46 protein-coding genes (1 of these 46 running past the window's edge) are annotated in these 57,671 nt (G+C 60.5%); 18 read left to right on the top strand and 28 right to left on the bottom strand.

Annotation, left to right across the window (positions count from 1 at the left end):
- On the bottom strand, positions 1-463 hold the start of the coding sequence (locus tag ACYSTU_RS19330; RefSeq protein WP_499000984.1) for a substrate-binding domain-containing protein. It extends 872 nt beyond the left edge of the window; 463 of the gene's 1,335 nt are visible here — the first part of the coding sequence; the start codon lies at positions 461-463; its stop codon lies beyond the left edge, outside the window.
- A 189-nt stretch (positions 464-652) separates the two neighbouring features.
- Complete coding sequence (xthA, locus tag ACYSTU_RS19325) at positions 653-1,465, bottom strand: exodeoxyribonuclease III (RefSeq protein WP_499000981.1); 813 nt, start codon at positions 1,463-1,465, stop codon at positions 653-655.
- Between the two features lie 260 nt (positions 1,466-1,725).
- Between xthA and ACYSTU_RS19320 the strand changes: the two genes are divergently transcribed.
- The 7 genes from ACYSTU_RS19320 (at position 1,726) to ACYSTU_RS19290 (ending at position 12,836) form a co-directional block, all read left to right on the top strand.
- On the top strand, positions 1,726-2,376 hold the full coding sequence (locus tag ACYSTU_RS19320; protein WP_499000978.1) for a GNAT family N-acetyltransferase: 651 nt from the start codon (positions 1,726-1,728) through the stop codon (positions 2,374-2,376).
- A 66-nt stretch (positions 2,377-2,442) separates the two neighbouring features.
- On the top strand, positions 2,443-4,170 hold the full coding sequence (locus ACYSTU_RS19315; protein WP_016775302.1) for an autotransporter assembly complex protein TamA: 1,728 nt from the start codon (positions 2,443-2,445) through the stop codon (positions 4,168-4,170).
- The gene (locus ACYSTU_RS19310; RefSeq protein ID WP_499000974.1) at positions 4,167-7,841 is read left to right on the top strand and encodes a translocation/assembly module TamB domain-containing protein; all 3,675 of its coding nucleotides are present in this window, start codon (positions 4,167-4,169) and stop codon (positions 7,839-7,841) included. The genes ACYSTU_RS19315 and ACYSTU_RS19310 overlap by 4 nt, the downstream gene beginning before the upstream one ends.
- 165 nt (positions 7,842-8,006) lie before the next feature.
- Positions 8,007-8,489: a MarR family winged helix-turn-helix transcriptional regulator gene (locus tag ACYSTU_RS19305; protein WP_125918078.1), complete on the top strand. Its 483-nt coding sequence runs from the start codon at positions 8,007-8,009 to the stop codon at positions 8,487-8,489.
- Positions 8,479-9,948: an efflux transporter outer membrane subunit gene (locus ACYSTU_RS19300; RefSeq protein ID WP_499000971.1), complete on the top strand. Its 1,470-nt coding sequence runs from the start codon at positions 8,479-8,481 to the stop codon at positions 9,946-9,948. The genes ACYSTU_RS19305 and ACYSTU_RS19300 overlap by 11 nt, the downstream gene beginning before the upstream one ends.
- A 15-nt stretch (positions 9,949-9,963) precedes the next feature.
- Positions 9,964-11,166: an HlyD family secretion protein gene (locus ACYSTU_RS19295; protein ID WP_016775298.1), complete on the top strand. Its 1,203-nt coding sequence runs from the start codon at positions 9,964-9,966 to the stop codon at positions 11,164-11,166.
- A 140-nt stretch (positions 11,167-11,306) separates the two neighbouring features.
- Entirely contained in the window at positions 11,307-12,836 is a 1,530-nt protein-coding gene (locus ACYSTU_RS19290) for a DHA2 family efflux MFS transporter permease subunit (RefSeq protein ID WP_039763332.1), read from the top strand.
- A 186-nt stretch (positions 12,837-13,022) separates the two neighbouring features.
- Here ACYSTU_RS19290 and lpxH read toward each other — a convergent pair whose 3' ends face one another.
- Entirely contained in the window at positions 13,023-13,769 is a 747-nt protein-coding gene (lpxH, locus tag ACYSTU_RS19285; RefSeq protein ID WP_016775296.1) for a UDP-2,3-diacylglucosamine diphosphatase, read from the bottom strand.
- Positions 13,766-14,272: a peptidylprolyl isomerase gene (locus ACYSTU_RS19280; protein ID WP_038862220.1), complete on the bottom strand. Its 507-nt coding sequence runs from the start codon at positions 14,270-14,272 to the stop codon at positions 13,766-13,768. Before ACYSTU_RS19280 ends, lpxH begins: the two co-directional genes overlap by 4 nt.
- A 250-nt stretch (positions 14,273-14,522) precedes the next feature.
- On the opposite strand from ACYSTU_RS19280, the gene ACYSTU_RS19275 reads away from it, so the two are divergent.
- Positions 14,523-16,220, top strand: a complete 1,698-nt coding sequence (locus ACYSTU_RS19275; RefSeq protein WP_024013424.1) for a glutamine--tRNA ligase/YqeY domain fusion protein — start codon at positions 14,523-14,525, stop codon at positions 16,218-16,220.
- A gap of 18 nt (positions 16,221-16,238) precedes the next feature.
- A complete protein-coding gene (gene cysS / locus ACYSTU_RS19270) occupies positions 16,239-17,621 on the top strand; it encodes a cysteine--tRNA ligase (protein ID WP_499000965.1) in 1,383 nt (460 codons plus the stop codon).
- 204 nt (positions 17,622-17,825) lie between these two features.
- Here cysS and ACYSTU_RS19265 read toward each other — a convergent pair whose 3' ends face one another.
- Complete coding sequence (locus ACYSTU_RS19265; RefSeq protein WP_336464485.1) at positions 17,826-19,664, bottom strand: sigma-54-dependent Fis family transcriptional regulator; 1,839 nt, start codon at positions 19,662-19,664, stop codon at positions 17,826-17,828.
- 382 nt (positions 19,665-20,046) lie between these two features.
- On the opposite strand from ACYSTU_RS19265, the gene ACYSTU_RS19260 reads away from it, so the two are divergent.
- The 6 genes from ACYSTU_RS19260 to ACYSTU_RS19235 are packed head-to-tail and all read left to right on the top strand — an operon-like array spanning position 20,047 to position 25,999.
- Positions 20,047-21,141 carry an ABC transporter ATP-binding protein gene (locus ACYSTU_RS19260; protein WP_016775291.1) on the top strand — a complete coding sequence of 365 codons (1,095 nt, stop codon included), beginning with the start codon at positions 20,047-20,049 and terminating at the stop codon, positions 21,139-21,141.
- The gene (locus ACYSTU_RS19255; protein ID WP_041477087.1) at positions 21,141-22,253 is read left to right on the top strand and encodes an ABC transporter ATP-binding protein; all 1,113 of its coding nucleotides are present in this window, start codon (positions 21,141-21,143) and stop codon (positions 22,251-22,253) included. The genes ACYSTU_RS19260 and ACYSTU_RS19255 overlap by 1 nt, the downstream gene beginning before the upstream one ends.
- Positions 22,250-23,116 carry a carbohydrate ABC transporter permease gene (locus tag ACYSTU_RS19250; protein WP_007912484.1) on the top strand — a complete coding sequence of 289 codons (867 nt, stop codon included), beginning with the start codon at positions 22,250-22,252 and terminating at the stop codon, positions 23,114-23,116. Before ACYSTU_RS19255 ends, ACYSTU_RS19250 begins: the two co-directional genes overlap by 4 nt.
- Positions 23,117-23,125: 9 nt before the next feature.
- Positions 23,126-23,926: a carbohydrate ABC transporter permease gene (locus ACYSTU_RS19245; RefSeq protein ID WP_073471306.1), complete on the top strand. Its 801-nt coding sequence runs from the start codon at positions 23,126-23,128 to the stop codon at positions 23,924-23,926.
- A 10-nt stretch (positions 23,927-23,936) separates the two neighbouring features.
- On the top strand, positions 23,937-24,209 hold the full coding sequence (locus ACYSTU_RS19240; protein WP_038861868.1) for a DUF2160 domain-containing protein: 273 nt from the start codon (positions 23,937-23,939) through the stop codon (positions 24,207-24,209).
- Between the two features lie 47 nt (positions 24,210-24,256).
- On the top strand, positions 24,257-25,999 hold the full coding sequence (locus ACYSTU_RS19235; RefSeq protein ID WP_016775286.1) for an ABC transporter substrate-binding protein: 1,743 nt from the start codon (positions 24,257-24,259) through the stop codon (positions 25,997-25,999).
- A gap of 252 nt (positions 26,000-26,251) precedes the next feature.
- Here ACYSTU_RS19235 and nuoN read toward each other — a convergent pair whose 3' ends face one another.
- The 22 genes from nuoN to ACYSTU_RS19125 all read right to left on the bottom strand — a co-directional run bounded on the left by nuoN (position 26,252) and on the right by ACYSTU_RS19125 (position 52,529).
- Entirely contained in the window at positions 26,252-27,715 is a 1,464-nt protein-coding gene (nuoN, locus tag ACYSTU_RS19230; protein ID WP_024013420.1) for an NADH-quinone oxidoreductase subunit NuoN, read from the bottom strand.
- A gap of 7 nt (positions 27,716-27,722) precedes the next feature.
- On the bottom strand, positions 27,723-29,255 hold the full coding sequence (gene nuoM, locus ACYSTU_RS19225) for an NADH-quinone oxidoreductase subunit M (protein ID WP_123442121.1): 1,533 nt from the start codon (positions 29,253-29,255) through the stop codon (positions 27,723-27,725).
- Positions 29,256-29,294: 39 nt separating this feature from the next.
- Complete coding sequence (nuoL, locus tag ACYSTU_RS19220; RefSeq protein WP_024013419.1) at positions 29,295-31,148, bottom strand: NADH-quinone oxidoreductase subunit L; 1,854 nt, start codon at positions 31,146-31,148, stop codon at positions 29,295-29,297.
- Positions 31,145-31,453, bottom strand: coding sequence for an NADH-quinone oxidoreductase subunit NuoK (nuoK, locus tag ACYSTU_RS19215; RefSeq protein ID WP_003180046.1), 309 nt, complete (start codon positions 31,451-31,453; stop codon positions 31,145-31,147). Before nuoK ends, nuoL begins: the two co-directional genes overlap by 4 nt.
- A 3-nt stretch (positions 31,454-31,456) precedes the next feature.
- A complete protein-coding gene (gene nuoJ, locus ACYSTU_RS19210) occupies positions 31,457-31,957 on the bottom strand; it encodes an NADH-quinone oxidoreductase subunit J (protein WP_007951462.1) in 501 nt (166 codons plus the stop codon).
- 9 nt (positions 31,958-31,966) lie between these two features.
- Positions 31,967-32,515 (bottom strand): NADH-quinone oxidoreductase subunit NuoI, encoded by a 549-nt coding sequence (nuoI, locus tag ACYSTU_RS19205; protein ID WP_016775283.1) that lies wholly within the window; start codon positions 32,513-32,515, stop codon positions 31,967-31,969.
- Positions 32,516-32,526: 11 nt separating this feature from the next.
- Positions 32,527-33,534, bottom strand: coding sequence for an NADH-quinone oxidoreductase subunit NuoH (gene nuoH, locus ACYSTU_RS19200; RefSeq protein ID WP_016775282.1), 1,008 nt, complete (start codon positions 33,532-33,534; stop codon positions 32,527-32,529).
- Positions 33,531-36,245 (bottom strand): NADH-quinone oxidoreductase subunit NuoG, encoded by a 2,715-nt coding sequence (nuoG, locus tag ACYSTU_RS19195; RefSeq protein ID WP_137214782.1) that lies wholly within the window; start codon positions 36,243-36,245, stop codon positions 33,531-33,533. Before nuoG ends, nuoH begins: the two co-directional genes overlap by 4 nt.
- Before the next feature lie 136 nt (positions 36,246-36,381).
- Entirely contained in the window at positions 36,382-37,737 is a 1,356-nt protein-coding gene (gene nuoF / locus ACYSTU_RS19190) for an NADH-quinone oxidoreductase subunit NuoF (RefSeq protein WP_024013417.1), read from the bottom strand.
- Positions 37,734-38,231, bottom strand: a complete 498-nt coding sequence (nuoE, locus tag ACYSTU_RS19185; protein WP_003223804.1) for an NADH-quinone oxidoreductase subunit NuoE — start codon at positions 38,229-38,231, stop codon at positions 37,734-37,736. Before nuoE ends, nuoF begins: the two co-directional genes overlap by 4 nt.
- A gap of 2 nt (positions 38,232-38,233) precedes the next feature.
- Positions 38,234-40,018 (bottom strand): NADH-quinone oxidoreductase subunit C/D, encoded by a 1,785-nt coding sequence (gene nuoC / locus ACYSTU_RS19180; protein ID WP_016775279.1) that lies wholly within the window; start codon positions 40,016-40,018, stop codon positions 38,234-38,236.
- A gap of 69 nt (positions 40,019-40,087) precedes the next feature.
- The gene (locus tag ACYSTU_RS19175; protein ID WP_016775278.1) at positions 40,088-40,762 is read right to left on the bottom strand and encodes a NuoB/complex I 20 kDa subunit family protein; all 675 of its coding nucleotides are present in this window, start codon (positions 40,760-40,762) and stop codon (positions 40,088-40,090) included.
- A gap of 10 nt (positions 40,763-40,772) precedes the next feature.
- Positions 40,773-41,186, bottom strand: a complete 414-nt coding sequence (locus tag ACYSTU_RS19170; protein ID WP_003223812.1) for an NADH-quinone oxidoreductase subunit A — start codon at positions 41,184-41,186, stop codon at positions 40,773-40,775.
- Between the two features lie 647 nt (positions 41,187-41,833).
- Entirely contained in the window at positions 41,834-43,159 is a 1,326-nt protein-coding gene (gene aceA, locus ACYSTU_RS19165; protein WP_016775277.1) for an isocitrate lyase, read from the bottom strand.
- A 475-nt stretch (positions 43,160-43,634) separates the two neighbouring features.
- Positions 43,635-44,393, bottom strand: a complete 759-nt coding sequence (locus ACYSTU_RS19160; protein ID WP_499000949.1) for a secretin N-terminal domain-containing protein — start codon at positions 44,391-44,393, stop codon at positions 43,635-43,637.
- A gap of 288 nt (positions 44,394-44,681) precedes the next feature.
- Positions 44,682-45,107, bottom strand: coding sequence for a GNAT family N-acetyltransferase (locus ACYSTU_RS19155; RefSeq protein ID WP_016775275.1), 426 nt, complete (start codon positions 45,105-45,107; stop codon positions 44,682-44,684).
- Positions 45,100-46,269, bottom strand: a complete 1,170-nt coding sequence (locus ACYSTU_RS19150) for a ribosomal protein uL16 3-hydroxylase (RefSeq protein ID WP_016775274.1) — start codon at positions 46,267-46,269, stop codon at positions 45,100-45,102. The genes ACYSTU_RS19155 and ACYSTU_RS19150 overlap by 8 nt, the downstream gene beginning before the upstream one ends.
- 86 nt (positions 46,270-46,355) lie before the next feature.
- Complete coding sequence (purB, locus tag ACYSTU_RS19145; protein WP_499000945.1) at positions 46,356-47,726, bottom strand: adenylosuccinate lyase; 1,371 nt, start codon at positions 47,724-47,726, stop codon at positions 46,356-46,358.
- Positions 47,727-47,852: 126 nt separating this feature from the next.
- Positions 47,853-48,476, bottom strand: coding sequence for a high frequency lysogenization protein HflD (gene hflD / locus ACYSTU_RS19140; RefSeq protein WP_499000943.1), 624 nt, complete (start codon positions 48,474-48,476; stop codon positions 47,853-47,855).
- Complete coding sequence (gene mnmA / locus ACYSTU_RS19135) at positions 48,473-49,597, bottom strand: tRNA 2-thiouridine(34) synthase MnmA (protein WP_499000940.1); 1,125 nt, start codon at positions 49,595-49,597, stop codon at positions 48,473-48,475. The genes hflD and mnmA overlap by 4 nt, the downstream gene beginning before the upstream one ends.
- A gap of 59 nt (positions 49,598-49,656) precedes the next feature.
- A complete protein-coding gene (locus ACYSTU_RS19130) occupies positions 49,657-50,103 on the bottom strand; it encodes an NUDIX hydrolase (RefSeq protein WP_016775271.1) in 447 nt (148 codons plus the stop codon).
- 200 nt (positions 50,104-50,303) lie between these two features.
- On the bottom strand, positions 50,304-52,529 hold the full coding sequence (locus tag ACYSTU_RS19125; RefSeq protein WP_499000935.1) for an NADP-dependent isocitrate dehydrogenase: 2,226 nt from the start codon (positions 52,527-52,529) through the stop codon (positions 50,304-50,306).
- 481 nt (positions 52,530-53,010) lie between these two features.
- Between ACYSTU_RS19125 and icd the strand changes: the two genes are divergently transcribed.
- On the top strand, positions 53,011-54,267 hold the full coding sequence (gene icd, locus ACYSTU_RS19120; protein WP_024013414.1) for an NADP-dependent isocitrate dehydrogenase: 1,257 nt from the start codon (positions 53,011-53,013) through the stop codon (positions 54,265-54,267).
- A 77-nt stretch (positions 54,268-54,344) separates the two neighbouring features.
- Here the strand turns inward: icd and ACYSTU_RS19115 are convergent, their stop codons facing one another.
- Entirely contained in the window at positions 54,345-54,626 is a 282-nt protein-coding gene (locus tag ACYSTU_RS19115; RefSeq protein ID WP_016775267.1) for a cold shock domain-containing protein, read from the bottom strand.
- A 224-nt stretch (positions 54,627-54,850) separates the two neighbouring features.
- On the opposite strand from ACYSTU_RS19115, the gene clpS reads away from it, so the two are divergent.
- The gene (clpS, locus tag ACYSTU_RS19110) at positions 54,851-55,234 is read left to right on the top strand and encodes an ATP-dependent Clp protease adapter ClpS (RefSeq protein ID WP_011334948.1); all 384 of its coding nucleotides are present in this window, start codon (positions 54,851-54,853) and stop codon (positions 55,232-55,234) included.
- Positions 55,235-55,264: 30 nt separating this feature from the next.
- Positions 55,265-57,535 (top strand): ATP-dependent Clp protease ATP-binding subunit ClpA, encoded by a 2,271-nt coding sequence (clpA, locus tag ACYSTU_RS19105; RefSeq protein WP_499000930.1) that lies wholly within the window; start codon positions 55,265-55,267, stop codon positions 57,533-57,535.
- Positions 57,536-57,671: the final 136 nt, after the last annotated feature.

Below are 57,671 nucleotides of genomic sequence, written 5' to 3'. Positions count from 1 at the left end.
TCAAATGCTCAAGCGGGTTGGCCGGGTTGAGGATGATCGCCAGGCCGTCGATGGCAATGACTTGCTCGGCTGCCGGTCTCTTCAGATCGCCGAGGGTTTGCAGGGCGAGCAGCTCGCTGTCCTTGATCTCGCGGGAAGAGGCGGCCAGATCGGCGCTGGCGTTTTTCAACGCAGCGAAACCGGTGCTGGAACCGTGAGCGGCGACTTCGATGATCACGCGTTGCCCTTGTGCGGTCTGGCCGACGATGCGTTGTTCGTTGGCGGTGTCCGGGGTTTCGCGGTGGATTTTCAGCAGGCCTTGTTCCTGCAACAGGCCTTCGACCAGCGCCGGGCCAAGTTCGGCGCCGATGGTGTTGGAGCCCTGAATGCGCAATGCCGGGCCGTTTTCGGGGATCGGCAGGGCGGCGGCGGACACCGACAGCCAGCCACTCAACAGGAAAACGCAGAGAACACGCAGGGTCATGCCGGCACCGAATCAAGCCAAGGGGATTGCCGGGGAGATTAAGTCAGGCGCGTGACCGAAATATGACAGGGGACTGCCTGTGGGAGCGAGCCTGCTCGCGAAGGCGGCGCGTCAGTCGAAAAATTCGTCGGCGATCCACCGCATTCGCGAGCAGGCTCGCTCCCACAATGAAAATTCCCTCAGGCTGGATCAGGCCAGCTCAAGCCAGATTGGCGCATGATCCGATGGTTTTTCCATGCCGCGCAGTTCGTAGTCCACGCCGGCATCCTTGACCCGTGGCAGCAGGCCATGGGACGCCAGAATCACATCAATCCGCAGACCACGCTTCGGCTCATCTTCAAAGCCACGGCTGCGATAGTCGAACCAGCTGAACATGTCGCTCACGTCGGGGTTGAGGTGACGGTAGCTGTCGGTCAGGCCCCAATTCTTCAGGCGCGCCATCCACTCGCGTTCTTCCGGCAGGAAGCTGCATTTGCCGGTTTTCAGCCAGCGCTTCATGTTGTCCGGGCCGATGCCGATGTCGCAGTCTTCCGGGGAAATGTTCACATCGCCCATCACCACCAGTGGCTGTTCGTTGTGGAACTGGCTTTCCAGCAGCGCTTGCAGATCGCTGTAGAAACGCTCCTTGGCGGGGAATTTGGTTGGGTGGTCGCGGCTTTCACCTTGTGGGAAATAGCCGTTCATGATCGTCACCGGCACGCCGTTGGCATCGGCAAAAGTGCCCCAGATAAAGCGCCGCTGCGCGTCTTCTTCGTCAGTGGCAAAGCCTTTATGGATGGTGATCGGTTCGTTGCGCGAGAGCAGGGCGACACCGTAATGGCCCTTCTGGCCATGGAAGTGCACGTGGTAGCCGAGGGCGCAGATGTCATCGTGGGGGAACTGGTCGTCGTGGACCTTGGTTTCCTGCAGGCCGATCACGTCGGGCTGATGTTTTTCGATCAGCGCTGCCAGCTGATGCGGACGGGCACGCAGTCCGTTGATGTTGAAGGAAACAATCTTCATGGTCGGCAGTCCTGGCAAAAGGGCGATGCTAGCTGACATGGGGGAGATGGGCCAGTGTGGGACAAATCAATTTCACCTGTGGGATTTGTGATGCCCTATGCAGCGCCTCTGTGGGAGCGAGCCTGCTCGCGAAGAGGCCGGCAAGATCGATGAAGATCCCGACTTGGTCTATACCTGTCAGGGGAACCACCACATCCGCCCAAGGTTCGTACCAACAAGCGCGCCAGCCTCCGAGCGCGCCCCCGGGGAGAATCACTGCAATGCCTGAAACCCAGTCCGCCGTTGCCGACATCCACATGCTCGACCGCGGCTATTCACGCGAAGCCCGCTCGTTGCTGTATCAGGCCTATCGCCACGAGCCGACCTTCGGCTACCTGTTCGAAGCCGAACGTCCCGGCTACGAACAACGCGTGCGCGCGACGGTTCGCGAGTTGGTCAAACAGCATTTTCTCCAGGACCTGCCGGCGATCGGCCTGTTGGTCAACGATCGCCTGATCGGCATTGCCCTGATCGCACCGCCGCAACGGCGCCTGGGCGTTACCGAAAGCTGGGCGTGGCGCTTGCGCATGGTGCTCAGCACCGGTTTTCGCTGCACCCGGCGTTATCTGAAATACCACGATGCCGTCGCCGCGTGCGTGCCGGGTGACTCGGTGCACATGCTGCCGCTGCTCGGTGTGCATCCGCAGTTCCAGGGCAAGCACTACGGCGAACAGTTGCTCACTGCCGTGCACAACTGGTGTGCCGTCGATGAAACCTCGCAAGGGGTGGTGCTCGACACCGGCAACCCGCGCTACCTGGAATTCTATAAAAGGCAGGGTTATCAGGAGATCGGCGAGGTTGCCGTCGGGCCGGTGCGCGAACACGTATTTTTCCACGCCAATCCGCAGGTGTTACAAACAGCAACGGGATAACGATCGAACTTCTTCACAAATTACCTGTTCTATCAGGCTCCCGAGCCCGTGATAGCATCCGCGCCTATGAAGTTTCCACGAAGATTTACCAGCGGCGTGCTGATGCTGTTATCCAGCTGCGCGGCGCTGGCGCAAAGTGAATTGGATGTACGGATCAAGCCGTCCAACGATGAACTCAAGGCCAATATAGAAGGCTATATCGGCAGCCTCGGCGATCGCGACGAAGAAGCCTTGCTGCGTTTCAGTCGCGGTGCCGAAGAGCAGGCGCGCAAAGCGGCGCAGGCGCTGGGCTACTATCAGCCGCAGATCGACAGTGACGTCAAGGGCGGGGAAAAACCGCGTCTGGTGCTGAACATCGATCCCGGCGAGCCGATTCGCCTGCGCAACGTCACCGTGCGTGTCGATGGCCCGGCGGCCTCGCTGAAATCCTTTCGCGTACCGAAAAGCGACCTGCTCAAGTCCGGCGCCGTGCTCAACCATGGCCGTTACGAAGACGCCAAACGAGTGATCCAGAACCAGGCCTCGCGCTTCGGTTACTTCAGCGGTCATTTCACCAGCCAGAAACTCATGGTCGATCCGCGCGCGGGCGTGGCCGACATCGAATTGATCTACGACAGCGGCCCGCGTTATGCGCTGGGCAAAGTCAGTTTCGAGGGCGACACGCCGTTCGACGAAGACCTGCTGCAACGCATGGTGCCGTTCAAGGCAGGCGAGCCATACGACTCGGAACTGATCGCCGAGCTTAACCGCGACCTGCAATCGAGCGGCTATTTCGAAGGCGTGCGCGTCGATGCAGCACCGACGGCAGCGCAGAACGATGTGATTCCGGTCGCCGTCAAACTCGACACGCGCAAGCCGCGCACGATGGGCCTGGGCCTCGGTTATTCGACCGACGTCGGGCCACGGATCAAGGCCAACTGGACGCGTCACTGGGTCAACCCGCAGGGCGACAGCTATGGCTGGGAGGCCGAGCTCTCGGCGCCCCGGCAGAACGTCGGGCTGTTCTACGACATCCCGCTCGACCCGCCACTGACCGACAAATTGCGCTGGGCCGGTGGCTATCAGTTCGAAGACATCGAAGGCTCCGACACCCTCAGCAAACTGCTGACCTTCGGCCCGGAATGGCACAGCAAGTTGCCCAGCGGCTGGCAGCGGGTGATCTCGCTGAAATGGCAACGTGAAGAATACGAACTCGGCGACGACTCCGGCCTGAGCACGCTGCTGATGCCCGGCATCAGTTATTCGTATCTCAAAAGCGACAACCGCATCGACCCGCGCAACGGCTATCGCCTGAGCTTCGAAAGCAAAGTGGCCAAGGAAGGCCTCGGTTCGGACAACAACCTTTTATATGGCACCGCGCTGGTCAAAGGCCTGACCACGGTGTTCGACAAGCACCGCTTGCTCGGCCGCGTGCAGGTCGGCGGCAGCGCCACCAACGGCTACAACTCGATTCCGCCATCGCTGCGCTTTTTTGCCGGTGGCGATCAGAGCGTGCGCGGTTACGACTATCAGAGCCTGTCGCCGAAAAATTCCGATGGCAAACGGATTGGCGGTCGCTACATGGTGGCCGGCAGCGTCGAGTATCAATATTCGATCGCCGAGAAATGGCGGGTCGCGACCTTCGTCGACCAAGGCAACTCTTTCAACAAACTCGAACTGCCCGACCTCAAGACCGGGGTCGGTGTGGGTGTGCGCTGGGTCTCACCGGTCGGGCCGATCCGCCTTGACCTGGCCCACGCGCTGGACGACGACGGCGGCATCCGGCTGCACTTTTCCATGGGGCCTGAGCTGTGAAGCGTGGTTTGAAAATAACAGCGCTGACTTTGTTGGCGCTGGTCTTGTTGATCGTCTTGAGCCTGGCCGCACTGCTTGGCACGCAGGCCGGCAGTCGTTGGGCGCTGGGCCTGGTGCCGGGTCTGAGCGTGGAGAATTTCCACGGTCGCCTCGCTGGGCAATGGAGCGCCGATCACCTGGTGTGGCAGCAGGACACCAGCCGTGTCGAGCTGAACAAGGCGATCTTCGCCTGGTCGCCACTGTGCCTGACGCGCATGACCTTGTGCATCGATCAGCTCAAGGCCGATCAGGTAATCCTGCAATTCCCGCCGAGCGAAGAAACCACCGAGAGCGGCCCGATCACACTGCCGGACCTGCAATTGCCGTTGGCCGTCAAATTGGGCGACGTCGAGGTGGGCAGCCTGTTGTTCAACGGCAGCGAACAACTCAAGGGCTTGCAACTGGCGGCGCACTGGACCGCTCAGGGCCTGCAGATCGACAGCGTGAAATTGCAGCGCGACGAGCTCAGCCTGAACCTGTCCGGCCTGCTGCAACCGAGCGGCAACTGGCCGCTGACGATTCAGGGCGATTTGACTTTGCCGTCTCCCCGCAGCGAGCCGTGGACGCTGGCGCTGAAAGTTGAAGGTGATCTGCTGAAAACCCTCAACCTGCACGCCGACAGCCGTGGCTACCTCGACGGCCAGTTGAACGGTGAACTGCAAGCGCTGGCGGAAAACCTGCCGGCCAAGCTGCGCATCACCAGCGACGCGTTCAAACCCAGCGCCGATCTGCCGGACACCCTGCAATTCAATCAGCTTGTGCTCACCGGCGAAGGCGACCTGAAAAACGGTTACCAACTGCTCGGCAACGCCACGCTGCCCGCCGAAAAATCGCCAGTGGCGCTGCTGCTCAAGGGCAAGGTCGACGCCAATGGCGCGCAGATCGCCGGCCTCGACCTCAACGCCAACGACACGCAAAGCCTCAAGCTCACCGGCAATGTCGACTGGAGCAAGGGCCTCAGCGCCCAGGCCAATATCAACTGGCAAGACTTCCCGTGGCACCGGCTCTATCCGGAAATCGACGAGCCGCAAGTGACGTTGCGCACCTTTACCGGCGAAGTGTCCTACACCGACGGCCAGTACCTCGGTAATTTCGACGCGGCGCTGGATGGCCCGGCCGGCGCGTTCACCTTGAGCAGTCCGTTCAGCGGCAGTCTGGAACAGATCGCTTTGCCGCAACTGGTCATGCAGGCCGGGCAGGGCAAGGCCGAAGGGCACGTCAATGTGCGCTTCGCCGACGGCATCGCCTGGGATACCGCGCTGGATCTGTCGGCGCTCAACCCGGCGTACTGGGTCGCCGAACTGCCGGGCACTCTGGCCGGGCCGTTGCAGAGCAAAGGCGAGATGAAGAATGATCAGCTCAGCCTCAGCGCCGACCTCGACCTCAAAGGCAAATTGCGCGGTCAGCCGGCGGTCCTGCAGGCCAAGGCTGACGGCGCGGGCGAGCGGTGGAACCTCAACGCCCTGCAGATCCGCCTCGGCGATAACAGCATCAACGGCAAGGGCAGCCTGCAGGACAAACTCGGCGGGCAGATCGACATCAAGCTGCCGCGTCTCGCCCAGCTGTGGCCGCAATTGCGCGGTCAGGTCAACGGTCAGGTCAACGTCGCCGGCACGCTGGAGGCGCCGCAAGGCAAGCTCGATCTGCAAGGTTCGCAACTGGCCTTTCAGGACAACCGTCTGCAAAGCCTCAACCTCGACGCCACGCTCGACAGTGCGCAGCGGGCGAAGATCAATCTCAAAGGCAGCGGCATTCAGACTGGCGATACCTCGTTGGGCACCCTGACCGCCAGTGCTCAGGGCGATATCAAAAGCCAGAAACTCAATCTCGACCTGATCGGACCGAAGCTGAAACTGGCGCTGGGGCTGGACGGCAATCTCGACAAGGGCAACTGGCGCGGACGCTTGGCCAGTGGCGACATTCAGGCCGGTGGCCAGGACTGGAAGCTGCAAAGCCCGGCCAAGCTGGAACGCATGGCGGACGGCCAGATCAATTTCGGCGCGCATTGCTGGCTGTCCGGCAACGCCAGCCTGTGTGGCGAAGACCAGCGCCTGATGCCCGAGCCGAAGCTGCGTTATCACCTCAAGCAATTCCCGATCGAAAGCCTTGCGCAATGGCTGCCCAAGGACTTCGCCTGGCAGGGCCGGCTCAACGCCGATCTGCAACTGGACCTTCCGGCCAGCGGCCCGAACGGCGTGGTCAGTGTCGATGCCAGCGGCGGCACCCTGCGCGTGCGCGACAAGGATCGCTGGCTGGATTTCCCCTACCAGACCCTCAAACTCAGCAGCAAGCTCACGCCCAAGCGCGTCGACACCGAGCTCAATTTTGTCGGCGGCAAACTCGGCGAATTGCTGGTCCAGGCGCAGCTCAATCCGCTGCCGAAAAACAAACCGCTGAGCGGCTCGTTCCGCCTCTCTGGCCTCGATCTGTCGGTGGCGCGGCCATTCGTGCCGATGGTGGAAAAACTCACCGGCCGGCTCAACGGCAGCGGCGCTATTTCCGGTGGCCTGCTCGCACCGCTGGTCAACGGCACCGTGCAGCTCAGCGACGGCGAGGTGTCCGGCGCCGAACTGCCGATGGAGCTGCAGAATCTGCAACTGACGGCGGCAATCGCCGGCGAATCGGTGCGCCTGGACGGTGGCTGGGACAGCGGCAAGACTGGCAAGGGCAGCCTCAACGGCAACGTCGCCTGGGGTCAGGCACTGGTGGTCGATCTGGCGCTCAAGGGCACGCAATTGCCGGTCAGCGTCGAACCCTACGCCAAACTGGAAATGGCCCCGGACCTGAAGATTTCCATGGCCGGCGATGAGCTGAAAGTTGCCGGCAAGGTGCTGGTGCCGAAAGGCGAAATCACCGTGCGCGAACTGCCGCCATCAACCGTGAAGGTCTCCGACGACACGATCATCGTCGGTGCGCAGACGGAAGAGGGCAAACCACCGATCGCGATGAAAATGGACATCGACGTCATCGTCGGCCAGGACAAGCTGAGCTTCGCCGGTTTCGGTCTGACCGCCAACCTGCAAGGTCAGGTGCACATCGGCGACAACATGGACACCCGTGGCGAACTCTGGCTCAACGACGGCCGCTATCGCGCCTATGGCCAGCGCCTGACGGTGCGTCGCGCGCGTCTGTTGTTCGCCGGTCCCATCGACCAGCCGTATCTGGACATCGAAGCGATCCGCCAGACCGACGACGTCATCGCCGGTATTCGCCTGAGCGGCAGCGCCGAACAACCGACCACGCAGATCTTCTCCGAACCGGCGATGAGTCAGGAACAGGCGCTGTCGTACCTGGTGCTGGGCCGTCCGCTGAGCACCAGCGGCGAAGATAACAATATGCTCGCGCAAGCGGCATTGGGTCTGGGTCTGATGGGCAGCGCCGGGATCACCAGCGGCCTGGCCAAGGATCTGGGTATTCAGGACTTCCAACTCGACACCCAAGGCAGCGGCAACGACACCAGCGTCGTCGCCAGCGGCAACATCTCGGAAAAACTCAGCCTGCGCTACGGCGTCGGCGTCTTCGAACCGGCCAGCACCATCGCCTTGCGCTACAAGCTGAGCAAGAAGGTCTACGTCGAAGCGGCGAGCGGCGTGGCGAGCTCGCTGGATATCTTCTACAAGCGGGATTTCTAGCTCTCGCTCCCTTCAATGATCGTTCCCACGCGGAGCGTGGGAACGATCCCGCGTGGCCGGTCAGTGATTAATTACAAAGCCCCCTAACTATTGCGTTGACATTCGCTGCCTAAGCAGTAACATCTCGACATACATTCACTGCCTAGGCAGTTATCAGGTCGAACCATGAAGCATTTCACCCCGGAAGAATTCAAACATTGCCACCTCGGCCTGTTGCTCGGTCGTGCCGCGCTGCTCAAGGACCGGATCATCGATACCCACATGGAGCCCCACGGCATTACCGCCGCGCAGTTCAAGGTGTTGATCATCATGGCCCAGTTCGGCGTCGACACCCCGGCTGAGCTGTGCCGGCATCTGTCGCTCGATAGCGGGTCGATGACGCGCATGCTCGATCGTCTCGAGCAGAAGGCTTTTCTGCTTCGTCAGCGCAGCGAAGGCGACCGCCGTCAGGTGCAATTGAAACTGACCGAGCAGGGCCAGCACCTGGCTGATCGTCTGCCGCACATCGGTGCCGATGCGATGAATGAGCTGGCCGGTGCGATCTCCCGCGAAGAGCTGAAAACCCTCGAATACATCCTCAAGAAAATCCTGCTGGCCGCCGGTGACCCGATCACCATCCAGCGTCTAGGTGATCACAATGAGCGCTAACATTTTGCGCAGCAGTCTGACGCTGCTGTTGTCGGCGATGATCCTCGCCGGTTGCGCCAACTACAGCGGCCTCGACACTCAAGGCCAACGCCTCGACGCGAAGAGCCTGAAGACAGCGCAGTCTCTGGACGGCGTCACCCTGTCGCCGGCGGCGTGGCCGAAAAGCGATTGGTGGAGCAGCCTCGGCGATCCGCAGCTCGACGGCCTGATCCGCGAAGCCCTGCACGACAGCCCGGACATGCAGATCGCCGCAGCCCGCGCTCATCAGGCCAGTGCCGCCGCCTATGCCGCCGATGCCGAGCGTTATCCGACCCTCGATGCCAGCGCCGGCATCAGCCGTTCGCGGCTGGCTCGTGATCAGGATCCGCTGGGGCAGGGCGGTGCCTATGCGACGGTGCGCAATGTCAGCGCCGGTTTCAATTACAACTTCGACTTGTGGGGCGGTCAGCGCGATGCCTGGGAAGCCGCACTCGGCGAGGCTCGCGCTGCTGAAGTCGACCGTCAGGCCGCGCAACTGACCCTCGCCGCTGACGTCGCCCGCGCTTACAGCGATCTCGGTCAGGCGCACATCGTTTATGACCTCGCCAGCGAAGACCTCAAGCGCACCCGGCAAATGCTCGACCTCAGTCAGCGCCGCTTGAGTTCGGGGATCGACAGCCAGTACCAGTTCCAGCAAACCCAGAGTCTGGAAGCCAGTTCTCAGGCCAGCCTGATCGACGCGGAAAAACGCTTGAACAGCGCGAAAATCGCCTTGGCGGTATTGCTCGGCAAAGGCCCGGATCGCGGCAACGAAATCGCTCGACCGAAAGTCCTGCAAGCCAGCGCCGTGGCGGTGCCGTCGGTGTTGCCGGCGGAACTGCTCGGCCGCCGCCCGGATCTGGTCGCGGCGCGCTGGCGTGTCGAGGCGGCGAGCAAAGACATCGATGCGGCGAAAACCCGTTTCTATCCCAACCTCAATCTGTCGGCCTCGGCCGGCGCCGAGTCGTTGCTGGGTGATGCGATGTTCGGTTCGGCCAGCCGCTTCTTCAACATCGCGCCGACCGTGTCGCTGCCGATTTTCGATGGCGGACGCCTGCGCGCCAACCTCGATGCGCGCGACGCCGATTACGATCTGGCGGTGGCGCAGTACAACAAAAGTCTGGTGAAAGCCCTCGGCGATGTCGGCGATACGATCAACCAGCTGCGCGATATCGGCCGGCAGATCGGCGCGCAGCAACACGCCACCGACATCGCTCAGGATTCTTACAACACCGTCGTCCAGCGTTACGGTTCCGGCATCGGCAGCTACCTGGACGTGCTCAGCATCGAGCAGCAATTGCTCCAGACCCAGCGTCAGCTGGCGACCCTCAATGCCGAGCAGATCGACCTGTCGATTCAACTGATGCAAGCGCTGGGCGGCGGCTTTCAGGGTGAAAACCTGAACGCAGCCAACGCCAGCCCCGCCTCGTCGCACTACTAATTCAAGGTATTTGTCATGGCCACTGCCGAAAACACCCAAGCTCAAGACAACACCCCGGACACCGGCAACCCGCGCAAACGCAAGGTGATGCTGCTGGCCCTCGCCGTGGTCGTCCTGCTCGCCATTGCCGGCGTCTGGGCCTATCACGAATTCATCGGGCGCTTTAACGAAAGCACCGACGATGCCTACGTCAACGGCAACGTGGTAGAGATCACACCGCTGGTCACCGGCACCGTGGTCAGCATCGGCGCCGATGACGGGGATCTGGTCCAGGAAGGCCAGGTGCTGGTCAACTTCGACCCCAACGATGCCGAAGTCGGCCTGCAAAGTGCCAAGGCGAAACTGGCGCGCACCGTGCGTCAGGTGCGCGGCCTGTATAGCAACGTCGATGGCATGAAAGCCCAGGTCAACGCGCAGCAGGCCGAAGTGCAGAAGGCCCAGGACAACTACAACCGGCGGAAAAATCTCGCCCAGGGCGGGGCGATTTCCCAGGAAGAGCTGTCCCACGCCCGCGACGACCTGACCTCGGCGCAGAACGCCTTGGCTAACGCCAAACAGCAACTGAAAACCACCAGCGCACTGGTCGACGACACCGTGGTCTCGTCGCATCCGGACGTAATGTCGGCGGCTGCCGATCTGCGTCAGGCCTACCTGACCAATGCCCGCAGCACCTTGATCGCGCCGGTCACCGGTTACGTCGCCAAGCGCACTGTGCAACTCGGTCAGCGCGTGCAGCCGGGCACCGCGCTGATGGCGGTGATTCCGCTGGATCAGCTGTGGATCGACGCCAACTTCAAGGAAACCCAACTGCGTGACATGCGCATCGGTCAGCCAGTGGATATCGAGGCCGATATTTATGGCAGCGACGTGAAATACAGCGGCACCGTCGACAGCCTCGGTGCCGGGACCGGCAGCGCATTTGCCTTGCTGCCGGCACAGAACGCCACCGGTAACTGGATCAAGATCGTCCAGCGCGTGCCGGTGCGTATCCACATCAATGCCGAAGAGCTGGCCAAGCACCCGCTGCGTGTCGGTCTGTCGACCAATGTCGAGGTCAATCTGCACGACCAGAGCGGCCCGGTGCTGGCCCAGCAACCGCCGCAAAAAGCCTCGTTCAGCACCAACGTCTACGAGCGCCAACTGGCCGAAGCGGACGCGATGATTGCCCAGTTGATTCACGACAACAGCGCAGCAGCAGGCAAGACCGCACAGCGCTGAGAGCACACCGGATCAGAAGCGGGCTCTGTGGTGAGGGTTATCTGTGGCCACAGATAATCCCCTAGCCACAAGGGCCTGTTCCCACAGGGCCGGCTGTGTTCATCAGACCGCTGTGTCCATCAGGTTTCAAGGGATTCACAATGAGCAATAACGCTTCTTTCACGCCGCCCAGCCTGTTGCTCAGCACCATCGGCCTGTCGCTGGCGACCTTCATGCAAGTGCTCGACACGACCATCGCCAACGTGGCGTTGCCGACGATTTCCGGCAACCTCGGGGTGAGTTCGGAGCAGGGCACCTGGGTCATCACTTCGTTCGCCGTGAGCAACGCGATTGCGCTGCCGCTGACGGGTTGGCTCAGCCGCCGCTTCGGCGAGGTGAAGCTGTTTCTGTGGGCGACGATGCTGTTTGTGCTGGCGTCGTTTCTCTGCGGTATCTCGACTTCGATGCCTGAGCTGATCGGCTTTCGCGTGCTGCAAGGCTTGGTCGCCGGGCCGCTGTACCCGATGACGCAGACGCTGTTGATCGCGGTCTATCCGCCGGCGAAACGCGGGATGGCCCTGGCGCTGTTGGCGATGGTCACGGTGGTTGCGCCCATTGCAGGTCCCATTCTCGGCGGCTGGATCACCGACAGCTACAGCTGGCCGTGGATCTTCTTCATCAACGTGCCGATCGGCATCTTTGCGGTGATGGTGGTGCGTTCGCAACTGGCGAAACGGCCGGTGGTGACCAGTCGCCAGCCAATGGATTACGTCGGTCTGATCACCCTGATCATTGGCGTTGGCGCGTTGCAGGTGATCCTCGACAAGGGCAATGACCTGGACTGGTTCGAGTCGAATTTCATCATTGTCGGCGCGGCGATTTCCGTGGTCGCCCTGGCGGTGTTCGTGATCTGGGAAATGACCGACCGCCATCCGGTGGTCAACCTGCGCCTGTTCGCCTATCGCAACTTCCGCATCGGCACGCTGGTGCTGGTCTTGGGTTACGCCGGCTTCTTCGGCATTAACCTGATTCTGCCGCAGTGGTTGCAGACGCAAATGGGCTACACCGCGACCTGGGCGGGACTTGCCGTGGCGCCGATCGGGATTCTGCCGGTGCTGCTGTCGCCGTTTGTCGGCAAATACGCGCACAAGTTCGACCTGCGTCTGCTCGCCGGCATTGCGTTTCTGGCGATCGGCCTGAGCTGCTTCATGCGTGCCGAGTTCACCAACGAAGTCGACTTCCAGCACATCGCTCTGGTGCAGTTGTTCATGGGCATCGGCGTGGCGCTGTTCTTCATGCCGACCCTGAGCATTCTGATGTCGGACTTGCCGCCAAGCCAGATCGCTGACGGCGCAGGCCTGGCGACTTTCCTGCGGACACTGGGCGGCAGCTTCGCGGCCTCGCTGACCACCTGGATCTGGATTCGCCGGGCCGATCAGCATCATGCGTATATGAGCGAAAGCATCAGCACGTTCGAGCCAGCCACCCGCGAGACCTTGAATCAATTGGGTGGGGCGAGCCAGTCGGCGTATGCGCAGATGGATCAGATCCTCACCAGCCAGGCGTACATGTTGTCGACCGTGGATTACTTCACGTTGCTTGGGTGGGGGTTCATGGGGTTGATTCTGATTGTGTGGCTGGCGAAACCGCCGTTTGCCGCGAAGGCAGGGCCAGCCGCTTCGGGGCACTAAGATCAAGATCAAAAGCCCCTCACCCTAACCCTCTCCCGGAGGGAGAGGGGACTGACCGCGGTGGATGTTCGGTAGACATCGACCTGCCAGACTTCAGTCGAACTCAGGTTTGGATAGCATGAAGATCGGCTCCCTTTCCCCCTCGCCCCCCTGGGGGAGAGGGCTGGGGTGAGGGGGTAAAGCTCTTCAGCCGTGCGGCAATGCCAGCGGCGGGGCGAAATCGAACGGCGCCAAGGCATACCCGCTCTCATCCACCTGCAACGCCCAACCCTGACGATCCCAATCCCCCAGCACAATCCGCTTCGCCGCTTGTTCACCAAGCTGCAACTTGTGAATTGCCGGGCGGTGGGTGTGGCCGTGGATCAGAGTCTTCACGCCGAATGCCTGCATCACTCGCGGAATCTCTTCCGGGGTGACATCGACAATGTCATTGGCTTTCATCCGCGTCTGTGCACGGCTTTCGCTGCGTAGCTTGCGCGCCAGTTTGTGGCGGCTGCTCAGCGGCAGGTGACGGAGAATGAACAGGGTGATCGGGTTGCGCAGGTAGCGGCGCAGTTTCATGTAGCCAACGTCGCGGGTGCACAGGCTGTCGCCGTGCATCAGCAGCACTGGCTCGCCGTAGAACTGCACGACACTCGGATCCTTCAGCAAGGTGCAGCCGGCCTGTTTGCAGAAGGCCTTGCCGAGCATGAAGTCGCGATTGCCGTGCATCAGGAATATGGCCGTGCCGCTGTCGCTCAAATCGCGCAGGGCCTGGCAGATGGAACGCTGAAAGGGCGTCATAGCGTCGTCGCCAATCCACGCCTCGAAGAAGTCGCCGAGGATGTACAACGCACTCGCCGAGCGCGCGCGTCCGGCGAGCAAATCCAGAAACGCCCGGGTAATGTCCGGGCGCTCCTCTTCCAGATGCAAGTCTGAAATCAGCAATATCACGCTGCGATGATCTCGGCTTTCTCGATGATCACGTCGTCTGCTGGTACGTCCTGGTGGCCGGCCTTGGAAGTGGTCGACACGCCTTTGATCTTGTCGACAACGTCGGTGCCGGCGGTCACTTTACCGAATACCGCGTAGCCCCAGCCCTGAGTGGTCTTGCCGCTGTGGTTGAGGAAGGTGTTGTCGGCGACGTTGATGAAGAACTGTGCCGAAGCCGAATGCGGCTCCATGGTGCGGGCCATGGCGACGGTGTATTTGTCGTTGGAGAGACCGTTGTCCGCTTCGTTCTGGATGCTTGCGCGCTTGTCTTTCTTCTCTTTCATGCCTGGCTCGAAACCGCCGCCCTGGATCATGAAGTTACCGATGACGCGGTGGAATACGGTGTTGGTGTAGTGACCGGCGTTGACGTACTCGATGAAGTTGGCAACGGTGATCGGCGCCTTTTCAGCGTTCAGTTCGATGACGATGTCGCCATGGTTGGTGGTCAGTTTGACTTGAGTCATGATCGCTACTCTTCTGAGGAATTCGTGGTTCTGGGACATTGAGCCCCACAACCGGTTCAGCCTGCTTCGGCCAAGGTGCGCAGTTTAGCGTGACAGGCGCGAATTTCGAGGCGGTTTTTCATTTCCCGGCGATTAAATGCGTGCCTTTATAAGAGCTGCTCTGTCAGGCCCTTGACAGCATCGGCTATGATAGCGGCTTTGTTTTGTCTGGCCCCTCTTTGCGGCCGCGCACCTGTACGTCAAGGATCCTATGAGCAAGCCCACTGTCGACCCTACCTCGAATGCCAAGTCCGGCCCTGCCGTGCCGGTCAACTTCCTGCGGCCGATCATCCAGGCAGACCTGGACTCGGGCAAGCACACCCAGATCGTGACTCGCTTCCCGCCGGAGCCCAACGGCTACCTGCACATCGGCCACGCCAAGTCGATCTGCGTCAACTTCGGCCTGGCCCAGGAGTTCGGTGGCGTCACGCACCTGCGTTTCGACGACACCAACCCGGCCAAGGAAGATCAGGAATACATCGACGCCATCGAAAGCGACGTCAAATGGCTGGGCTTCGAATGGTCCGGTGAAGTGCGCTACGCCTCGCAGTATTTCGATCAATTGCACGACTGGGCCGTCGAGCTGATCAAGGCCGGCAAGGCCTACGTCGACGACCTCACCCCGGAGCAGGCCAAGGAATACCGTGGCAGCCTGACCGAGCCGGGCAAGAACAGCCCGTTCCGTGACCGTTCGGTTGAGGAAAACCTCGACCTGTTCGCGCGCATGAAGGCCGGTGAATTCCCCGACGGCGCGCGCGTGCTGCGGGCGAAGATCGACATGGCCTCGCCGAACATGAACTTGCGCGACCCGATCATGTATCGCATCCGCCACGCGCATCACCACCAGACCGGCGACAAGTGGTGCATCTACCCGAACTACGACTTCACCCACGGGCAGTCGGATGCCATCGAAGGCATCACCCATTCGATCTGCACCCTCGAGTTCGAAAGCCATCGCCCGCTGTACGAATGGTTCCTGGAGAACCTGCCGGTGCCGGCGAACCCGCGCCAGTACGAATTCAGCCGCCTGAACCTGAACTACACGATCACCAGCAAGCGCAAGCTCAAGCAACTGGTTGACGAGAAGCACGTCAATGGCTGGGACGATCCGCGGATGTCCACGCTGTCGGGCTTCCGCCGCCGTGGCTACACGCCGAAATCGATCCGCAACTTCTGCGAAATGATCGGCACCAACCGTTCCGACGGCGTGGTCGATTTCGGCATGCTCGAATTCAGCATTCGTGACGACCTCGACCACAGCGCACCGCGTGCCATGTGCGTGCTGCGTCCGCTGAAAGTGGTCATCACCAACTACCCGGAAGGCCAGGTCGAAAACCTCGAACTGCCACGCCACCCGAAAGAAGACATGGGCGTGCGCGCGCTGCCGTTTGCCCGGGAAATCTACATCGACCGTGAAGACTTCATGGAAGAGCCGCCGAAGGGCTACAAGCGCCTGGAACCGGCCGGTGAAGTGCGTCTGCGCGGCAGCTACGTGATCCGCGCCGACGAAGCGATCAAGGACGCCGACGGCAACATCGTCGAACTGCGTTGCTCGTACGACCCGGACACCCTCGGCAAGAACCCGGAAGGGCGCAAGGTCAAAGGCGTGATCCACTGGGTGCCGGCCGCCGCCAGCGTCGAGTGCGAAGTGCGTCTGTACGATCGCCTGTTCCGTTCGCCGAACCCGGAAAAAGCCGAAGACAGCGCCAGCTTCCTCGACAACATCAACCCTGACTCGCTGCAAGTGCTGACCGGTTGTCGCGCCGAGCCATCGCTCGGCAACGCACAGCCGGAAGACCGTTTCCAGTTCGAGCGCGAAGGCTACTTCGTCGCGGACCTGAAGGACTCGAAACCCGGTCAGCCGGTATTCAACCGTACCGTGACCCTGCGTGATTCGTGGGGCCAGTGAGTGAGTCAAGGAACTAACGTGCTAACGATCTACAACACGCTCACCAAGAGCAAAGAAGTCTTCAAGCCGCTGGATGGCAACAAGGTGCGCATGTACGTCTGCGGGATGACCGTGTACGACTACTGCCACCTCGGCCACGGCCGCAGCATGGTCGCGTTCGACCTCGTGACGCGCTGGCTGCGCTTCAGCGGTTACGACCTGACCTACGTGCGCAACATCACCGACATCGACGACAAGATCATCAATCGCGCCCGCGAGAACGGTGAGTCGTTCGAAGCGCTGACCGAGCGCATGATCGCCGCGATGCACGAAGACGAAGCGCGCCTGAACATCCAGAAGCCGGACATGGAACCGCGCGCCACCGATCACATCGCCGGCATGCACGCGATGATCCAGACCCTGATCGACAAGGGCTACGCTTACGCTCCAGGTAATGGCGACGTGTACTACCGCGTCGCCAAGTTCATGGGCTACGGCAAGCTGTCGCGCAAGAAGATCGAAGATTTGCGCATTGGCGCGCGCATCGAAGTCGACGAGTCGAAGCAAGACCCGCTCGATTTCGTCCTGTGGAAAGCCGCCAAGCCGGGCGAGCCGAGCTGGGAATCGCCATGGGGCGCCGGACGTCCGGGCTGGCACATCGAGTGCTCGGTGATGTCGACCTGCTGCCTCGGCGAGACCTTCGACATTCATGGCGGCGGCAGCGATCTGGAGTTCCCGCACCACGAAAACGAAATCGCCCAGAGCGAAGCGGCCACCGGCAAGACCTACGCCAATGCGTGGATGCATTGCGGCATGATTCGCATCAATGGCGAGAAGATGTCCAAGTCCTTGAACAACTTCTTCACCATCCGCGACGTGCTCGACAAGTACCACCCGGAAGTCGTGCGTTACCTGCTGGTATCGAGCCACTACCGCAGCGCGATCAACTATTCGGAAGATAACCTCAAGGACGCCAAGGGCGCACTGGAGCGTTTCTACCATGCGCTGAAAGGCCTGCCGAGCGTGGCGCCGGCGGGCGGCGAAGCGTTTGTCGAGCGTTTCACCACGGTGATGAACGATGACTTCGGCACCCCTGAAGCCTGCGCCGTGCTGTTCGAGATGGTGCGCGAGATCAACCGTCTGCGTGAGAGCGATCTCGATGCAGCGGCGGGGCTGGCGGCACGTCTGAAAGAACTGGCGAGCGTGCTGGGTGTGTTGCAGTTGGAAGCGGATGACTTCCTGCAGGCCGGTGCTGAAGGGCGGGTCGATGCGGCTGAAGTCGATGCACAGATTGCGGCGCGCCTGGCAGCTCGGGCGGCGAAAGACTGGGCCGAGTCGGACCGGATTCGTGATCAGCTGACGGCGATGGGTGTCGTGCTGGAAGATGGCAAGGGTGGGACTACCTGGCGTCTGGCTGACTGAGTCAAAAGCCAAAGCCCCTCACCCTAACCCTCTCCCAAAGGGAGAGGGGACTGATGGTGGGATGCTGAAGATCTACGCCGACCTGAATGAAAGGTGCCGAATCCATAATCGACACGGTCTCTCAGGTCGACGTATAGCGTAAGACACCGCGGTAGGCTCCCTCTCCTCGGGGAGAGGGCTGGGGTGAGGGGCAAAGAGGTGTACTCAGTTGCCAATCTGCCGCAACCGCTTATAAAGCGTATTCCGGCTAACCCCCAGCCGCCGCGCCAGATGCGAAATATTCCCCCCGGCCGCCTTCAACTCCCTGTTCAACGCCTCAACATCATTCAAATCCAGCCCCAGCGGCGCCGCCGTCTCAACCGGCTCCATCTCCAGGTCGACAAAAAAATCATCCGGCAGATGCTCAGGCCGCACCGGTTGTTCCTCGGCCATGGCCAACGCCACCTGCATCACGCTGCTGACCTGACGCAGATTCCCCGGCCACGGATGCTTTTCAAACAGCTCCAACACCTCCGGGCTTAGCCCCGCCCATTGCGTCGGCTCGCGATGTTGCTCCCACAGCCGTTTGAACAGCGCCTGCTTGTCACTGCGTTCGCGTAACGGCGGCAGCTCCAGGGTCAGGCCGCCGATGCGGTAGTACAAGTCTTCGCGAAAGCGGCCCAGTTGTACCTGCTCGCGCAATGATCGGTTGGTCGCGGAAATGATCCGCAGATCTACCGGAAACAACTCGCTGCTGCCCACCGGCTGCACGCAGCGCTCCTGCAACACGCGCAACAAACGCGCCTGAGTTGGCAGCGGCATGTCACCGATCTCATCAAGAAACAGCGTGCCTTTGTCGGCCTTGCGGATCAGGCCGATGCTGCCTTTCTGGTTGGCCCCGGTGAACGCGCCTTTCTCGTAACCGAACAACTCGGACTCGACCAATTCAGCGGGGATCGCTGCACAGTTCACCGCGATGAATGCCTGTTTTTGTCGGGAGCTGGCCTGGTGCAAGGCTTTGACAAAGACTTCCTTGCCGACGCCGGTTTCACCGTGAATCAGTAGCGGAATGTCTTTCTCCAGCAAGCGCTCGGCCTGGCGCACGGCTTTTTCCACACGGCTGTCGCCGAAATGCAGCGTGTTGAGGCTGATCGCGCTGGCTGGCGCAGGCTTGTCCTCGGCGACAAATACCCGCGCCTGCACCGGCGCCTGTTTCGGCCGTTTCAGCAAGCACTGGAAACGGTTGCGTCCAGAGGTCTGCAAGGCAAACGGCAGACCCTCGGGCTGATTGATCAACTCCAGCAGTGACACTTTGAACAGGCTTTCAACGCTGACGCGCGACAAACGCACACCGAGCAGATTGTCGGCGCGGCGATTCGCCGACAGCACCTGTCCGCTCTCATCGAAAATCAACAGCCCGGCCCACTGGCTGTCGAGGTTGTTTAACCCGGTGTTGAAGGTCAGTTGAAAATGCTGGCCATGGAACAGGTTGAGGATCAGCCGGTTCTCCACGGTCTGGCTCATCATCTTGACCATGCCGAGGGTGTGCGAGGGCGGCAGGTAGCTGTCGCTGGAGACATCGAGCACGGCGATGACCTTGCGCTCGGCGTCGAAAATCGGCGCGGCGGAGCCGGTCATGAAGCGGTTGGCCTTGAGGAAGTGTTCGTCGTGTTCGATGTGCACCGCCTGCTCACAGGCCAGTGCGGTGCCGATCGCATTGGTGCCGCTGCTGCGCTCCATCCAGCTCGCCCCGGCCTGAAAGCCCCGGGCCAGATTCGGTTCGATAAAGCGCTGTGTGCCCCATGAGGTCAGCACCTGGCCCTGATTGTCGGCAAGCATGATCAGGCAGTTGGAGTTGCTGAGGATGTTTTCGTAGTAGGGCAGGACTTCCTGATGCGTGGTCTGCACCAGCGAATGATGGCTGTCGAGCAGCCGCGCAATGCCGGCGGCGGGCAATTGATCGAAGGCCGGGGCGCTCTGGTGGTCCAGGCCGAACGCGCGGCAACGTTGCCAGGAGGTCTGGACGATCGCGTCGTGGGACAGCGGCGAAGCAGGTGCGGCCATGGGGGCGAGCCTCTGAGTGCAGCGATTTTATTATTGTTATGAACCCGATCTTCAAAACTCCACAAACCCCCTGTGGGAGCGAGCCTGCTCGCGAAAGCGTCGGTTCAGTCAATGGATTCATTGAATGACACACCGCTTTCGCGAGCAGGCTCGCTCCCACAGGGGATCCATTTGCATTGAGGATTGGGCAAAAGCGTGCATAGAGTGTTGTTCACTATTGTTCATTGTCAATCACTCCGACTGTTCAAAAGTGTTCAGCTGTGAACGCCATTTCCCCGCGTAATAAACGATTTTCACGGAAAATCAACCACTTGCCACTTTTGGCACGAATGTCGCTCTGTTGCTCCGGTCGCTTGACTCCAAAAATAAAAAAGGCCGAGCCATGTCACTCACCCTGGAGCACGTCAGCCGTACCGTCGAGGGCCAGATCTGGATCGACGATGCGTGCCTGAAATTCGAACCCGGATCCTTCAACGTTCTGCTCGGGCGCACCCTGTCCGGGAAGACCAGCCTCATGCGCCTGATGGCCGGCCTCGACAAGCCCGACAGCGGCCGAGTGCTGATGAACGGCGTCGACGTCACCCAGCGCCCGGTGCGGCTGCGCAACGTGTCGATGGTCTATCAGCAGTTCATCAATTACCCGACCATGACCGTGTTCGAAAACATCGCCTCGCCACTGCGCCAGGCCGGTATTTCGAAAGAGATCATCCACAGCAAGGTGCAGGAAACCGCGCGCATGCTGCGCATCGAGAAGTTCTTGCAGCGTTATCCGCTGGAGCTCTCCGGTGGGCAGCAGCAGCGCACGGCCATGGCCCGCGCGCTGGTCAAGGATGCTGAGCTGATCCTCTTCGACGAGCCGCTGGTCAACCTCGACTACAAGCTGCGCGAAGAGCTGCGTCAGGAAATGCGCGAGCTGTTCAAGGCCCGCCACACCATCGCCATCTACGCCACCACCGAGCCCAACGAAGCGCTGGCCCTCGGCGGCACCACGACCATCCTGCACGAAGGCCGGGTGATCCAGAGCGGGCCGTCGACCGAGGTCTATCACCAGCCGCAGTCGGTGCTCGCTGCTGAACTGTTCTCCGAACCGCCGATCAACCTCATGCCGGGACGCATTGCCGGCAATGAGGTCAGCTTCGCCAATTTCGTGCACTTCCCGTTGAACGTCGATCTGCGCCCGGTAGGCGAGGGCGAGTTCCGCTTCGGCGTGCGCCCCAGTCATATCTCACTGGTGCCGAGCAACGATGACGACCTCGAACTGGCGGTGACCGTCGAGGTCGCCGAAATCAGCGGCTCGGAAACCTTCCTGCATGTGCGCAACGAGCATTTCCTGCTGGTGCTGCACTTGCCGGGTGTTCACGAATACGACGTCGATGCGCCGATCCGCATTTATATCCCGACCCACAAACTGTTCGTTTTCGATGCGCAGGGCCGTCTGGTGCAAGCACCGGGCCGGCGTGTCGCGAGGGTTGCCTGATGGCCGAAATCCGTTTGCAGCACCTCGCCCACAGCTACAGCAAAACCCCGAGCGGCGCCGAGGATTATGCGATCCGCGAGATGGATCACGTCTGGGAGCAGGGTGGCGCCTACGCCTTGCTCGGCCCGTCCGGTTGCGGCAAGTCGACCTTGCTCAACATCATTTCCGGCCTGCTCAGCCCGTCCCAGGGCCATGTGTTGTTCGACGGCAAAGCGGTCAACGACCTGACCCCGGAGAAGCGCAACATCGCCCAGGTTTTCCAGTTTCCGGTGGTCTACGACACCATGACCGTGTTCGACAACCTCGCCTTCCCGCTGCGAAATCAGGGCATGGCCGAGGCGAAAGTGCACAGCAAAGTGCAGGAAATTGCCGAGGTGCTCGACCTGCAGAATCTGCTGAGCAAGAAGGCGCGCAATCTCACCGCCGACGAAAAACAGAAAGTCTCCATGGGCCGTGGCCTGGTGCGCGACGACGTCTCGGCGATCCTCTTCGATGAGCCGCTGACGGTGATCGACCCGCACTTGAAGTGGAAACTGCGGCGCAAGCTCAAGCAGATCCACGAGCAGTTCAATATCACCATGGTCTACGTCACCCACGATCAGCTCGAAGCCTCGACCTTCGCCGACAAGATCGCGGTGATGTACGGCGGCCAGATCGTCCAGTTCGGTACGCCACGGGAGTTGTTCGAACGGCCGAGCCACACCTTTGTCGGCTATTTCATCGGCAGCCCGGGGATGAATCTGATCGAGGTGCAGCCGCAGCCCGGTGGCGTCGGTTTCGCTTCGACGCACTTGCCGTTGTCCGACGCCTTGCAGCGCCATATCGAGCACGGCCAGTGGAAAAATCTCAAGGTCGGCATCCGCCCGGAGTTTATTCACGTGTGGGACGAGCCGTTTGACGATGCGATGCAGGCCAAAGTCGTACATGTCGAAGACCTCGGCACCTACAAGATCATGACCCTCAACCTCGACGGCGCACCGTTGAAGGTGCGTCTGGCTGAAGACAAACCGGTGCCTCAGGGCACGGCTTACATCAGTTTCCCGGCGCAATGGCTGATGGTCTATGCCGATGAATTTCTCCTGGAAGTCAGCGACGAGGAGGTGCAGCCATGAACAAGGTGCAGAACAACAAGGCCTGGTGGCTGGTGTTGCCGGTGTTCCTGCTGGTGGCGTTCAGTGCGGTGATCCCGATGATGACCGTGGTCAACTATTCGGTGCAGGACATCTTCGACCAGTCCAGCCGCTACTTCGTCGGTGCCGATTGGTACAAACAAGTGTTGCTTGATCCGCGCCTGCATGACTCGCTGCTGCGCCAGTTCATCTATTCAGCCTGCGTGCTGCTGATTGAAATCCCGCTGGGCATCGCCGTCGCGCTGACCATGCCGACCAAGGGCCGCTGGTCTTCGGTGGTGCTGATCATTCTGGCGATACCGCTGCTGATTCCCTGGAACGTGGTCGGCACCATCTGGCAGATCTTCGGCCGCGCCGACATCGGCCTGCTCGGTTCCAGCCTCAACGCGATGGGCATCAGCTACAACTACGCGGCCAACACCATGGACGCCTGGGTGACGGTGCTGGTGATGGACGTCTGGCATTGGACTTCTCTGGTCGCGCTGTTGTGTTTCTCCGGCCTGCGGGCGATTCCCGACGTCTATTACCAGGCCGCGCGCATCGATCGCGCCTCGGCGTGGGCGGTGTTCCGCCACATTCAGTTGCCCAAGCTGAAAAGCGTGCTGCTGATCGCGGTGATGCTGCGCTTCATGGACAGTTTCATGATCTACACCGAGCCGTTCGTGCTCACCGGCGGCGGGCCGGGCAATGCCACGACCTTCTTGAGTCAGACGTTGACGCAGATGGCCGTAGGGCAATTCGACCTCGGTCCGGCAGCGGCGTTTTCGCTGGTGTACTTCCTGATCATCCTGTTGGTGTCCTGGCTGTTCTATACCGCCATGACGCACTCCGACGCCAACCGTTGAGGCCCGGCCATGAGCAAGAAAAAGCTTATTCCGTTGCTGGTGTACATCCTGTTCCTGCTGGTGCCGATCTACTGGCTGCTGAACATGTCTTTCAAGAGCAACACCGAAATCCTCGGCGGCCTGACGCTTTTCCCACAGGAATTCACGCTGGCGAACTACAAGGTGATCTTCACTGATCCGAGCTGGTACACCGGCTACTTGAACTCGCTGTATTACGTCAGCCTCAACACGGTGATTTCCCTGAGCGTGGCGTTACCCGCGGCTTACGCGTTTTCACGCTATCGTTTCCTCGGCGACAAGCATCTGTTCTTCTGGCTGCTGACCAACCGCATGGCGCCGCCGGCGGTGTTCTTGCTGCCGTTCTTTCAGTTGTATTCGTCGATCGGCCTTTTCGACACGCATATCGCCGTGGCTTTGGCGCACTGCCTGTTCAACGTGCCCCTGGCGGTGTGGATTCTCGAAGGTTTCATGTCCGGCGTGCCCAAGGAGATCGACGAAACGGCCTACATCGACGGCTACAGTTTCCCCAAGTTTTTCGTGAAGATTTTCATCCCGTTGATCGGTTCCGGTATCGGCGTCACGGCGTTTTTCTGCTTCATGTTTTCCTGGGTCGAGCTGCTGCTGGCGCGCACGCTGACCTCGGTCAACGCCAAGCCGATTGCGGCGGTGATGACGCGCACGGTGTCGGCGTCGGGGATCGATTGGGGCGTGCTGGCAGCGGCGGGGGTGTTGACCATCCTGCCGGGCATGCTGGTGATCTGGTTTGTACGCAACCACGTGGCCAAGGGCTTTGCCCTCGGTCGAGTCTGAGGAGCTGATGATGGAATGGATGAGCTGGACGACACCGACCGCCGCGTTCTTCATCGGCATCGGTCTGATTCTGGTGGGCATGACCACCTGGGAATTGCGCTCGCCGAGCATTCTGCGGCGCGGGTTTCTGCCGATTGCCACCACCCGTGGCGATCGCTTGTTTATCGGTCTTCTCGGCAGCGCCTACCTGCATTTGCTGGTAATCGGCGTCACCGACTGGAGCATCTGGGTGGCGTCCGCGTTGTCCCTGGTGTGGCTGTTGGCTGTGATGCGTTGGGGCTAGTCGAATCGTTCGGCAACGCGGCTCCACAACTTAAACAGGAGGTCTCTATGTTCGATAAAAACAATAAGCTGCGACATAGCATTTCATTGGCAGCCATGCTGGCACTCAGCGGTCTGAGCGCATCTGCCTGGGCCGACGCCTACGAAGATGCTGCAAAAAAATGGATCGGCAGCGAGTTCAAGCCCTCGACCCTGACGGCCGAACAGCAGCTTGAAGAACTGAAGTGGTTCATCAAGGCCGCCGAGCCGTTTCGCGGCATGGACATCAAGGTGGTTTCGGAAACCCTGACCACCCACGAATACGAGTCCAAGGTGCTGGCCAAGGCCTTCAGCGAAATCACCGGGATCAAACTCACCCACGACCTGCTGCAGGAAGGCGACGTGGTCGAGAAAATGCAGACGGTGATGCAGTCGGACAAGAACATCTATGACGGCTGGGTCAATGACTCCGACCTCATCGGCACGCACTTTCGCTACGGCAAGACCGAATCGATCACCGACCTGATGGCCAACGAAGGCAAGAACTTCACCTCGCCAACCCTCGACATCAAGGACTTCATCGGCATCTCTTTCACCACCGCGCCGGACGGCAAGATCTATCAACTGCCCGACCAGCAATTCGCCAACCTGTACTGGTTCCGTGCCGACTGGTTCGAGCGCGCCGACCTGAAAGCCAAGTTCAAGGAGAAGTACGGTTACGAATTAGGCGTGCCAGTGAACTGGTCGGCCTATGAAGACATCGCCAAATTCTTCAGCGAAGACGTCAAGGAAATCGACGGCAAACGCGTCTACGGCCACATGGATTACGGCAAGAAAGACCCGTCGCTGGGCTGGCGTTTCACCGATGCCTGGTTCTCCATGGCCGGTGGCGGCGACAAGGGACTGCCCAACGGCTTGCCGGTGGACGAGTGGGGCATCCGCGTCGAGGACTGCCACCCGGTCGGTTCAAGCGTGACCCGTGGCGGCGACACCAACGGCCCGGCAGCCGTGTTTGCCACCACCAAATACGTCGACTGGCTGAAGAAATACGCGCCACCGGAAGCGGCCGGCATGACTTTCTCCGAGTCCGGCCCGGTGCCATCGCAGGGCAACATCGCCCAGCAGATCTTTTGGTACACCGCGTTCACCGCCGACATGACCAAACCCGGCCTACCGGTGGTCAACGCCGACGGCACACCGAAATGGCGCATGGCGCCGTCGCCTAAAGGCCCGTATTGGGAAGAGGGCATGAAGCTTGGCTATCAGGATGTGGGGTCGTGGACATTCATGAAATCCACGCCTGAGAAACAGAAACTCGCGGCGTGGCTGTACGCGCAGTTCGTGACCTCGAAAACTGTTTCGCTGAAGAAAACCATCGTCGGTCTGACACCTATTCGCGAGTCGGACATCAACTCGCAGGCCATGACCGATCTGGCGCCGAAACTTGGCGGGCTGGTCGAGTTCTATCGCAGCCCGGCCCGCGTGCAATGGTCGCCGACCGGTACCAACGTGCCGGACTATCCACGTCTCGCTCAGCTGTGGTGGAGCCATATCGCCGAAGCCGCCAGCGGCGAGAAAACACCGCAACAAGCGCTCGATGGCCTGGCCAAGGATCAGGACCGCATCATGGAACGCCTCGAGCGCTCCAAGGCCCAGGCCACTTGCGCGCCGAAAATGAACCCGGAACGCGATGCGCAATACTGGTTCGATCAACCGGGCGCACCGAAGCCGAAACTGGCCAACGAGAAGCCGAAGGGTGAAACCGTGAGCTATAGCGAACTGCTGAAATCCTGGGCGGATGCGCGCAAGTGATGTTGGAAATGTAAGAAGCGAACGGCACCGGAAGGTGCCGTTTTTTTTGCTGCCGGATCTGCCGCTTTCGCGAGCAGGCTCACTCCTGCTGGGTGTGCGATGCACCCGGATGCTATGAGCGACACACACACCTGTGGGAGCGGGCTTGCCCGCGATGACGCTTGCACAAACGCCGGCGATATCGACTTCTGCTACAAACAAAAAACGGCACCCGAAGGTGCCGTTTCCATTCCAGCCAGATCAGCCGAGCAATCAGCCCGCCAGACCCGCCTGCTGTACCAGCACCAGCAATGGCTGCGGGTACACGCCCAGGAAGAATGCGACCAGGGCGATGGCCAGCAGCATCACGCCGCCTGCCTTCTGTTCCCAGTGCAGCTGGGCGTCGTGACGACGCAGGTTAGGCTCGATCAGGTACAGGGTGACCATCACGCGCAGGTAGTAGAAGACGCCGATGGCGCTGCCCAGTACCAGTGCGCCGACCAGCCACCACTGACGCGTTTCGACGCCGCTGGCGATGATGTAGAACTTGCCGATGAAGCCGGCGGTCAGCGGGATGCCGGCCAGGGACAGCATCATCACGGTCAGCACGGCGGTCAGGTACGGACGGCGCCAGAACAGGCCTCGGTACTCGTACAGCGCGTCAGCGTCGCGGCCGTTGTACGGCGACGACATCAGGGTGATCACGCCGAACGCGCCGAGGCTGGTGATGACATAAGTCACCAGATAGACGCCGATGGCTTCCACCGCCAGACCCTTGCTCGCCACCAGCGCGATCAGCAGATAGCCGAAGTGCGCAATCGACGAGTAACCGAGCAGACGCTTGAGGTTGCTCTGGGTCAGGGCCAGCAGGTTACCGAACAGGATCGAGGCGACCGCGATCACGCTCAGCACGTCGCTCAGCACACCACTGCTGGCGGCAGGGGAGAGCTGGAACAGACGCACCATCACCGCAAACACTGCGACCTTCGAAGCGGTAGCGAGGAACGCCGCCACCGGTGCCGGAGCACCTTCGTAAACGTCTGGCGTCCACAGGTGAAACGGTACCAGCGACAGCTTGAACGCCAGACCGATCAGCATCATGCCCAGGCCCAGTTGCGCCAGCGGGCTTGGCAGGCCGGTCGCGGCCAGGGCCTGACCGATGCCGACGAAGCTCAGCGAACCGGCGTCGGCGTAGAGCAGCGCCATACCGAACAGCAGGAACGCGGAACCGGCGGCCGACAACACCATGTACTTGATGCCGGCTTCCAGCGAACGCTTGTTGAAGAAGGCGTAAGCCACCAGACCGTAGACCGGTACCGAGAGCAGTTCCAGACCGATGAACAACCCGGCCAGGTGCTGCGCGCTGACCAACACCAGACCACCGGCGGCGGCCATCAGGATCAGCAGGTACAGTTCTTCGCGATTGCCCGGGTAGCCCGAACCGCCATCACCCAAATAGGCGTGGGCGAGGGTGACGCAGGCGAGGGTGGCGACCAGGATCATCGCCATGTACAGGCAGGCAAACGCGTCGATCTGCAGCAACGGGGTCACGGCCAGAGGCGCGACTTTCAACGCAGGCAGGATCGACAGCAGGGCCAGGTTCAGACCCGCCACCGAAATCAGGAAGGTCTGCGAGTGGTTGCGGCGCCAGGCGATTGCCAGCATCACCACGATAATGGTGAGGCTGGTGATCAACAGTGGCGCAAGCGCAATAAAGTGTTGAATCGTGAATTCCATAGCGCTCTTACCGGGCCGAAGCGAGTTGAGAGAAGGCGGTGCCGAGCCACTGCTGCACGCCATGCATGGTGGCGGCAGAGGTGTCGAGGAACGGTTGCGGGTAGACGCCGAGGTAAATCAGCAATACCGCCAGACCGAGCACCATGATCAGTTCGCGCGCATCCATGCCGTGCAGCACCGCGTCGGATTTCGACGGGCCGAAGTAGGCACGGTGGATCATGATCAGCGAGTAGACCGAACCGAACACCAGACCGGACGTGGCAATCGCCGTGACCCATGGAGCGCTGGCGAAGGAGCCGATCAGGATCAGGAATTCGCCGACAAAGTTACCGGTGCCCGGCAAGCCCAGCGACGCCGCAGCGAAGAACAGGCTGATCGCCGGCAGGTAAGCGATACGCGACCACAGACCGCCCATCTCACGCATGTCACGAGTGTGCAGACGCTCGTACAACTGACCGCTGAGGATAAACAGCGCCGCTGCCGACAGACCGTGCGCCAGCATCTGGATCACTGCACCTTGCAGCGCCAGTTGGCTGCCGGAGTAGATGCCGATCAACACGAAGCCCATGTGGGAAACGGAAGAGAAGGCAATCAGACGCTTGATGTCGGTTTGTGCGAACGCGAGGAACGCGCCGTAGAAGATCCCGATCAGACCGAGGCTCATGGCGATCGGCGCGAACTCCGCCGAAGCGTTCGGGAACAGCGGCAGGGCGAAACGCAGCAGACCGTAGGCCGCAGTTTTCAGCAGGATACCGGCGAGGTCGACGGAACCGGCAGTCGGTGCCTGGGCGTGAGCGTCAGGCAGCCAGGAGTGGAACGGTACGACGGGCAGCTTGACCGCGAAAGCGATGAAGAAGCCGAGCATCAGAATGTACTCGGTGGTCATCGACATCTTGGTTTTCAACAGGTCGGCGTAGTTGAAGGTGATCACGCCGGTATTGTTGAAGTTGACCAGCACCAGACCGAGGATCGCCACCAGCATGATCAGGCCGGACGCCTGAGTGAAGATGAAGAACTTGGTCGCCGCGTAGATCCGGGTTTTCTTGCCGTCCGAAGAACTGTGACCCCAGAGCGCGATGAGGAAGTACATCGGCACCAGCATCATTTCCCAGAAGAAGAAGAACATGAACAGGTCGAGGGCGAGGAACACGCCGACCACACCGCCCAGGATCCACATCAGGTTGAGGTGGAAGAAGCCAACGTGACGTTGAATCTCTTTCCACGAGCAGAGTACCGAGAGGATACCCAGCAGACCGGTCAGCAGGATCATCAACAGCGACAGGCCGTCGAGGGCCAGGTGCACGTTGATGCCGAAACGCTGGATCCAGACATGCTTGAACTCAAGCGCCCAGGTCGGATCGGCGCCCGGCGCCGGTGCGAATGAATAGTCACCGTGGGCCCACAGCCAGAGGCCGAGCGCGAGTTCCAGGGTCATGGTCAACAGCGCAATCCAGCGCGGGAGGGTAGCGCCGAAGCGCTCACCCATCCAGCACAGCAGGCCGCCGATGAAGGGGATCAGGATTAGCCAAGGCAGAATCATGACGGGCTCGTTTCCTTTCGCAAATTCGCAAGGTTCATATCAGACCGCTACCAGCACGATGGCGCCGATCACCAGCACGGCACCAGCAGCCATCGAGGCGGCGTACCAACGCAGTTGACCGGTCTCGGTGCGGCTCAGGGCAGTGTGACCACCCTTGGCCATACGCGGGATCAGACCGATGGTCTGGTCGAGCGGGTCTTTGCGCAGTACATGGCTGATCGCAAGGTACGGCTTGACGAACAGTTTGTCGTAGATCCAGTCGAAGCCCCAGGCAGCGAACCACCAGGCCGAAAGGAAACGGCCGATGCCGCTGTTGGCGATTGCCGTGACGAAGCGACGCTTGCCGAGGAACAGCAGCGCTGCCAGCAGGATACCGGCCAGGGCGATGGCGCCCGAGGCGATTTCCAGACTGTGCTTGGCTTCGCCACCGGCATGGCCAACGCTTTGCGGCAGTACGCCGTGCAGCGGCGGCACGATCATCGCGCCGACGAAAGTCGATAGCACGATCAGTACCGACAGAGGCAGCCAGTGGGCAATGCCGTGGCCGGCGTGGGCTTCGGTCTTGGCTTCACCGTGGAACGCGATGAAGATCAGGCGGAAGGTGTACAGCGACGTCATGAACGCACCGACCAGACCTGCGTAAAGCAGACCCTGGTTGCCGCTGGCAAACGCTTCCCAGAGGATTTCGTCCTTGGAGTAGAAGCCTGCGGTAACCAGTGGCAGAGCGGCCAGCGCGGCACCACCGACGATGAAGCTGGCGTAGGCCAGTGGCAATTTCTTCCACAGACCGCCCATCTTGAAGATGTTCTGCTCGTGGTGGCAGGCAACAATCACCGCACCGGACGCAAGGAACAGCAGGGCCTTGAAGAAGGCGTGGGTCATCAGGTGGAAGATCGCGCCTTCCCAGGCGCCAACGCCCAGCGCCAGGAACATGTAGCCGATCTGGCTCATGGTCGAGTAGGCGAGGATACGTTTGATGTCGGTCTGCACCAGCGCGGCGAAACCGGCCAGTACCAGGGTCACGCCACCGACGATGCCGACGAGGTGCAGGATGTCCGGCGCCAGCGCAAACAGACCGTGGGTACGGGCGATCAGGTAGACACCGGCGGTGACCATGGTTGCGGCGTGGATCAGTGCCGAAACCGGGGTTGGGCCGGCCATCGCATCCGCGAGCCAGGTTTGCAGTGGCAGTTGCGCCGATTTACCGACAGCACCGCCGAGCAGCATCAGGGTTGCCAGAACGATCCAGAAGTCGCCGACCTTGAAGTGTTCCGGCGCACGTACCAGCAGTTCCTGGACGTTCAGCGTGCCCAGTTGCTGGAACAGGATGAACAGGCCGATGGCCATGAACACGTCGCCGATGCGGGTGACGATGAACGCCTTGAGTGCCGCGTTACCGTTGTTGCGGTTGCTGTAGTAGAAACCGATCAACAGGTACGAGCACAGGCCCACGCCTTCCCAGCCGAAGTAGATGAACAGCAGGTTATCGCCGAGGATCAGGAACAGCATGCTGGCGATGAACAGGTTGGTGTACGAGAAGAAGCGCGAGTAACCGTCTTCGCCACGCATGTACCAGGACGCGAACAGGTGGATCAGGAAGCCGACGCCGACGACCACACCTAGCATGGTCACCGACAGGCCATCCAGGTACAGCGCGAAGTTCGGCTGGAAACCTTCCACCGACATCCAGCGCCACAGCACCTGGGTGTACACGCCACCCTCCGGCGGTGCGACGTTGAATTGCCAGATCACGTAAGCGGTGACGATGGCCGACAGGCCGATCGAACCGACACCGATCAGCGCCGAGAGGTTTTCCGAGAAGCGGCCGCGCGAGAACGACAGCAACAGGAACCCGATCAGGGGGAATACGAAAGTCAGAAAGAGTAGGTTCATCCGCGCATCTCACTGGCAGCGTCGATATCGAGCGTGTGGAAGCGGCGATACAGTTGCAGCAGGATCGCCAGGCCAATACTGGCCTCGGCTGCGGCAAGGCTGATCACCAGGATGAACATGATCTGTCCATCCGGCTGCGCCCAGCGGGCGCCCGCGACGATGAAGGCCAGGGCAGAGGCGTTCATCATCACTTCCAGACTCATCAACACGAACAAAATGTTGCGGCGGACCATCAGGCCGACCAGACCAAGGCAGAACAGGATGCCGGCAACGGCTAAACCATGTTCGAGAGGGATAGCAGGCATGTCTTACTCCTTCGCCTCGTTACGGCCCAAATGGAACGCCGTGACGGCTGCGGCGAGCAGCAGCATCGAGGCGAGTTCGACCACCAGCAGATACGGGCCGAACAGGCTGATGCCCACGGCTTTCGCATCTACGGTGGTGTGGCCGATGGCCTGGCCGCTCTGGTGAGCGAACAGCACATACAGCAGTTCGGCCAGCAGCAGCGCGGCAAGAATCACCGGTCCTGCCCAGATGCCGGGCTTGAGCCAGGTGCGTTCCTGCTGCACCGAGGCGGGACCGAGGTTGAGCATCATCACCACGAACACGAACAGCACCATGATGGCGCCGGCGTAGGCGATCACTTCCAGCACACCGGCGAACGGCGCGCCGAGGGCGAAGAAGGTCATGGCCACGGCGATCAACGAGATGATCAGGTAGAGCAGGGCGTGCACGGGGTTGGTGTTGGTGACCACACGCAGCGTGGACACCACAGCAATACCCGATGCGAAATAGAAAGCGAATTCCATCGTTCTTCCTTAAGGCAGCAAGCTCTTCACGTTGATCGGTTCGGCTTCGTTCTGCGCAGCGCCTTTCGGCTTGCCAGCGATTGCCATACCTGCAACACGATAGAAGTTGTAATCAGGGTTTTTGCCGGGGCCGGAGATCAAAAGATCTTCTTTCTCGTACACCAGGTCCTGACGTTTGAACTCGGCCATCTCGAAATCCGGGGTCAGCTGGATCGCGGTGGTCGGGCAGGCTTCCTCGCAGAGACCGCAGAAAATGCAGCGCGAGAAGTTGATCCGGAAGAAGTCCGGGTACCAGCGACCGTCTTCGGTTTCAGCTTTCTGCAGCGAGATGCAACCCACCGGGCAGGCCACGGCGCACAGGTTGCAGGCTACGCAGCGTTCTTCGCCATCGGGGTCGCGGGTCAGGACGATGCGGCCACGGTAACGCGGCGGCAGGTAGACCTGCTCCTCGGGGTATTGCAGGGTGTCGCGCTTGCGAAAGCCATGGCCGAAGACCATGACCAGGCTGCGCAACTGGGTACCGGTACCCTTAACGATGTCGCCAATATATTTGAACATGGGTCAAATCCTCACTGAACCGCAACCGCAGGCGTGTTCATCAACACAACCGCAGCGGTCACCAGCAAATTGATCAGGGTCAGTGGCAGGCAGAATTTCCAGCTGAAATCCATCACCTGGTCATAACGCGGACGCGGGATGGAAGCGCGCAGCAGGATGAACAGCATGATGAAGAACGCGGTCTTCAGTGCGAACCAGACGAAGGACAGTTGCGGCAGGATGCCGAACGGACCGTGCCAGCCACCGAAGAACAGGGTGACCAGCAGCGCCGAGATCAGGATGATGCCGATGTATTCACCGACGAAGAACATGCCCCATTTCATACCGGCGTATTCAATGTGGTAACCGTCGGCCAGTTCCTGTTCCGCTTCCGGCTGGTCGAACGGGTGACGGTGAGTCACGGCGACGCCAGCGATGAAGAAGGTACAGAAGCCGAAGAACTGCGGAATGATGAACCACAGGTTCTGCGCCTGGTACTCGACGATGTCGCGCATGTTGAACGAGCCGACCTGGACCACGATGCCCATCAGGGCCAGGCCCATGAACACTTCGTAGGACACGGTCTGCGCCGAGGCACGCAAGCTGCCGAGCAGGGCGAACTTGTTGTTGCTCGACCAGCCGGCGAACAGCACCGCATACACCGACAGACCGGCCATGGCGAAGAAGAACAGCAGGCCGATGTTCAGATCCGCCACGCCCCAGGTCGGGGTGATCGGGATGATCGCGAAGGCGATCAGCAGGGCGGACATGGCCACCACCGGCGCCAGGGTGAAGATCACCTTGTCGGCGAACGGCGGGGTCCAGTCTTCCTTGAAGAACATCTTCAGCATGTCGGCGGCGATCTGGAACATGCCGAACGGGCCAACGCGGTTCGGACCGTAACGGTCCTGCCACCAGCCCAGCAGGCGACGTTCGACAAAGCTGAGCAAGGCGCCTGCGACCACCACGGCCAGCAGGATCACGATGGCTTTGATGACCGTCAGGATCACATCGATCACTTCAGGGGTGAACCAGGTCATTGCGCTGCCTCCTGCAGACCGTCGACGGACACGCCGGCGAATGCCGGTGGAATGCCGGCGATGCCCGCAGGCAATGCCACCAGACCGGCGCCCAGTTCTTCATTGATGCGCAGCGGCAGACGCAATGTCTGACCGGCCACGTTCAGGCTCAGCAGGGCACCGTCGTTGACGCCGAGGCGATCCGCTTCGGATTTCGCCAGCGCGACGTAAGGTGCCGGGATGCGTTCCTGTACCGGGGCGGCTTTCGAAGAGTTTTCTTCGCTGCCGAACAGGTGGAAGAACGGCACGGCTTGCCAGGTACCCGGCGCCGGGTTGAACGCACGCGGCGCAGCAGCGAACCAGTTCAGCGAATCACCGGTGCTTTCGATCAGGCGGGTGCCCGGGTCGCCAGCACGCAGATGACCACCGACTTCGTCCTGGAACTTGTTCCACGCTTGTGGCGAGTTCCAGCCCGGCGACCATGCGAATGGCACCTGCTGACGCGGTTCGGCGGAGCCCGAGTAACCTTCCATGGAGAAGGCGAACGCGGTGTCCTGGTCTTGCGGGGTGCGCGGTTCGTGAACGCTGATGTCGGCGCGCATGGCGGTGCGACCGGAATAACGCAGCGGCTCACGGGCCAGTTTCAGACCCTTGATGCGGAACGCCGCCGACGGTGCTGCATCGACGATGCGCGCCAGTTGCGCGGTGCTCGAAGCAACGGCAGCGGTGACGTGGTCGAGTTGCGTCCAGTCGATCGGCTGGTTCAGCAGGGTCGCGCGCAGGGCGTGCAGCCAGCGCCAGCCTTCGTGCACCAGAATGCTCGCGTCCATGTATTGCGGATCGAAAACCTGGAAGAAGCGCTGGGCGCGGCCTTCCTGGCTGACCAGCGTACCGTCGCCCTCTGCGAAGCTTGCCGCTGGCAGTACCAGGTGCGCGCGATCGGTGGTGGCGGTTTTCTGATGGTCAGCGACGATCACCACTTTAGCGGCGTTCAGTGCAGCATCGACCTTGGCGTTGGCAGTGCGGGTGTACAGATCGTTTTCCAGCACGACGATCGCGTCGGCCTTGCCATCGATGACCGCTTGCAGCGCGGCGTCGACCGATTCGCCACCGAGCATGGCCAGACCAAGGCTGTTGGCCTCCGGCACGATCAGGCTGATCGAACCGTTCTTCTCGCGCAGCTTCAGGGCTTTGGCGATGTTCGCGGCAGCTTCGATCAAGGCTTTGGAGCCCAGCGAAGTACCGGCGATGATCAGCGGACGCTTGGCGGCGAGCAGGGCATCGGCGATGCGCTGCGCCAGTTCCAGGGCTTCGGTGTCCAGACCTTCAACGGCCGGGGCACTGGCGTCCAGCGCGTGAGCCACGGCGAAACCGATGCGCGCCAGATCATCCGGAGCTGCGTGTACGCATTCTTCAGCGACGTCGTCGAGCTTGGTTTCGGCGAGGCTGGCGATGAACAGCGGGTTCAGCGCGTGCTGGCCGATGTTCTTCACTGCCGCGTCGAGCCAAGGCTGGACGCGCATGGCTTCAGCCATGTCTTCAGCCTTGCCCTTGACCGACTGACGCAGAGCCAGCGCCATGCGCGCGGCGGTCTGGGTCAGGTCTTCGCCGAGGACGAAAATCGCGTCGTGGTCTTCGATGTCGCGCATGTTCGGCACTGGCAGCGGGCTGTCGTTCAGCACCTGCAGGACCAGACGGATGCGCTCCAGCTCGGAGGCTTCGATACCCGAATAGAAGTGCTCGGCACCAACCAGTTCGCGCAACGCGTAGTTGCTTTCGAGGCTGGCACGCGGCGAACCGATGCCGACGATGTTGCGTCCGCGCAGCAGGTCAGCGGCTTTGTCCAGCGCAGCGTCGAGGCCGAGCTTGGTGCCATCGGCCAGCAGCGGCTGACGTGGGCGGTCGGTGCGGTTGACGTAGCCATAACCGAAACGGCCACGGTCGCAGAGGAAGTACTGGTTCACCGAACCGTTGAAACGGTTTTCGATGCGACGCAGTTCACCGTAACGCTCGCCCGGGGAGATGTTGCAACCGCTCGAGCAGCCGTGGCAGATGCTTGGTGCGAACTGCATGTCCCACTTGCGGTTGTAGCGCTCGGAGTGAGTCTTGTCGGTGAACACACCGGTCGGGCAGACCTCGGTGAGGTTGCCGGAGAACTCGCTTTCGAGGGTGCCGTCTTCAACGCGACCGAAGTACACGTTGTCGTGGGCGCCAAACACACCGAGGTCGGTGCCGCCGGCGTAGTCCTTGTAGAAACGCACGCAGCGGTAGCAAGCGATGCAGCGGTTCATTTCGTGGGAAATGAACGGGCCCAGTTGCTGGTTCTGATGGGTGCGTTTGCTGAAGCGATAACGGCGCTCGTTGTGGCCGGTCATCACTGTCATGTCTTGCAAGTGGCAGTGACCGCCTTCCTCGCACACCGGGCAGTCGTGCGGGTGGTTGGTCATCAGCCATTCGACAACACTGGCGCGAAACGCCTTGGATTCTTCATCGTCGATGGAGATCCAGGTGTTGTCGGTGGCCGGGGTCATGCAGGACATGACGATGCGACCACGGGTGTCGTTCTCGTCGGTGTACTGCTTGACCGCGCACTGGCGGCAGGCCCCGACGCTACCAAGCGCGGGGTGCCAGCAGAAATATGGAATGTCGAGGCCCAGCGACAGACATGCCTGTAACAGGTTGTCTGCCCCGTCGACTTCGAGCGCTTTGCCGTCTACGTGGATAGTGGCCATGGTTCAAAGGTCTTCGTTGGCCCGGTGTCAGCGGGCGTGGCTAATGGAATCTTGTTATGCGTCCGAATCCAAACAGCCCCGAAGGGCGTCATCGGACGAAAGGCGAAGGGCACGGACCCTTCGCCTTTTTAAGCGTTTACGCGCCGACTACGATCGGCCTTGCCAGAGGCGGGACGGCGGCGCTGACAGGCGCGATACCGGCTTCGAACTCTGGACGGAAGTATTTGATGGCGCTGCCCAGCGGCTCCACGGCACCCGGTGCGTGAGCACAGAAGGTCTTGCCCGGGCCGAGGAAACCGACCAGACCCAGCAGGGTCTCGATGTCGCCCGGCTGGCCCTTGCCCTGTTCGATGGCCATCAGGAGCTTGACGCTCCATGGCAGACCATCGCGGCACGGGGTGCAGAAACCGCAGGATTCGCGAGCGAAGAACTGCTCCATGTTGCGCAGCAGCGAGACCATGTTGACGCTGTCATCCACCGCCATCGCCAGACCGGTACCCATCCTGGTGCCCACTTTTGCGATGCCGCCGGCATACATTTGTGCGTCGAGGTGCTCGGGCAGGAGGAAACCGGTGCCGGCGCCGCCTGGCTGCCAGGCCTTGAGCTTGAAGCCGTCGCGCATGCCGCCGGCGTAGTCTTCGAACAGTTCACGACCGGTGACGCCGAATGGCAGTTCCCACAGGCCCGGGTTCTTGACCTTGCCGGAGAAGCCCATGAGCTTGGTGCCCATGTCTTCGGAACCTTCGCGGGCCAACGATTTGTACCAGTCAACGCCGTCGGCAATGATCGCCGGCACGTTGCACAGGGTTTCGACGTTGTTCACGCAGGTCGGCTTGCCCCACACGCCCACGGCGGCAGGGAAGGGCGGCTTGGAGCGCGGGTTGGCGCGGCGGCCTTCGAGGGAGTTGATCAGTGCGGTTTCTTCACCGCAGATGTAACGCCCGGCGCCGGTGTGGACGAACAGCTCGAAATCGAAACCCGAACCGAGAATGTTCTTGCCCAGCAGGCCGGCCGCCTTGGCTTCTTCCACGGCACGGTTCAGGTGCTTGGCGGCGGTGGTGTATTCGCCGCGCAGGAAGATGTAGCCACGGTAGGTTTTCAGCGCACGGGCACTGATCAGCATGCCTTCGATCAGCAGATGGGGCAGTTGCTCCATCAGCATGCGGTCTTTCCAGGTGTTCGGCTCCATTTCATCCGCGTTGCACAGCAGGTAGCGGATGTTGATGGATTCGTCCTTGGGCATCAGCCCCCACTTCACGCCAGTGGGGAAGCCGGCACCGCCGCGACCCTTGAGGCCAGCGTCTTTGACGGTCTGGACGATAGCGTCCTGATCCATCTCGGCGAAGGCTTTGCGTGCAGCGGCGTAACCGTTCTTGGCCTGGTACTCGTCGAGCCACACGGCTTCGCCGTCATCGCGCAGACGCCAGGTCAGCGGGTGTGTCTCGGCCGAACGCTGGATGCGGTTGGCTGGACCAAAAGATGTCAGGGTCATACGTAGCCCTCGAGCAGTTTGGCCACGCCAGCAGGCTGCACGTCGCCAAAGGTGTCGTCGTCGATCATCAGCGCCGGTGCCTTGTCGCAGTTGCCGAGGCAGCAGACGGGCAGCAGGGTGAAACGACCGTCGGCGGTGGTCTGACCCAGGCCGATGCCCAGATTGTTCTGGATTTCGCTGACCACCGACTCGTGGCCGCCGATGTAGCAGACCATGCTGTCGCAGACGCGAATGATGTGGCGGCCGACCGGTTGACGGAAGATCTGGCTGTAGAACGTCGCCACGCCTTCAACGTCGCTGGCCGGGATGCCGAGGATCTCGCCGATCGCGTACAGGGCGCCATCCGGCACCCAGCCGCGTTCCTTCTGCACGATCTTCAGGGCCTCGATCGACGCCGCGCGCGGGTCTTCGTAGTGATGCAGCTCGTGCTCGATGGCCGAGCGCTCGGTTTCACTCAAGGTGAAACGGTCTGTCTGGATAAGCGTGCTGTTCATGCTTAGCGGTCCACGTCGGCCATAACGAAGTCGATACTACCCAGGTACGCAATCAAGTCCGCGACCATGCTGCCTTTGATCACCGAAGGGATCTGTTGCAGATGCGGGAAGCTTGGAGTACGGATCCGGGTACGGTAGCTCATGGTGCCGCCGTCGCTCGTCAGGTAATAACTGTTGATGCCCTTGGTCGCTTCGATCATCTGGAAGGATTCGTTGGCCGGCATGACCGGGCCCCACGAAACCTGCAGGAAGTGCGTGATCAGGGTTTCGATGTGCTGCAGCGTGCGCTCTTTCGGCGGCGGCGTGGTCAGCGGGTGATCCGCCTTGTACGGGCCTTCCGGCATGTTGCGCATGCACTGGTCGATGATCTTGATGCTCTGGCGCATCTCTTCGACGCGGACCATGCAGCGGTCGTAGGCATCGCCGTTGACGGCCAGCGGCACTTCGAATTCGAAGTTCTCGTAGCCCGAATACGGACGCGCTTTACGCAGGTCGAAATCGCAACCGGTAGAACGCAGGCCGGCACCGGTAACGCCCCATTCCAGGGCTTCTTTGGTGTTATAGGCGGCAACGCCGATGGTACGACCCTTGAGGATGCTGTTCTGCAGAGCGGCCTTGGTGTATTCGTCCAGACGCTTGGGCATCCACTCGACGAAATCCTTGACCAGTTTTTCCCAGCCGCGCGGCAGGTCGTGGGCAACGCCGCCGATGCGGTACCAGGCCGGGTGCAGACGGAAACCGGTAATCGCCTCGATCACCGTGTACGCCTTCTGGCGGTCGGTGAAGGTGAAGAACACCGGGGTCATGGCGCCGACGTCCTGGATATAGGTACCCAGGAACAGCAGGTGACTGGTGATCCGGAAGAACTCGGCCATCATGATGCGGATGACGTCGACTTTCTGCGGCACCTTGATGCCGGCCAGCTTCTCGACCGAGAGCACGTACGGCAGGTTGTTCATCACGCCGCCGAGGTAGTCGATGCGGTCGGTGTACGGAATGTAGCTGTGCCAGGACTGGCGCTCGCCCATCTTCTCGGCGCCACGGTGGTGGTAACCGATGTCCGGGACGCAGTCGACGATCTCTTCGCCGTCCAGCTGCAGGATGATGCGGAACGCACCGTGCGCCGAAGGGTGGTTCGGGCCGAGGTTGAGGAACATGTAGTCCTCGTTGGCACCGGAACGCTTCATGCCCCAGTCTTCCGGACGGAAACGCGCGGCTTCTTCCTCCAGCTGCTGCTTGGCGAGGTTGAGGCTGTATGGGTCGAATTCGGTGGCGCGCGCCGGGAAGTCCTTGCGCAGCGGGTGACCTTCCCAGGTCGGCGGCATCATGATGCGCGACAGGTGCGGGTGGCCTTTGAAGTCGATGCCGAACATGTCCCAGACTTCGCGCTCGTACCAGTTGGCGTTCGGCCAGATGCTGGTGACGGAAGGCATGCTGAGGTCGCCTTCGGACAAGGCCACCTTGATCATCACGTCACTATTACGCTCCAGCGACATGAGGTGATAGAACACGGTGAAATCGGCGCCGGTCGGCAGCCCTTGACGCTTGGTGCGCAGACGCTCGTCCACGCCGTGCAGGTCATAGAGCATGACGTACGGCTTGGGCAGGTTGCGCAGGAAAGTCAGGACTTCAACCAGTCTGGCACGGGCCACCCACAGCACCGGCATGCCGGTGCGGGTTGCCTGCGCGGTGAACGCTTCGGCGCCAAAACGGTTGTTCAGTTCGACGACCACATCCTGGTCGTCTGCCTTGTAAGGCGGGATGTACAGAGCACTGCCTGTAGTCATGGTTATTTTTTCGCTTTCGGTCAACGTAAAGAATGAAGCCAGCTTCTCGTTACTTGGAACAGAACTGGATCAGACTTCGTCAGGGCTGCGCAGATTGGTGACTGCGATTCGCTGTTCGCGGCGCTGTTCCTTCTGCGATGGCATGTCGGCGCGATACACGCCTTGATCACCAACGACCCAGGAAAGCGGACGACGCTCCTGTCCAATCGATTCCTGCAACAGCATCAAGCCTTGCAGAAATGCTTCCGGACGGGGCGGGCAGCCAGGTACGTAGACGTCCACGGGCAGGAACTTGTCCACCCCTTGAACCACGGAGTAGATGTCGTACATGCCGCCGGAGTTGGCACACGAACCCATGGAGATAACCCATTTAGGCTCGAGCATTTGCTCGTAGAGACGCTGAATGATCGGCGCCATCTTGATGAAGCAGGTACCGGCGATAACCATGAAGTCGGCCTGACGCGGCGAGGCCCGGATCACTTCGGCGCCAAAGCGCGCGATGTCGTGGGGCGCCGTGAAGGCGGTGGTCATTTCCACGTAGCAGCACGACAGGCCGAAGTTGTACGGCCACAGGGAGTTCTTACGTCCCCAGTTGACCGCGCCACTCAGCACGTCTTCCAGCTTGCCCATGAAAATGTTTTTGTGGACTTGATCTTCTAACGGATCGGCAACGGTTTCCCGCTGGCCAATCGGATACTGCTCGTTAGGAGCATCGGGGTCGATCCTGGTGAGATTGTATTGCATTGCCAAAGCCTCATTGTTTCAGCTTCGCCTGCCGCTTGCGACGAGCTTCCGGAGCCCAGTCAAGGGCGCCCACTCGGAACAGGTAGACAAGACCTGCCAACAGAATTGCTATGAAAACGAGAGCTTCGACGAATCCGGTCCAGCCGCTTTCGCGGACGGACACAGACCATGCAAAGAGAAAGAGGGCTTCGATATCGAAGATCACGAAGAGCATCGCGACCAGATAGAATTTGGCTGAGAGCCGCAAGCGGGCGCCACCGGTAGGTAGCATGCCCGACTCGAACGGTTCGTTTTTGCTGCGACCCCAGGCTTTTGACCCGAGGAGGCTGGAGACGCCAAGCATGAAGGCACACAGGCCGACGACACCCAGAAGGAAAATGGCAAAGCCCCAGTTGTGGGCCATGAGTCCTGTCGCTTCGGGCATGCTGGTAATCCTTAACAGAGAGCAAAGGTCTCTGAGCTTGATAAAGAAATAAGGCAGTGACGATATGTCGCAGCAATCAATCGGGCTGATTTTATGGCTAAACACCCGGCAAGTAAAATTCCAAAGGCGAAATTATTTACCGGATTAAGGACATAGCGCTTCCTGAAGGCGCTGCGGCCCATGCGTTGCGGGCATTAGCCGGGTTTCCATCAATTATGTTTTGTAGAGTTTGTAACGAACATAGTTGCGGCTAAATGATAATTGATATCGTTTGGCGTGGTTTTGTAACTGTTTAACGAGTGAGTGGCTGGGAAGTTGTCTTACTTGCGCGTTACTGCAAGTAGCGAAGCCTACCGTTTTAGCGGAAATTTCTGACGCTTGTAGCGCTTCAGATCAATGTTTCGTCTCGCGGCTGACGGTAACCCTGTGGGAGCGAGCCTGCTCGCGAAAGCGAAGGATCAGCCTCCAGATGTGCAAGCTGACTTATCGCCTTCGCGAGCAGGCTCGCTCCCACAGGGGATTTGTAGTGTCTTTGAGATTCCAACAGGCAAAAAAAACGCCCCGATCCAGTCGGGGCGTCAGTCTTGCGGCTCTGCGGTTAGCTTTTTATTCGATCCGCAAAGGCCGTTTGCTCAGGTGAGGCCGAATCAGTGGAACTGTTCTTCTTCGGTCGAACCGGTCAGCGCGGTCACCGAGGACGAGCCGCCCTGGATCACGGTGGTCATGTCGTCGAAGTAGCCAGTGCCCACTTCCTGCTGGTGCGCAACGAAGGTGTAGCCCTTGGCGGCGTCAGCGAATTCCTGCTCTTGCAGCTTCACGTAGGCAGTCATGTCGTTGCGGGCGTAGTCGTGCGCCAGGTTGAACATGCTGTGCCACATGTTGTGAATGCCGGCCAGGGTGATGAACTGGTGCTTGTAGCCCATGGCGGACAGTTCGCGCTGGAACTTGGCGATGGTCGCGTCGTCCAGGTTCTTCTTCCAGTTGAAGGAAGGCGAGCAGTTGTACGACAGCAGCTGGTCCGGGTATTCCTTCTTGATCGCTTCAGCGAAGCGACGGGCTTCTTCCAGATCCGGTTTGGCGGTTTCGCACCAGATCAGGTCGGCGTACGGTGCGTAAGCCAGGCCACGGGCGATCGCTTGATCCAGGCCGGCACGTACCTTGTAGAAACCTTCCTGAGTACGCTCGCCGGTCACGAATGGCTGATCGTACGGGTCGCAGTCGGAAGTCAGCAGGTCAGCCGCGTTGGCGTCGGTGCGGGCCAGAATGATGGTCGGCGTGCCGGCAACGTCAGCGGCCAGACGGGCAGCGGTCAGCTTCTGCACGGCTTCCTGGGTTGGCACCAGAACCTTGCCGCCCATGTGGCCGCATTTCTTCACCGAAGCCAGTTGGTCTTCGAAGTGAACGCCAGCGGCGCCGGCTTCGATCATGCTTTTCATCAGCTCGTAGGCGTTGAGTACACCGCCGAAACCGGCTTCAGCGTCCGCGACGATTGGTGCGAAGTAATCGATGTAGCCGTCGTCGCCCGGGTTTTTGCCGGCTTTCCACTGGATCTGGTCAGCACGACGGAACGAGTTGTTGATGCGCTTGACCACGGTCGGCACCGAGTCCACCGGGTACAGCGACTGGTCCGGGTACATCGATTCTGCGGAGTTGTTGTCCGCAGCCACCTGCCAGCCGGACAGGTAGATCGCCTGGATACCGGCCTTGACCTGCTGAACAGCCTGGCCGCCGGTCAGGGCGCCCATGCAGTTGACGAAATCTTTCTCTGGACGGAAGGACGGCTTGGCACCCTGGGTGACCAGGTTCCACAGCTTCTCGGCGCCCATCTTCGCGAAGGTGTGCTCTGGCTGAACCGAGCCACGCAGGCGGACCACGTCGGCAGCGGAGTAAGTGCGAGTCACGCCTTTCCAGCGCGGGTTCTCGGCCCAGTCTTTTTCGAGGGCTGCAATTTGCTGTTCGCGTGTCAGTGCCATGGAGATAAACCTCGTCGCGTCTTTTATGAAAAGTTGTTCTGCGGTGGAAAATTCCTGCGCTCGCTGACCAGAAGCTTAGGTGGTCAAGTCGGATTCGGCGGGGTAGGCGACGGGATGAACGATGGGCTCGAGGGGAAGTGAGCAGGTAGTGGCGGACTGCGGGGCGCATGCGGGCGTCGTGGGCCTTTATACGGACAACAGCGTGAAGCCGGGTTACCTAAATACGCTTCCGTCCCTCGGGACAACTTCGTTCCAGTCGGCAACCTCGTCAAACACACCTTGTGGGCGGTACAGACACGAAACGGCTCGCGGGGTAGGTGCGAGCGGCGCTTCGAAGGCCCTTGCCAGGGCCTCTGATTAGCGGGAGCGAGGCCATCATGCCTTCGCTTTTTTTTCGCGTCAAACGTTTTGTAGTGCTTTTTTTCAAGCACTACATCTTTCGTCTAATACGACTAATCAGTCAGTTTTCGGTGCTTTAGTCCAGCGTGTCGACTTTCACCCGCAAGGTCATGTCATCCCGGCCTTGAGTCGAGTAGCTGCGGGTCAGGCCCTGTTTATCGGCCTGAGTCTGGCTGTTGACGCCCGCCAGAGTGATCCACTCACCGAGGCGCCCGGTGACGGTTGTGTCGGTGCTTTGCACGTTCACTACATCGGGACGTTCCTGGCTCATGCGGTCACGGTTGGTACTGATCGCCAGATGAACGGTCTCGCCGGTGACGCTGGCGGTGACGTAGAAACCCTGGGTGACGTTGCGGTATTGGGTCTCGCTGCTGTAACCGCCGTAGGAATCGCTTTGGGTGTTGGTGATCGGCACGCTCTGGCCAACCTGAATCAGCGCCGGAGTGCCTTCGCTGGTCTGCACTTGCTGAACGCCGCCGTTGCGGCTGGTGCTGCGGCTGATGATCCGGGTCTGGTTCGGCTGGGCGCCGTTGACCGAATAACCTTCGTCGCCACGGCCATTGTTTTCGTTGGTGTCGACGGTGATCAGCAAGCGCTTCGGCGCGGTATCGAGTTGCGCCAGCAGATTTTTCAGTTCCTGTATCTTGCCCGGCTCGGCCTTGACGATCAGTTGGTTGCCGTAAGCGCTGACCTGGCCGTCCTGGCCGATGAAGTCCTGCGCCACCGGCAGCATGTCAGCGCTGGTGTGGTATTTGAGGGGGACGATTTCTGTGGCTGCCAGCACCGAAAAACTGCAGCCGAGCAGCAGGGTGGTGAGCAGGGTGCGTAGGGACATGTCCGTTATCTCCGCGTTCGAAAGGCTTGATATTGCCAGTTTGTCGGCCTGGGGTGGGGCAAGTTGAATCGTAGACAGCAAAACGCCCCGGCATCGGTGGATGGCGGGGCGTTTGGTGGTGTTCTTGCGGCCTTTTGTGGTGAGGGGATTTATCCCCGCTCGGCTGCGCAGCAGTCGCCGACCCAGCGCGCTCGATTTAACTGACTCACCGAGTTTGCTGGATTTGGGGCTGCTTCGCACCCCAGCGGGGATAAATCCCCTCGCCACAGGGATCTGGAGGTCTCGGAATCAGGCCGAATGCCGAACCATGTCGACATGCGGAATCCCGGCTTCGAGGAATTCCTCGCTGACCAGGCTGAAGCCCAGGCGCTCGTAGAACGCCGTGGCTTGCACCTGAGCGCTGAGCTTCTGCTGTTTCAGCCCGCGCGCTTCAGCTTCGGCGATGACCGCTTGCATCAGCGCATCACCGACCTTCATTCCGCGCCAGTCTTTGAGTACTGAAACGCGGCCGATGTGCCCGTCGGGCAACAGCCGCGCCGTGCCGATCGGGAAGTCGCCTTCGAACGCCAGAAAATGCACGGCGGTCGCGTCATCGGCGTCCCACTCAAGCTCGGGTGGCACCGATTGTTCGGCGATGAACACCGTTTCACGAATGCGCCGGATCTCGGCGATATCCTTCTGCCAGTCTGCGACACGAACGCGAATTTTATTCATCGGCGAACCCCAGGCTTCCTTGCTTGACCAGTTCGCAGAGCAGGCTGCGGCCGTCTTCGTCGCTCAGCCACTCGCCGAGGTTATCGGCGTGCAGGGCGTCAGCGGCGCAGATCAGCTTCAGCAGTTCGCGCAGCTTGCCCGGCAGGTAGCGGCTCTGGCCACTGGCGAACAGCAGGAGATCGTCGTCGACTTCCGACCAGGCCAGGCGCGCGCTCGGGTTGCGGATCAGCACGGCGCCATCCTGCAGGGCGGCGAGGAAGTCTTCTTCTTCGACGTCTTCCGGGCCGACCACCAGTTCCGGGTAGCGCGGCTCGGTCATGTACTGGCCGAACCAGGTCAGCAGCAGACGCTCGTCGCTCATGTGCTCGGCGAGCAGGCTTTTCAGGCGATCCAGCGCATCGTGTTGAATCTGGTGCGGATCGACCGCCGGCTTGGCGTCGGCATCGGTGTAGCGCTCTTCGTCGGTCAGGAACTGGCTGAGGAAGTCGGTGAAGTGGGTCAGCACTTCAGCGGCGCTTGGCGCGCGGAAGCCGACCGAGTAGGTCATGCAGTTGTCGACCGCGACACCGCAATGGGCCAGGCGCGGCGGCAGGTAGAGCATGTCGCCCGGTTCCAGCACCCATTCTTCGGTTTCGTGGAATTCAGCGAGGATGCGCAGGTCGGCGTGTTGCAGCAGCGGGCTCTCGGAATCGCACATCTGGCCGATTTTCCAGTTGCGCTTGCCGTGGCCCTGCAGCAGGAAAACATCGTAATTGTCGAAATGCGGGCCGACGCTGCCACCCGGGGCGGCAAAGCTGATCATCACGTCGTCGACGCGCCAGCTCGGCAGGAAGCGGAAATTTTCCAGCAGTTCGCTGACTTCCGGCACGAACTGGTCAACCGCTTGCACCAGCAGTGTCCACTCTTTTTCTGGCAATTTGCTGAACTCGTCTTCGGCGAACGGGCCGCGACGCAGTTCCCATGGACGCTCGCCGTGCTCGATGACCAAGCGCGATTCGACTTCTTCTTCCAGGGCCAGGCCGGCCAGTTCGTCGGCGTCGATCGGGCTTTCGAAGTCAGGAATCGCCTGACGGATCAGCAGCGGTTTTTTCTGCCAGTAGTCACGCAGGAATTCGCGTGCTGTGAGGCCGCCCAGAAGTTGAAGAGGAATATCGGAATTCATATGTAACCTATTGAAAAAAAGCACTTTTCAGACGGGAATAAAAACGCCCGGCGCGGCCGGGCGTCTCAAGCGGGGCAAACGGACGATCAGATGCGTTTGGCTTGTGCCACTGCGTTGCCGATGTAGTTGGCCGGGGTCAGTTGCTTGAGCTCGGCTTTGGCTTCGGCTGGCATGTCCAGGCCATCGATGAAAGTCTGCAACGCTTCAGGGCTGATGCCCTTGCCACGGGTCAGTTCTTTCAGCTTTTCGTACGGGTTTTCGATGTTGTAGCGACGCATCACGGTCTGGATCGGCTCAGCCAATACTTCCCAGCAAGCATCGAGGTCGGCGGCAATTTTCTGCTCGTTGAGCTCAAGTTTGCTGATGCCTTTGAGGCTGGCTTCGTAAGCGATCACGCTGTGAGCGAAGCCGACACCGAGGTTGCGCAGGACGGTGGAGTCGGTCAGGTCGCGCTGCCAGCGGGAAATCGGCAGCTTGCTCGCCAGGTGCTGGAACAGTGCGTTGGCGATACCCAGGTTGCCTTCGGAGTTTTCGAAGTCGATCGGGTTGACCTTGTGCGGCATGGTCGAGGAGCCGATTTCGCCAGCGATGGTGCGCTGCTTGAAATAACCCAGGGAAATGTAGCCCCAGATATCGCGGTCGAAGTCGATCAGGATGGTGTTGAAGCGCGCGATGGCGTCGAACAGCTCGGCGATGTAGTCGTGCGGTTCGATCTGCGTGGTGTACGGGTTGAAGCCCAGGCCCAGTTCGTCTTCGATGAAGGCGCGGGCATTGGCTTCCCAGTCGATCTGCGGGTAGGCCGACAGGTGCGCGTTGTAGTTGCCGACGGCGCCGTTGATCTTGCCCAACAGCGGCACGGCAGCGACCTGAGCGATCTGACGCTCGAGACGGTAAACCACGTTCGCCAGTTCTTTACCCAGAGTGGTCGGCGAAGCCGGCTGACCGTGGGTGCGCGACAGCATCGGCACGTCGGCGAAACGGATGGCCAGTTCGCGGATGGCGTTGGCGGTCTGGCGCATCAGCGGCAGCATCACGTCGTCACGGCCTTCGCGCAGCATCAGGGCGTGGGACAGGTTGTTGATGTCTTCACTGGTGCAGGCAAAGTGGATGAATTCGCTGACCTTGGCCAGCTCCGGCAGCTTGGCCGCCTGCTCTTTGAGCAGGTATTCGATCGCTTTGACGTCGTGGTTGGTGGTGCGCTCGATCTCTTTGACGCGCTCGGCGTGCTCCAGCGAGAAGGTTTCAGCCAGTTCGTTGAGAACGGCGTTGGCCTCGGCGGAGAAGGCTGGCACTTCAGGGATGCCAGCGTGGGCGGCCAGGCGCTGGAGCCAGCGCACTTCAACCAGAACGCGGGCACGGATCAGGCCGTACTCGCTGAAAATCGGGCGCAGGGCCTGGGTTTTGCCGGCGTAGCGGCCGTCAACAGGGGAAACCGCAGTGAGCGAAGAGAGCTGCATGGGGTGTTCTCGGACAGTCGGGCAACGAAATGGGGCGCGTATCATACATGAAAAAATCCGCCGGTCCGTCGCCAACTGACCGGCGTATTACGCGTTACAGACTACAAAGCCTTCGTGACGCGGCGTTTACTCGCTGCGCATCAACGGATAAAGCTCTTTGAGCAGCTTGCGGCGGCTGATTACCAACTGCCAGCGATGACCACCGAGCTGACGCCACAGGCGCGCCGAGCGGATACCCGCGAGGAGCAGGGCGCGGATTTTCGAGGCGTTGCTCGGCTGCTGCAGGTTGCGCATATCGCCGTGCACCTGAATGCGCTGGCGCAGGGTGCTCAACGTGTCCTGGTACAACGCACCGCAAGCGGCGACGACGTTTTCGTGGGTCGGGCCAAAATGCTCCACCTGCGACTGAATCTGCGGCAGGCGCTTGGCAATCGTCTCGAGCATGTCATCACGCTTGGCCAGCTGTCGCTCCAAGCCGAGCATCGACAGGGCGTAGCGCAATGGCTCGCGCTGCAAAGTGCTTGGATCGCGCTCCAAAGCGCCGATCAATGCGCGATAACCCTCGCGCAGATTGATGTCGTCGCCGCCGTACACGTCCAGCGTATCTTTCGGATCCCGTACCAACAGGCTGCCGAGCATGCAGCTCAGGCCCGCTTCGTTGGTCTGGCCGGTCTTGGCGATGCGATCGACCAGTACGGCGGCGAGAAACACACCGCCCAGCGCTGTCAGTTGCTCCTGAGTCGGGCTCATGCCTGGCCGCTCCACGGCTCGGCCACTTCGATCACGCCGCCGCCGAGGCAGATTTCACCGTCATAGAAAACTACCGACTGGCCCGGCGTTACCGCGCGTTGCGGTTCTTCGAACACGGCGCGATACCCGCTGGCGGTTTTTTCCAGGGTGCAGGCCTGATCGCTCTGGCGATAGCGCACTTTCGCCGTCAGGCGCAGCGGCTGGCTCAGATCGATCGGGTTGACCCAGTAGATTTCCGAAGCGAGCAGGGCGCTTGAGAACAGCCACGGATGGTTGTTGCCCTGGCCGACGATCAGTTCGTTGGTCTGCAGATCCTTGCGCAGCACGTACCACGGCTCATCGCCGGCATCCTTCAAGCCGCCGATGCCGAGGCCCTGGCGCTGGCCGATAGTGTGGTACATCAAGCCGTGGTGACGGCCGATGACTTCGCCTTCGGTGGTCTTGATCTCGCCCGGTTGTGCTGGCAGGTACTGCTTGAGGAAATCGCTGAAACGGCGCTCGCCGATGAAGCAGATCCCGGTGGAATCCTTCTTCTTGGCGGTGGCCAGTTCGTATTTCTCGGCAATCGCGCGGACTTCAGGCTTTTCCAGTTCGCCGACCGGGAACAGGGTCTTGGCGATCTGTTCGCCACCAACGGCGTGCAGGAAGTAGCTCTGATCCTTGTTCGGATCGAGGCCCTTGAGCAGTTCGGTGCGGCCATCGATGTCGCGGCGGCGCACGTAGTGACCAGTGGCGATCAGGTCGGCGCCGAGCATCATCGCGTAGTCGAGAAACGCTTTGAACTTGATCTCGCGGTTGCACAGGATGTCCGGGTTCGGCGTGCGCCCCGCCTTGTATTCGGCGAGGAAGTGCTCGAACACGTTGTCCCAGTACTCGGCGGCAAAGTTGGCGGTGTGCAGCTTGATGCCGATCTTGTCGCAGACAGCCTGAGCATCCGCCAGGTCGTCCATGGCGGTGCAGTATTCCGTTCCGTCGTCTTCTTCCCAGTTCTTCATGAACAGGCCTTCCACTTCATAACCCTGCTCGATCAGCAGAAGGGCGGAAACGGAAGAGTCCACGCCGCCGGACATGCCGACAATAACGCGCTTCTTGGATGTGTCAGAAGGGGCTGGATCACGCATAGGGATTCAATGAGTGTCTTGGAAAAGGGCGCGATTCTATCAGGCTCACGGCCGCAAGGCTAAAGAGAAGGGCGGATCAGTTCGAGGCTGAAGTGATGACCGGCCAGATAATCGTCGATGCAGCGGATGATCAGCTCGCTGCGCCAGTTGTCACGCTGGGCGATTAATTCGTCGCGGGTCAGCCACTTGGCGCCGACGATGCCGTCATCGAGTTGGTAATCCGGGTGATGCTGCACGGCTTTGGCGCTGAAGCATATGCGCTGGTAAGTCACGCCGTTGCTCGGTGCGGTGTACAGATAAATGCCGATCACGCCGGTGGGTTCGACGTCCCAACCGGTTTCTTCGAGGGTTTCGCGAATCGCCGCGTCGATCAGGGTTTCATCCGGATCGAGATGCCCGGCGGGCTGGTTGAGCACATTGCGCCCGCCTTTGTGCTCTTCGACCATCAGGAAACGGCCGTTGTCCTCGACGATGGTGGCAACGGTGATGTGGGGGAGCCATTCCATAAAACCTTCCTCAATATCCAGGTTAAAACCCGACCCCCTGTGGGAGCGAGCCTGCTCGCGAAAGCGGTGGGTCAGTCAACGAAGGTGCTGAATGATAAACCGCATTCGCGAGCAGGCTCGCTCCCACAAGGGATTTATGTTGTCAGTAAAAACACAAACCCCGGCACAAGGCCGGGGTTTGTGATGTTCCCATTACAACCTTAAACCAGCGCAGCAATCGCCGCGTTGAAGGTTGCGCTTGGGCGCATGGCCTTGCTGATCAGCTCGGCGTCGGCGTGGTAGTAACCGCCGATGTCGACTGGCTTGCCCTGCACGGCGTTGAGCTCGGCAACGATGGTTGCCTCGTTCTCGTTCAGGGTTTTCGCCAGAGTCGCGAACTGCGCTTGCAGTGCAGCGTCTTCAGTCTGGGCGGCCAGGGCCTGAGCCCAGTACATCGCCAGGTAGAAGTGGCTGCCGCGGTTGTCGATGTTGCCGACTTTGCGCGATGGCGACTTGTTGTTGTCGAGGAACTGACCGGTGGCCTGGTCCAGGGTTTTCGACAGCACCAGTGCTTTCGGGTTGTTGTAGTTCACGCCCAGGTGCTCGAGGGAGGCGGCGAGGGCAAGGAACTCACCCAGCGAATCCCAGCGCAGGAAGTTTTCTTCAACCAGTTGCTGCACGTGCTTCGGCGCCGAACCGCCGGCGCCGGTTTCGAACAGACCACCGCCATTCATCAGCGGTACGATCGACAGCATCTTGGCGCTGGTGCCCAGTTCCATGATCGGGAACAGGTCGGTCAGGTAGTCGCGCAATACGTTGCCGGTCACCGAAATGGTGTCCTTGCCTTCGCGGGTGCGCTGCAGGGTGTACTTCATCGCGTCGACCGGCGCCATGATCTGGATGTCCAGACCGCTGGTGTCGTGATCCTTCAGGTACGCCTGAACCTTCTCGATCACCACGCCATCGTGAGCGCGCATCGGGTCGAGCCAGAAGATCGCCGGCGTGCTGCTCGCGCGAGCACGGTTGACGGCCAGTTTGACCCAGTCCTGGATCGGCGCGTCTTTGGTCTGGCACATGCGGAAGATGTCGCCGGCTTCGACAGCCTGTTCCATCAGCAGCTTACCCTTGCTGTCGGTGACGCGAACAACGCCGTCAGCCTTGATCTGGAAGGTCTTGTCGTGGGAACCGTACTCTTCGGCTTTCTTCGCCATCAGGCCGACGTTCGGCACGCTGCCCATGGTGGTCGGATCGAAAGCGCCATTGGCTTTGCAATCTTCGATCACAGCCTGGTAGATGGTCGCGTAGCAACGATCCGGGATCACAGCCTTGGTGTCGTGCAGCTGACCGTCGGTGCCCCACATCTTGCCGGAGTCACGGATCATCGCTGGCATCGAGGCGTCAACGATGACGTCGCTCGGCACGTGCAGGTTGGTGATGCCTTTGTCGGAGTTGACCATCGCCAGCGAAGGACGAACGGCGTAGACCGCTGCGATATCGGCTTCGATCTGCGCTTGCTGCTCGGCCGGCAGGGCCTTGATGCGCGCGTACAGATCGCCGATGCCGTTGTTCAGATTGAAGCCGATCTGGTTCAGCACGTCAGCGTGCTTGGTCAGTGCGTCTTTATAGAACTCGGCAACGATCTGGCCGAACATGATCGGGTCGGAGACCTTCATCATGGTCGCTTTCAGGTGCACCGAGAGCAGCACGCCCTGGGCCTTGGCGCTTTCGATTTCGGCAGCGATGAACGCACGCAGGGCGTTTTTGCTCATCACGGCGCAGTCGAGGATCTCGCCAGCCTGAACGGTGGTTTTTTCTTTCAGAACGGTGGCAGCACCGTCCTTGGCGATCAGTTCGATCTTCACAGCGTCAGCGGCGTCGATCAGGACAGCTTTTTCGCTGCCGTAGAAATCGCCGGTGCTCATGTGCGCGACGTGAGACTTGGAGTCCTTGGCCCAGGCGCCCATTTTGTGCGGGTGCTTGCGCGCGTAGTTCTTCACCGACAGCGGAGCGCGGCGGTCGGAGTTGCCTTCACGCAGAACCGGGTTCACAGCGCTGCCCTTGACCTTGTCGTAACGCGCCTTGGCGTCTTTGTCGGCGTCGCTGGTCACGGTTTCCGGGTAGTCCGGCAGGTTGTAGCCCTGCGCCTGCAGCTCTTTGATCGCGGCTTGCAGCTGTGGCACCGAAGCACTGATGTTCGGCAGCTTGATGATGTTGGCTTCAGGCGTAACGGCCAGGTCGCCCAGTTCGGCGAGGTGGTCGGCTACGGCTTTGTCGCCCAGTTGCTCGGGGAAGCTTGCCAGGATGCGCGCTGCAAGAGAGATATCGCGGGTTTCCACGGCGATATCGGCCGAGGCGGTGTAAGCCTCGATGATCGGCAGCAGGGAATAGGTGGCGAGGGCAGGAGCTTCGTCGGTGAAGGTATAGATGATCTTCGAGCGGGTGGGCATATTCGGATTAACTCTCTCTTCTTTGCTAAAGCGTGCGCAGAAACTCGAGGGGCGCCGGGTAAGCGCGTTCGTTCAAAGTCATCCATGAACCGAATGTCGAGATTCTTCGCGGTGATGTTGGGTGCATCAGTAGAGCGTCAAGCAGTCAGGCTGCGGTAACAACCCGACCAATCAGGCGGAAAGTCTCGTGCTAGAGAGGCCAGCCGTCGTGACCCTGTGGTCAGCGGGCGGCATTATACATAGGTAGCTGGCAATCTGCCGATGGTTCATATGCAACGATTCTCGTCCATTGGTCTAAAGGTCGCAGGGCGCGACCGGGCAAAGACTCGTTACGAATGCTGGACTTTGGCGCTTTTCCCTTTGCTTTCAGGCTTGTAGGAAACGAGATGTGCGCGGCGCAGGAACATAGGGTTTGCGTGTTGATTCAACTGGGTTACGCTCGAAGCAAGCCAGGTGTTCAATCCAAACAATGGAGTTCAGCATGGGTTACAAGAAGATTCAGGTTCCAGCCGTCGGTGACAAAATCACTGTCAATGCAGACCATTCTCTCAATGTTCCTGATAACCCGATCATCCCCTTCATCGAAGGTGACGGTATTGGTGTCGACATCAGTCCGGTGATGATCAAGGTTGTCGATGCTGCTGTTGAAAAGGCCTACGGCGGCAAGCGCAAGATTTCCTGGATGGAAGTCTACGCCGGCGAAAAGGCCACTCAGGTTTATGACCAGGACACCTGGCTGCCGCAGGAAACCCTCGACGCGGTCAAGGATTACGTGGTCTCCATCAAAGGCCCGCTGACCACTCCGGTCGGTGGCGGTATCCGCTCGCTGAACGTGGCACTGCGTCAGCAACTCGACCTGTACGTCTGCCTGCGCCCGGTGCGCTGGTTCGAAGGCGTGCCGAGCCCGGTGAAAAAGCCCGGCGATGTCGACATGACCATCTTCCGCGAGAACTCCGAAGACATTTACGCCGGTATCGAATGGAAGGCCGGTTCGCCGGAAGCCACCAAGGTCATCAAATTCCTTAAAGAAGAAATGGGCGTCACCAAGATCCGTTTCGACGAAAACTGCGGCATCGGCGTCAAGCCGGTCTCCCGCGAAGGCACCAAGCGTCTGGCGCGCAAGGCTCTGCAATACGTGGTCGACAATGATCGCGACTCGCTGACCATCGTGCACAAAGGCAACATCATGAAGTTCACCGAAGGTGCCTTCAAGGAATGGGCCTACGAAGTGGCGGCCGAAGAGTTCGGTGCGACCCTGCTCGACGGCGGTCCGTGGATGCAGTTCAAGAATCCGAAAACCGGCAAGAATGTTGTGGTCAAGGACGCTATCGCCGACGCCATGCTCCAGCAGATCCTGCTGCGCCCGGCCGAATACGATGTGATCGCTACGCTTAACCTCAACGGTGACTACCTGTCCGACGCGCTGGCGGCGGAAGTGGGTGGTATCGGTATTGCGCCGGGTGCCAACCTGTCCGACACCGTGGCGATGTTCGAAGCGACCCACGGCACCGCGCCGAAATATGCCGGCAAGGACCAGGTCAACCCGGGCTCGCTGATTCTCTCGGCCGAGATGATGTTGCGTCATATGGGCTGGACCGAAGCGGCGGACCTGATCATCAAGGGCACCAACGGTGCGATCGGCGCCAAGACTGTTACTTATGATTTCGAGCGCTTGATGGATGGCGCGAAGCTGGTGTCGTCATCCGGGTTCGGGGATGCGTTGATTTCGCATATGTAAAAGTTGCAGGCACGCAAAAACCGCCTGACTCGATGGGTTGAGTCAGGCGGTTTTTTATGACCGAATGTTTTGAGGCTTCAACTGGTTGCCGTTTGTTTTTTCGTGGCAATCGAGCTTGGCGTCGAAGCTGCTTCGACCGGAGTTATCTTCACGGCATGCAAGCCTTTGGGGCCTTGAACGATGTCGAATGTGACTGCCTGACCCGCTTTCAGGGTCTTGTACCCTTCCATTTCAATGGCCGAGTAGTGGGCAAAGAAATCAATGTCCTTGCCATCCTCATCGCGACCTTCCCGGGCGTCGGTATTGATAAAGCCGAATCCCTTGGCATTGTTGAACCATTTCACCTTGCCGACAGCCATGCTCAAATCCCTCTGCAACAGACTCCATCGCTGGAGTATCATCCACGACATCCGCAATCGAATTCGATAAAAGAATTGACTCCGCGGATCTTTTTTACCCACTGTGGGCTCTATTGGTTGTAACACCGTTTTCCCGATAGTCAAGGTGACCGGGCAGTCGTAGTTGAAAACGTGTGCAACCGCCCCCACCACTGTATTCGCACAACTGACGAACCTTTTTTTCCATGCATGCAATCAGCCAGATTCGACTAACATTCAATCAGGATCGCCCGCTTCTCCAAAAGGATCTTCCACAGGAGCACGACGACGATTCGGCAGGCGTTGCTGTTCAGGAAGCAAAGCCCGCGTTACAGGCGCCGCCGATGTACAAGGTGGTTTTGTTCAACGATGACTACACACCGATGGATTTCGTCGTCGAAGTGCTCGAGGTGTTTTTTAACCTGAATCGCGAGCTGGCGACCAAGGTCATGCTGGCCGTCCATACAGAAGGACGAGCAGTATGTGGAGTGTTTACCCGCGACATCGCCGAGACAAAGGCCATGCAGGTCAACCAGTACGCCAGGGAAAGCCAGCATCCGCTACTCTGTGAAATCGAGAAGGACGGTTAATCGCCGACCACTTGGGTATGAGGTGAAGCTATGTTAAACCGCGAGCTCGAAGTCACCCTCAATCTTGCCTTCAAGGAGGCTCGTTCGAAGCGTCATGAGTTCATGACCGTCGAACATCTCCTGCTGGCCCTATTGGATAATGAGGCTGCCGCCACCGTTTTGCGTGCCTGCGGCGCAAACCTCGACAAACTCAAGCATGATCTGCAGGAGTTCATCGACTCCACCACGCCATTGATCCCCTTGCATGACGAGGATCGCGAAACCCAGCCAACCCTGGGCTTCCAGCGTGTCCTGCAGCGTGCTGTTTTTCACGTACAGAGCTCGGGCAAACGCGAAGTGACCGGCGCCAACGTGCTGGTCGCCATCTTCAGTGAGCAAGAGAGTCAGGCAGTGTTCCTGCTGAAACAGCAGAGCGTTGCGCGCATCGATGTCGTCAACTACATCGCCCACGGCATTTCGAAAGTACCGGGGCACGGCGATCACTCTGAAGGTGAACAAGATATGCAGGACGACGAGGGCGGTGAGTCTTCTTCTTCAGGCAATCCTCTGGATGCTTATGCCAGCAACCTCAACGAGCTCGCGCGCCAGGGTCGCATCGATCCGCTGGTCGGCCGTGAATCGGAGGTCGAGCGTGTCGCGCAGATCCTCGCGCGCCGACGCAAGAACAATCCGCTGCTGGTGGGTGAGGCAGGCGTGGGTAAGACCGCGATTGCCGAAGGCCTGGCCAAGCGCATCGTCGACAATCAGGTGCCGGATCTGCTGGCCAATGCGGTGGTTTATTCGCTCGACCTGGGCGCTCTGCTCGCGGGTACCAAGTATCGCGGTGATTTCGAGAAGCGCTTCAAGGCGCTGCTCAATGAGCTGAAAAAGCGTCCGCAGGCGATCCTGTTCATTGACGAGATCCACACCATCATCGGTGCGGGTGCTGCGTCCGGTGGCGTGATGGATGCGTCCAACCTGCTCAAGCCGCTGCTGTCGTCTGGCGACATTCGCTGCATCGGTTCGACCACATTCCAGGAATTTCGCGGCATCTTCGAGAAGGATCGTGCCTTGGCGCGTCGCTTCCAGAAGGTCGATGTCGTCGAGCCGTCGGTGGAAGACACCATCGGTATCCTGCGCGGTCTGAAAGGGCGTTTCGAGCAGCACCACAATATCGAATACAGCGATGAGTCGTTGCGTGCCGCTGCCGAACTGGCGTCGCGCTACATCAATGACCGGCACATGCCGGACAAGGCCATCGACGTGATCGACGAAGCGGGCGCCTACCAGCGTCTGCAACCGGTAGAGATGCGCGTCAAGCGAATCGAAGTGCCACAGGTCGAGGACATCGTCGCGAAAATCGCGCGGATTCCGCCAAAGCACGTCACCAGTTCCGACAAGGAGCTGCTGCGTAACCTGGAGCGTGACCTGAAGCTGACGGTGTTTGGTCAGGACGCGGCGATCGATTCGCTGTCGACTGCGATCAAGCTGTCCCGCGCCGGCCTCAAATCGCCGGACAAACCAGTCGGTTCGTTCCTGTTTGCCGGGCCTACCGGTGTCGGTAAAACCGAGGCCGCGCGACAACTGGCCAAGGCCTTGGGCATTGAGCTGGTGCGTTTCGACATGTCCGAGTACATGGAGCGTCACACCGTATCGCGTCTGATCGGTGCGCCTCCAGGCTATGTCGGTTTCGACCAGGGCGGTCTGTTGACCGAAGCCATTACCAAGCAGCCACATTGCGTATTGCTCCTTGATGAAATCGAGAAGGCGCATCCGGAAGTCTTCAACCTGCTGTTGCAGGTCATGGACCACGGCACGCTGACCGACAACAACGGGCGCAAGGCGGATTTCCGCAACGTGATCGTGATCATGACTACCAACGCCGGTGCCGAAACGGCTGCGCGGGCTTCGATCGGTTTCACCCATCAGGACCACTCGTCCGATGCGATGGAAGTGATCAAGAAGAGCTTCACGCCGGAATTCCGTAACCGTCTGGACACCATTATCCAGTTTGGTCGCCTCAGTCATGAGGTCATCAAGAGCGTGGTGGACAAGTTCCTCACCGAGCTTCAGGCGCAGTTGGAGGACAAGCGTGTGTTGCTTGAGGTTACCGATGCAGCGCGTAGTTGGCTGGCGGCGGGTGGTTATGACTCGGCGATGGGTGCACGTCCGATGGCGCGTCTGATCCAGGACAAGATCAAGCGTCCGCTGGCGGAGGAGATTCTGTTTGGCGAACTGGCCGAGCATGGCGGTGTGGTGCACATCGACATCAAGGATGGGGAGTTGACGTTCGACTTCGAGACCACTGCAGAAATGGCCTGACGGCTGTGGATCAAGAGGGCGCCTTCGGGCGCCTTTTTGTTGCTCGTTGTTTGGTGAGGTTGGGTGAATATCCGTTGCTTCGGTTACGGCTGCTTAGGGTTTCGCCCTTACGGCGACTCACTCTTTTTACAAACGC

Source organism: Pseudomonas glycinis, assembly GCF_054871425.1.
This window is presented reverse-complemented; position numbering and strand designations above follow the sequence as displayed.

Coding starts and splice junctions, on each gene's coding strand:
- xthA (WP_499000981.1), bottom strand. CDS start 1,465: ATGAAGATTGTTTCCTTCAACATCAACGGACTGCGTGCCCGTCCGCAT.
- ACYSTU_RS19320 (WP_499000978.1), top strand. CDS start 1,726: ATGCCTGAAACCCAGTCCGCCGTTGCCGACATCCACATGCTCGACCGC.
- ACYSTU_RS19315 (WP_016775302.1), top strand. CDS start 2,443: ATGAAGTTTCCACGAAGATTTACCAGCGGCGTGCTGATGCTGTTATCC.
- ACYSTU_RS19305 (WP_125918078.1), top strand. CDS start 8,007: ATGAAGCATTTCACCCCGGAAGAATTCAAACATTGCCACCTCGGCCTG.
- ACYSTU_RS19300 (WP_499000971.1), top strand. CDS start 8,479: ATGAGCGCTAACATTTTGCGCAGCAGTCTGACGCTGCTGTTGTCGGCG.
- ACYSTU_RS19295 (WP_016775298.1), top strand. CDS start 9,964: ATGGCCACTGCCGAAAACACCCAAGCTCAAGACAACACCCCGGACACC.
- ACYSTU_RS19290 (WP_039763332.1), top strand. CDS start 11,307: ATGAGCAATAACGCTTCTTTCACGCCGCCCAGCCTGTTGCTCAGCACC.
- ACYSTU_RS19280 (WP_038862220.1), bottom strand. CDS start 14,272: ATGACTCAAGTCAAACTGACCACCAACCATGGCGACATCGTCATCGAA.
- ACYSTU_RS19275 (WP_024013424.1), top strand. CDS start 14,523: ATGAGCAAGCCCACTGTCGACCCTACCTCGAATGCCAAGTCCGGCCCT.
- ACYSTU_RS19265 (WP_336464485.1), bottom strand. CDS start 19,664: ATGGCCGCACCTGCTTCGCCGCTGTCCCACGACGCGATCGTCCAGACC.
- ACYSTU_RS19260 (WP_016775291.1), top strand. CDS start 20,047: ATGTCACTCACCCTGGAGCACGTCAGCCGTACCGTCGAGGGCCAGATC.
- ACYSTU_RS19255 (WP_041477087.1), top strand. CDS start 21,141: ATGGCCGAAATCCGTTTGCAGCACCTCGCCCACAGCTACAGCAAAACC.
- ACYSTU_RS19250 (WP_007912484.1), top strand. CDS start 22,250: ATGAACAAGGTGCAGAACAACAAGGCCTGGTGGCTGGTGTTGCCGGTG.
- ACYSTU_RS19245 (WP_073471306.1), top strand. CDS start 23,126: ATGAGCAAGAAAAAGCTTATTCCGTTGCTGGTGTACATCCTGTTCCTG.
- ACYSTU_RS19240 (WP_038861868.1), top strand. CDS start 23,937: ATGGAATGGATGAGCTGGACGACACCGACCGCCGCGTTCTTCATCGGC.
- ACYSTU_RS19235 (WP_016775286.1), top strand. CDS start 24,257: ATGTTCGATAAAAACAATAAGCTGCGACATAGCATTTCATTGGCAGCC.
- nuoN (WP_024013420.1), bottom strand. CDS start 27,715: ATGGAATTCACGATTCAACACTTTATTGCGCTTGCGCCACTGTTGATC.
- nuoM (WP_123442121.1), bottom strand. CDS start 29,255: ATGATTCTGCCTTGGCTAATCCTGATCCCCTTCATCGGCGGCCTGCTG.
- nuoL (WP_024013419.1), bottom strand. CDS start 31,148: ATGAACCTACTCTTTCTGACTTTCGTATTCCCCCTGATCGGGTTCCTG.
- nuoK (WP_003180046.1), bottom strand. CDS start 31,453: ATGCCTGCTATCCCTCTCGAACATGGTTTAGCCGTTGCCGGCATCCTG.
- nuoJ (WP_007951462.1), bottom strand. CDS start 31,957: ATGGAATTCGCTTTCTATTTCGCATCGGGTATTGCTGTGGTGTCCACG.
- nuoI (WP_016775283.1), bottom strand. CDS start 32,515: ATGTTCAAATATATTGGCGACATCGTTAAGGGTACCGGTACCCAGTTG.
- nuoH (WP_016775282.1), bottom strand. CDS start 33,534: ATGACCTGGTTCACCCCTGAAGTGATCGATGTGATCCTGACGGTCATC.
- nuoG (WP_137214782.1), bottom strand. CDS start 36,245: ATGGCCACTATCCACGTAGACGGCAAAGCGCTCGAAGTCGACGGGGCA.
- nuoF (WP_024013417.1), bottom strand. CDS start 37,737: ATGACCCTGACATCTTTTGGTCCAGCCAACCGCATCCAGCGTTCGGCC.
- nuoE (WP_003223804.1), bottom strand. CDS start 38,231: ATGAACAGCACGCTTATCCAGACAGACCGTTTCACCTTGAGTGAAACC.
- nuoC (WP_016775279.1), bottom strand. CDS start 40,018: ATGACTACAGGCAGTGCTCTGTACATCCCGCCTTACAAGGCAGACGAC.
- ACYSTU_RS19175 (WP_016775278.1), bottom strand. CDS start 40,762: ATGCAATACAATCTCACCAGGATCGACCCCGATGCTCCTAACGAGCAG.
- ACYSTU_RS19170 (WP_003223812.1), bottom strand. CDS start 41,186: ATGCCCGAAGCGACAGGACTCATGGCCCACAACTGGGGCTTTGCCATT.
- aceA (WP_016775277.1), bottom strand. CDS start 43,159: ATGGCACTGACACGCGAACAGCAAATTGCAGCCCTCGAAAAAGACTGG.
- ACYSTU_RS19160 (WP_499000949.1), bottom strand. CDS start 44,393: ATGTCCCTACGCACCCTGCTCACCACCCTGCTGCTCGGCTGCAGTTTT.
- ACYSTU_RS19155 (WP_016775275.1), bottom strand. CDS start 45,107: ATGAATAAAATTCGCGTTCGTGTCGCAGACTGGCAGAAGGATATCGCC.
- ACYSTU_RS19150 (WP_016775274.1), bottom strand. CDS start 46,269: ATGAATTCCGATATTCCTCTTCAACTTCTGGGCGGCCTCACAGCACGC.
- purB (WP_499000945.1), bottom strand. CDS start 47,726: ATGCAGCTCTCTTCGCTCACTGCGGTTTCCCCTGTTGACGGCCGCTAC.
- hflD (WP_499000943.1), bottom strand. CDS start 48,476: ATGAGCCCGACTCAGGAGCAACTGACAGCGCTGGGCGGTGTGTTTCTC.
- mnmA (WP_499000940.1), bottom strand. CDS start 49,597: ATGCGTGATCCAGCCCCTTCTGACACATCCAAGAAGCGCGTTATTGTC.
- ACYSTU_RS19130 (WP_016775271.1), bottom strand. CDS start 50,103: ATGGAATGGCTCCCCCACATCACCGTTGCCACCATCGTCGAGGACAAC.
- ACYSTU_RS19125 (WP_499000935.1), bottom strand. CDS start 52,529: ATGCCCACCCGCTCGAAGATCATCTATACCTTCACCGACGAAGCTCCT.
- icd (WP_024013414.1), top strand. CDS start 53,011: ATGGGTTACAAGAAGATTCAGGTTCCAGCCGTCGGTGACAAAATCACT.
- ACYSTU_RS19115 (WP_016775267.1), bottom strand. CDS start 54,626: ATGGCTGTCGGCAAGGTGAAATGGTTCAACAATGCCAAGGGATTCGGC.
- clpS (WP_011334948.1), top strand. CDS start 54,851: ATGCATGCAATCAGCCAGATTCGACTAACATTCAATCAGGATCGCCCG.
- clpA (WP_499000930.1), top strand. CDS start 55,265: ATGTTAAACCGCGAGCTCGAAGTCACCCTCAATCTTGCCTTCAAGGAG.